The 40,732-nt window shown below is 62.5% G+C and carries 44 protein-coding genes and 1 tRNA gene; 23 read left to right on the forward strand and 22 right to left on the reverse strand.

Translation table 11 applies throughout. The annotated features are described in order from the left end of the window. Positions 1-86: 86 nt before the first annotated feature. Positions 87-257 carry a hypothetical protein gene (locus tag LB541_RS27625; protein WP_140564612.1) on the reverse strand — a complete coding sequence of 57 codons (171 nt, stop codon included), beginning with the start codon at positions 255-257 and terminating at the stop codon, positions 87-89. A gap of 158 nt (positions 258-415) precedes the next feature. On the opposite strand from LB541_RS27625, the gene LB541_RS27630 reads away from it, so the two are divergent. Next, positions 416-491: transfer RNA gene (locus LB541_RS27630), tRNA-Thr, on the forward strand. Between the two features lie 105 nt (positions 492-596). Here the strand turns inward: LB541_RS27630 and LB541_RS27635 are convergent. The 3 genes from LB541_RS27635 to LB541_RS27645 form a co-directional block, all read right to left on the reverse strand. Next, positions 597-1,166, reverse strand: a complete 570-nt coding sequence (locus LB541_RS27635) for a DUF2569 family protein (RefSeq protein ID WP_224620048.1) — start codon at positions 1,164-1,166, stop codon at positions 597-599. Between the two features lie 51 nt (positions 1,167-1,217). Continuing rightward, positions 1,218-1,565, reverse strand: coding sequence for a hypothetical protein (locus tag LB541_RS27640; protein ID WP_181167570.1), 348 nt, complete (start codon positions 1,563-1,565; stop codon positions 1,218-1,220). A gap of 223 nt (positions 1,566-1,788) precedes the next feature. Continuing rightward, entirely contained in the window at positions 1,789-2,403 is a 615-nt protein-coding gene (locus LB541_RS27645; protein ID WP_140564614.1) for a TetR/AcrR family transcriptional regulator, read from the reverse strand. 91 nt (positions 2,404-2,494) lie between these two features. Between LB541_RS27645 and LB541_RS27650 the strand changes: the two genes are divergently transcribed. The 5 genes from LB541_RS27650 to LB541_RS27670 are packed head-to-tail and all read left to right on the forward strand — an operon-like array spanning position 2,495 to position 7,044. Continuing rightward, complete coding sequence (locus LB541_RS27650; protein WP_140558699.1) at positions 2,495-3,586, forward strand: spermidine/putrescine ABC transporter substrate-binding protein; 1,092 nt, start codon at positions 2,495-2,497, stop codon at positions 3,584-3,586. A 9-nt stretch (positions 3,587-3,595) separates the two neighbouring features. Further along, complete coding sequence (locus LB541_RS27655) at positions 3,596-4,435, forward strand: ABC transporter permease (RefSeq protein ID WP_140517631.1); 840 nt, start codon at positions 3,596-3,598, stop codon at positions 4,433-4,435. Between the two features lies 1 nt (position 4,436). After that, positions 4,437-5,219, forward strand: a complete 783-nt coding sequence (locus LB541_RS27660) for an ABC transporter permease (RefSeq protein WP_140517632.1) — start codon at positions 4,437-4,439, stop codon at positions 5,217-5,219. Beyond that, on the forward strand, positions 5,216-6,280 hold the full coding sequence (locus LB541_RS27665; protein ID WP_140522146.1) for an ABC transporter ATP-binding protein: 1,065 nt from the start codon (positions 5,216-5,218) through the stop codon (positions 6,278-6,280). The genes LB541_RS27660 and LB541_RS27665 overlap by 4 nt, the downstream gene beginning before the upstream one ends. Before the next feature lie 2 nt (positions 6,281-6,282). Next, positions 6,283-7,044: an MBL fold metallo-hydrolase gene (locus LB541_RS27670; RefSeq protein WP_140564615.1), complete on the forward strand. Its 762-nt coding sequence runs from the start codon at positions 6,283-6,285 to the stop codon at positions 7,042-7,044. An 18-nt stretch (positions 7,045-7,062) separates the two neighbouring features. Here LB541_RS27670 and LB541_RS27675 read toward each other — a convergent pair whose 3' ends face one another. Beyond that, positions 7,063-7,227: a hypothetical protein gene (locus LB541_RS27675; protein WP_181167386.1), complete on the reverse strand. Its 165-nt coding sequence runs from the start codon at positions 7,225-7,227 to the stop codon at positions 7,063-7,065. Positions 7,228-7,545: 318 nt separating this feature from the next. On the opposite strand from LB541_RS27675, the gene LB541_RS27680 reads away from it, so the two are divergent. After that, positions 7,546-8,319 carry an NAD kinase gene (locus LB541_RS27680; RefSeq protein WP_140493621.1) on the forward strand — a complete coding sequence of 258 codons (774 nt, stop codon included), beginning with the start codon at positions 7,546-7,548 and terminating at the stop codon, positions 8,317-8,319. Positions 8,320-8,522: 203 nt separating this feature from the next. Continuing rightward, positions 8,523-10,106 carry a DEAD/DEAH box helicase gene (locus LB541_RS27685; protein ID WP_181169650.1) on the forward strand — a complete coding sequence of 528 codons (1,584 nt, stop codon included), beginning with the start codon at positions 8,523-8,525 and terminating at the stop codon, positions 10,104-10,106. A 71-nt stretch (positions 10,107-10,177) separates the two neighbouring features. On the opposite strand, the gene LB541_RS27690 is transcribed toward LB541_RS27685, so the two are convergent. Further along, complete coding sequence (locus tag LB541_RS27690; protein ID WP_140631740.1) at positions 10,178-10,783, reverse strand: hypothetical protein; 606 nt, start codon at positions 10,781-10,783, stop codon at positions 10,178-10,180. A gap of 342 nt (positions 10,784-11,125) precedes the next feature. Here LB541_RS27690 and LB541_RS27695 point away from each other — a divergent pair, with 342 nt between their 5' ends. Beyond that, positions 11,126-11,362, forward strand: coding sequence for a hypothetical protein (locus tag LB541_RS27695; protein ID WP_224620051.1), 237 nt, complete (start codon positions 11,126-11,128; stop codon positions 11,360-11,362). Beyond that, positions 11,359-11,709: an HXXEE domain-containing protein gene (locus tag LB541_RS27700; RefSeq protein WP_224620053.1), complete on the forward strand. Its 351-nt coding sequence runs from the start codon at positions 11,359-11,361 to the stop codon at positions 11,707-11,709. Before LB541_RS27695 ends, LB541_RS27700 begins: the two co-directional genes overlap by 4 nt. Before the next feature lie 102 nt (positions 11,710-11,811). On the opposite strand, the gene LB541_RS27705 is transcribed toward LB541_RS27700, so the two are convergent. From LB541_RS27705 to LB541_RS27735, 7 genes are all read right to left on the reverse strand, one after another. After that, complete coding sequence (locus tag LB541_RS27705; RefSeq protein WP_140493627.1) at positions 11,812-12,462, reverse strand: OmpA family protein; 651 nt, start codon at positions 12,460-12,462, stop codon at positions 11,812-11,814. 151 nt (positions 12,463-12,613) lie between these two features. After that, positions 12,614-12,982, reverse strand: coding sequence for a GFA family protein (locus LB541_RS27710; protein ID WP_140564618.1), 369 nt, complete (start codon positions 12,980-12,982; stop codon positions 12,614-12,616). A 125-nt stretch (positions 12,983-13,107) separates the two neighbouring features. Beyond that, entirely contained in the window at positions 13,108-13,479 is a 372-nt protein-coding gene (locus LB541_RS27715; protein ID WP_140493631.1) for a hypothetical protein, read from the reverse strand. A 308-nt stretch (positions 13,480-13,787) separates the two neighbouring features. Further along, the gene (locus tag LB541_RS27720; protein WP_224620054.1) at positions 13,788-14,207 is read right to left on the reverse strand and encodes a GFA family protein; all 420 of its coding nucleotides are present in this window, start codon (positions 14,205-14,207) and stop codon (positions 13,788-13,790) included. Between the two features lie 37 nt (positions 14,208-14,244). Then, positions 14,245-15,376 (reverse strand): peptide chain release factor 2 gene (prfB, locus tag LB541_RS27725; protein WP_140493636.1). Its coding sequence is split into 2 segments (ribosomal slippage): positions 14,245-15,309 and positions 15,311-15,376, totalling 1,131 coding nucleotides; the frame shifts between segments, so codons are not numbered across the junction. 124 nt (positions 15,377-15,500) lie between these two features. Then, entirely contained in the window at positions 15,501-17,957 is a 2,457-nt protein-coding gene (locus tag LB541_RS27730; protein WP_140493638.1) for a penicillin-binding protein 1A, read from the reverse strand. Between the two features lie 213 nt (positions 17,958-18,170). Next, entirely contained in the window at positions 18,171-19,421 is a 1,251-nt protein-coding gene (locus tag LB541_RS27735; RefSeq protein ID WP_140493640.1) for an N-acetylmuramoyl-L-alanine amidase, read from the reverse strand. A 650-nt stretch (positions 19,422-20,071) separates the two neighbouring features. Between LB541_RS27735 and LB541_RS27740 the strand changes: the two genes are divergently transcribed. Then, positions 20,072-23,020 (forward strand): ribonuclease E/G, encoded by a 2,949-nt coding sequence (locus LB541_RS27740; protein ID WP_224620055.1) that lies wholly within the window; start codon positions 20,072-20,074, stop codon positions 23,018-23,020. Between the two features lie 91 nt (positions 23,021-23,111). On the opposite strand, the gene LB541_RS27745 is transcribed toward LB541_RS27740, so the two are convergent. Together LB541_RS27745 and LB541_RS27750 are read right to left on the reverse strand one after the other, a co-directional pair. Then, positions 23,112-24,041: a glutaminase gene (locus tag LB541_RS27745; protein ID WP_140558693.1), complete on the reverse strand. Its 930-nt coding sequence runs from the start codon at positions 24,039-24,041 to the stop codon at positions 23,112-23,114. Between the two features lie 4 nt (positions 24,042-24,045). Next, positions 24,046-25,194, reverse strand: a complete 1,149-nt coding sequence (locus LB541_RS27750) for a pyridoxal phosphate-dependent aminotransferase (RefSeq protein WP_140558692.1) — start codon at positions 25,192-25,194, stop codon at positions 24,046-24,048. Positions 25,195-25,340: 146 nt separating this feature from the next. Here LB541_RS27750 and LB541_RS27755 point away from each other — a divergent pair, with 146 nt between their 5' ends. From LB541_RS27755 to aat, 6 genes are all read left to right on the forward strand, one after another. After that, on the forward strand, positions 25,341-26,732 hold the full coding sequence (locus LB541_RS27755; protein ID WP_224620056.1) for a M48 family metalloprotease: 1,392 nt from the start codon (positions 25,341-25,343) through the stop codon (positions 26,730-26,732). A 62-nt stretch (positions 26,733-26,794) separates the two neighbouring features. Then, positions 26,795-27,598 carry a DsbA family protein gene (locus LB541_RS27760; protein WP_140493657.1) on the forward strand — a complete coding sequence of 268 codons (804 nt, stop codon included), beginning with the start codon at positions 26,795-26,797 and terminating at the stop codon, positions 27,596-27,598. A gap of 145 nt (positions 27,599-27,743) precedes the next feature. After that, positions 27,744-28,178, forward strand: coding sequence for a type II 3-dehydroquinate dehydratase (gene aroQ / locus LB541_RS27765; RefSeq protein ID WP_140493659.1), 435 nt, complete (start codon positions 27,744-27,746; stop codon positions 28,176-28,178). Positions 28,179-28,204: 26 nt separating this feature from the next. After that, positions 28,205-28,666, forward strand: coding sequence for an acetyl-CoA carboxylase biotin carboxyl carrier protein (gene accB / locus LB541_RS27770; RefSeq protein WP_140493661.1), 462 nt, complete (start codon positions 28,205-28,207; stop codon positions 28,664-28,666). Positions 28,667-28,676: 10 nt separating this feature from the next. After that, entirely contained in the window at positions 28,677-30,020 is a 1,344-nt protein-coding gene (accC, locus tag LB541_RS27775) for an acetyl-CoA carboxylase biotin carboxylase subunit (protein WP_140493663.1), read from the forward strand. Between the two features lie 27 nt (positions 30,021-30,047). Then, entirely contained in the window at positions 30,048-30,665 is a 618-nt protein-coding gene (gene aat / locus LB541_RS27780; RefSeq protein ID WP_140517639.1) for a leucyl/phenylalanyl-tRNA--protein transferase, read from the forward strand. Between the two features lie 12 nt (positions 30,666-30,677). Here the strand turns inward: aat and LB541_RS27785 are convergent, their stop codons facing one another. The 3 genes from LB541_RS27785 to LB541_RS27795 all read right to left on the reverse strand — a co-directional run bounded on the left by LB541_RS27785 (position 30,678) and on the right by LB541_RS27795 (position 32,205). Beyond that, positions 30,678-31,061 carry a hypothetical protein gene (locus LB541_RS27785; protein WP_140493667.1) on the reverse strand — a complete coding sequence of 128 codons (384 nt, stop codon included), beginning with the start codon at positions 31,059-31,061 and terminating at the stop codon, positions 30,678-30,680. A gap of 73 nt (positions 31,062-31,134) precedes the next feature. Continuing rightward, a complete protein-coding gene (locus tag LB541_RS27790) occupies positions 31,135-31,692 on the reverse strand; it encodes a DUF2155 domain-containing protein (RefSeq protein ID WP_224620057.1) in 558 nt (185 codons plus the stop codon). 114 nt (positions 31,693-31,806) lie between these two features. Next, on the reverse strand, positions 31,807-32,205 hold the full coding sequence (locus tag LB541_RS27795; RefSeq protein WP_140522122.1) for an NADH:ubiquinone oxidoreductase subunit NDUFA12: 399 nt from the start codon (positions 32,203-32,205) through the stop codon (positions 31,807-31,809). A gap of 232 nt (positions 32,206-32,437) precedes the next feature. Here LB541_RS27795 and panB point away from each other — a divergent pair, with 232 nt between their 5' ends. Both panB and panC read left to right on the forward strand, forming a co-directional pair. After that, positions 32,438-33,280: a 3-methyl-2-oxobutanoate hydroxymethyltransferase gene (gene panB / locus LB541_RS27800; RefSeq protein ID WP_140522120.1), complete on the forward strand. Its 843-nt coding sequence runs from the start codon at positions 32,438-32,440 to the stop codon at positions 33,278-33,280. After that, positions 33,277-34,128: a pantoate--beta-alanine ligase gene (panC, locus tag LB541_RS27805; protein WP_224620059.1), complete on the forward strand. Its 852-nt coding sequence runs from the start codon at positions 33,277-33,279 to the stop codon at positions 34,126-34,128. The genes panB and panC overlap by 4 nt, the downstream gene beginning before the upstream one ends. A gap of 56 nt (positions 34,129-34,184) precedes the next feature. Here panC and LB541_RS27810 read toward each other — a convergent pair whose 3' ends face one another. Beyond that, on the reverse strand, positions 34,185-34,676 hold the full coding sequence (locus tag LB541_RS27810) for a GNAT family N-acetyltransferase (protein WP_224620061.1): 492 nt from the start codon (positions 34,674-34,676) through the stop codon (positions 34,185-34,187). Between the two features lie 3 nt (positions 34,677-34,679). Beyond that, positions 34,680-36,179 carry an Asp-tRNA(Asn)/Glu-tRNA(Gln) amidotransferase subunit GatB gene (gene gatB / locus LB541_RS27815; protein WP_140493678.1) on the reverse strand — a complete coding sequence of 500 codons (1,500 nt, stop codon included), beginning with the start codon at positions 36,177-36,179 and terminating at the stop codon, positions 34,680-34,682. Positions 36,180-36,469: 290 nt separating this feature from the next. Between gatB and LB541_RS27820 the strand changes: the two genes are divergently transcribed. Then, on the forward strand, positions 36,470-36,727 hold the full coding sequence (locus LB541_RS27820; RefSeq protein WP_140517645.1) for a YjhX family toxin: 258 nt from the start codon (positions 36,470-36,472) through the stop codon (positions 36,725-36,727). A gap of 45 nt (positions 36,728-36,772) precedes the next feature. Here LB541_RS27820 and LB541_RS27825 read toward each other — a convergent pair whose 3' ends face one another. Together LB541_RS27825 and LB541_RS27830 are read right to left on the reverse strand one after the other, a co-directional pair. Beyond that, entirely contained in the window at positions 36,773-37,204 is a 432-nt protein-coding gene (locus LB541_RS27825; RefSeq protein WP_140493682.1) for a CBS domain-containing protein, read from the reverse strand. A gap of 87 nt (positions 37,205-37,291) precedes the next feature. Further along, on the reverse strand, positions 37,292-38,050 hold the full coding sequence (locus tag LB541_RS27830) for a rhomboid family intramembrane serine protease (RefSeq protein ID WP_140561017.1): 759 nt from the start codon (positions 38,048-38,050) through the stop codon (positions 37,292-37,294). A gap of 401 nt (positions 38,051-38,451) precedes the next feature. On the opposite strand from LB541_RS27830, the gene LB541_RS27835 reads away from it, so the two are divergent. The 3 genes from LB541_RS27835 to LB541_RS27845 all read left to right on the forward strand — a co-directional run bounded on the left by LB541_RS27835 (position 38,452) and on the right by LB541_RS27845 (position 40,623). Continuing rightward, the gene (locus tag LB541_RS27835) at positions 38,452-39,084 is read left to right on the forward strand and encodes a PAS domain-containing protein (RefSeq protein WP_140493687.1); all 633 of its coding nucleotides are present in this window, start codon (positions 38,452-38,454) and stop codon (positions 39,082-39,084) included. Positions 39,085-39,203: 119 nt separating this feature from the next. After that, positions 39,204-39,821, forward strand: coding sequence for a PilZ domain-containing protein (locus LB541_RS27840; protein ID WP_224620063.1), 618 nt, complete (start codon positions 39,204-39,206; stop codon positions 39,819-39,821). A 193-nt stretch (positions 39,822-40,014) separates the two neighbouring features. Continuing rightward, positions 40,015-40,623, forward strand: a complete 609-nt coding sequence (locus tag LB541_RS27845) for a transglutaminase-like cysteine peptidase (protein WP_140517647.1) — start codon at positions 40,015-40,017, stop codon at positions 40,621-40,623. Positions 40,624-40,732 lie beyond the last annotated feature (109 nt).

Here is a 40,732-nt window from a genome sequence, read left to right on the forward strand (position 1 = left end):
GACTACTGACTACTGACTACTGACTACTGACTACTGACTACTGACTACTGACTACTGACTACTGACTACTGACTACTGACTACTATTCACCACCCCATGCCCGTGACATGGCGCAGCCAGAAGGCGAGCGCGATGAAGCCGATGATGGTGGTGACGCCGGTCCAGTCGATATTGGCGTTCTTGAGGTTCCTGATGACCTTCACCAGCAGCATCCAGGCTATGACGACGATCGGCAGGATGATGACGAATCTGATCATGCGACAGCCTCGCCCAAGCGATTGCACCTGCCAGAGATATAGGAAGCGAATTGGCCGTTTTCAGGATGCCGTGTCTGTTGCCCGGCAGCGTTCATGAGCGCCTCAAAACCGACATTTGTCTTTACTGGCGCCGCAAATATGGCTAACCGGTGCCGCATGCCCTTGTAGCTCAGCTGGTAGAGCAGCGGTTTTGTAAACCGAAGGTCGCGGGTTCGATTCCTGCCGGGGGCACCACCCTTCGCTCTTCGAGCTTCGGGTGGCAGGCCACCCAGAGCCCGTTATAAGAACACCAGATCTCGCGAAACGAAGAAGTGTCCTCCGAAACCCAGCGGACTCTCGCTAGGCGGCCGTCGCGACCTGGCCGGCTGCCACTTCGCCGCAGAACATGTTCTTCACCCTGACGGATTTGTAGACGTAGGCGACCCAGGCTCCGGTGAGGATGAACGACAGAACGGGTGTCATCAGCGCATCTCCAGCAAAGATTTGGCTCACCGGGACGCCTAGAGTTGATGAGATCAAGATCGTGTCCAGGACGAGCACAACCGGTATCGCAATCCACTGAAACAGAAACAATTGTGGAAAGCGTCGGCTTCGCCGCAGCATCGAAATGAGCACAACCAGTTGAAGCGCCAGAAATGCCAGATTGAGGGCAACCTCGCTATACACCGCAAGCAGCCCATTTGGCAGGGGCAAGAGTTGCCGGTAACCCTCGACCGAATTGGCCAAGTCGGCGAGCGTGCGCAGCGGCGACAAAACCTGACCGATCGCAAGCAGCATAAGCCAGCCACCGAATCCTACAAGAGCCGCCGGGCCCTGTGACGGCTTCACGGCTGAGCGAACCGCAAAGAAAACAGGCACGCCGATGATCAGCAGTACGATCGCCCAATGCCAGATTGAAAACGTCTCCATTAACCTCTCCCCTTCGCACTCCTATAAGTTGTATCAGATTTCAAATTCAACTCAAGAGGCGACTTCGCGTGCAATGAGGTCGGTGCCGAAGCGGCGACTTTCTCCTGCTGTCCTGAGTCTCGAGCCCCAACCCGGAACCAAACCCGGCCGGAGACGGTTAACGATCGAAGGGACCGCAAACTCTGTAGCGGAACAATGATCGAACTCTTGGACATAGAACTGGCCAGAGCCAGGCAGCGAATTGGCCGAGCGGAACTCGCCCTCAAACGAGCGGAAGAAATGCTGGACGGAGACTGTGGCGTCGGCATCAATCTCGCGCTCTGCAGCAGGATAAGGTCCGCGCAGCGGCGCGTGACCGAAGCGCGAGAGCGCCTGACAAAGATCGATCCGACCGATCACTGATTTTACCTGCGCCACTGCGGCCGCGCGTCTGCTTTCCCTTCAGTCGATGCTTCGAAGGGATCGCTAGGTCCACCGGCTACGCTGTCAATCCCCCCCAACGTCAAGCCGCTAGGCCATACCGTGCGCGGGGCCCGGCGGTGTAGACGGGCGCCGCCGTTGGCACTCATCGTCAGTCACACTGGCAGCGGAAGCTGGTTTCATGCCGCGGTCGCTTCCATCCTCACACCCCGATCGCCGCCACCAGGATCCGGTTCTGCCGTCGGATCGCCGCGCGCAGTTCCGCTATCCTTGCCTCGTCGCGCTTCACGAACTCGATGAACATCATGTTCATGTTGTTGAAGACCAGCTCACCCACCGCCTGCCCGTCGATGTCGCGCCGCACCAGGCCGATCTCCTGCAGCCTTGCGATCAGGGCACGGATCTGTTGCGTCAGAGCGCGGTCGAGCGCCGTGTAGGCTTGGCCGAACGGGCTGTCGGGCAGTTGCGTCGAGATCGCCATCGCCTGGCGCCACATCTCCTTGCTGAGATAGTGCAAGGAGTGCTCGATATAGATGCCGATCAGCGTGTCCAGCGCATCGCCGACATTGGCCGGTGGGCTGTCGACCACGCCTCGCCCGGCATTCAGCACCTCGTTGACCTCCATGGAGACGATGGCGCCGAGGATGTCGCCCTTATTCTGGTAGTAATTGTAAATCGTCCCGATCGACACTTCGGCCTGGGCCGCGATCACCTCGATCTTGGCGCCTTCATAGCCGGCCTCGCGGAAAAGCTCGGCCGCCGCCTCGATGATGCGGCGGTGCCGGTCGGCCTTTTGCCTTGCCCTCAATCCATTCATACCGGCTGTCTGCCACAAAAACAGAATTGACTCAATTTTAGAATTGGTTCAACTTTTTGCAAGAAGCCACAAAGGCAAGGGAGAACACTCGATGTCCGCACGATCCGCAGCCAACAATCCGCTTTCAATCCTGAAGAGACATCTGGGCGCCGCTTGCGGCGCCACGGCGCTGGTGCTCTCAGCAGCCGGCGCCAGCCAGGCCGCCGATCTCAACGCCCTGATCTGGTGCGATCATGCCGACCCGGCGCTGCTGCAGCCCTTCGAAGAGGCCAACAACGTCAAGGTCAACGTCAAGGAATTCGAGGGCACCGGCGCGGGGCTCGCCATCGTCGAACAGTCGCAACCCGGCGACTGGGACGTGATGGTGATCGACAGCATCGACGTGCCGCGCGGCGTGGAAAAAGGCCTGTTCGAGCCGCTGCCGGAGGACAAGCTGCCGTTGGGCGACCTCTTTCCGCAGGTGAAGATGGACAACTCTACCGTGGTCGGCGGCAAGCGCTACGGCATCACCGAAAAGTTCGGCTACAACACGATCGGCTTCAACAAGACCAAGGTCGACCCGGCCGACATGCAATCCTTGGCGTCGCTGACAAGCGACAAGTACAAGGGCAAGGTCGCCATCTACGATTATTACCTGCCGGTCATCGGCATGGCGGCACTCGCCATCGGCAAGAAAACGGCTGAACTCACCGAGGCCGATCTTCCCGCCCTCAAGGCCGAACTGCTCAAGATGAAGGCCAACGCCAAGCTGGTCGGCGAGGTGACCGCCAGCCAGACAGCGCTCGCCACCGGTGAAGTCGATATTCTGGTCGGCGGCGGCGAATGGGTGACGGCGGGCCTGGCCAAGGAGAACCCGGCGCTGGACTTCTCGATCCCCAAGGAGGGAGCGGTGCTGTGGTCGCAGTCGCTGGCCATGTTCAAGGACTCCAAGAACAAGGACGTGGCGCTGAAATTCATCCAATACATCATGAGCCCGGAAGGCCAGGCGCGGCTTGCCACCTCGTCCTGCTATTGGGGCATGCCGGCGAACAGCAAGGCGGCACTCACCGACGACCAGAAGAAGATCCTGCGCTTCGACGAGCAGCCCGAATTCCTTGCCCGCGCCCAGGCCTATCCGGCGCCGAATGCCGATCTCGACAAGAAGATGCAGGACATGTGGACCGAGATGCTGCAGGCGCAGTAGACGGCCGTCGTGAGCAGCACCGCGAACAAGGCCCTGCCCTGGGCGCTGGTTACGCCGGCGCTCGGCTGGACCTTGCTGTTCTTCGTGTTGCCTTTCATCGCCATGGGGCTTTCCAGCCTGACGTCGCATGAGGGCGGCGGCTTCACATCAGCCAATTACAGCCAGTTCTTCACCAATCCTGCCTATTGGCAAGCGATGGTGAATTCGCTGGAGGTGACGGCGATCGTCACCGTGGTCTCGGTGCTGCTCGCCTATCCTTTCGCCTGGATCCTGGCCGAACAGGTGCCGGAACGCTGGCAGCGGCTGGCGCTGATGCTGGCCGTGCTGCCGTTCTGGACGTCCTATGTCGTGCGCTCCTATTCCTGGCTTCTGGTGCTGGCGCAGAACGGCGTCATCAACCGGACGCTGACCGGCATCGGCTTGACCAGCGAACCGCTGCAGCTCGCCAATACGCGCTTCGCCACCGTGACCGGCTTCGTGCATTTCTTCGTCATGCTTTTGACGCTGACGATCTTCGCCAATTTGAAGCAGCTCAGTCCGAGCTACCGCAAGGCCGCCGCTGATCTCGGCGCCGGGCCGGTGCGCACCTTCCTGCATGTCATCCTGCCGCTGACCTTGCCCGGCATCATGGTCGGCGCCTTCCTGACCTTCGTGCTGTGCATCGGCGACTACATCACGCCGCAGATCCTCGGCGGCAACAACGAGCTGGTCATGCCGCAGCTGGTGATGATGCAGATCGGCCGGCGCGGCGATTTTCCGCTGGCCTCCGCCCTGTCGATTATCCTGATGGCGGTCGTGACCATCGCCTATCTCGCCTGCGCCCGCTGGCTGAAGATCGAGCGGGCCTGAGATGCGCCTGATCGTCCGAACCGCTTCCTGTCTCTACGCGATCGCCATCTATGCCTTCATTTTCCTGCCGGTGATCGTGCTCGTGCTGTTCTCGCTGCAGGCAACCTCCTTCCCCATCCCGCCCTTCACCGGCCCGTCGCTGCGCTGGTACCAGGCCGTCCTGTCCGATACGCGGCTGACCTCGGCGCTGGTGAACTCGCTGCTGGTGGCCGTCCTTTCGTCGCTCGCGGCCGTCACGCTCGGCTTCCTCAGCGCCTGGGCGTTCGCGCGCTTCGTGCTGCCGGGTTCGGCCCTGCTGCGAGGGTTGATCACGCTACCGCTTACCGTCAGCTATCTCATCATCGGCATGGGGCTGCTGGTGCTGTTCAACTGGGCCGGCGTGCCGAAATCGCTGATGGCCGCCGGCATCGGCCATGTCGTGATCAACCTGCCGCTCTGCTTCGCCATCGTCTACAGCCAGATGGGCGACCACCAGATCAACATCGAGCGCGCCGCGCGCGATCTCGGCGCGCCGGAATGGAAAGTGCTGCTCTTGATTACTGTGCCTGTCATGGCGCCGGCCATCTTCGCCGGCTTCTTCCTGTCGATGACCTTTTCCTGGGACGAATTCGTGATCTCCTTCCTGCTGACACGCTTCGAAACCACGCTGCCGGTCGAAATCTGGAATCTGCTGCGCTCTGGCCTCAACCCCAAGACCAACGCAGTCGGCTCGCTGGTGTTCGCCGTTTCCATCGTGCTGGTGGTGCTGTTCGAATTGACATTGCTGCGGAGGAAGCCGGCATGAGCGCGCCCCTGGTCGACATCCGCGGGGTCTCGCACCGTTTCGGCCAGCTGGCGGTGCTGAAAGACGTATCGCTGCGGATAGAGCCCGGTAGCTACACCATCCTGCTCGGACCGTCGGGCTCCGGCAAGACGACGCTTTTGTCGATTTTGGGCGGCTTCGTCACACCGAGCGAAGGCAAGGTGTTCATCCGAGGCGAGGACTGCACCGCCGTTCCGCCGGCAAAGCGCCCGACAACGACGGTGTTCCAGGATTATGCGCTGTTTCCGCATATGAGCGTCGGCGGCAATGTCGGTTTTGGCCTGCGCATGCAAGGCGTCGATGGCGCGACACGCGCCGCGCGGGCGCGTGAGACGCTGGCGCTGGTCGGGCTGGATGCCGCCTTCGACAAGAAGCCGCACCAGCTCTCCGGCGGCCAGCGGCAGCGCGTAGCGCTGGCGCGCGCACTGGTGATCGAGCCCGCCGTGCTGCTGCTCGACGAGCCGCTCGGCGCGCTCGACCTCAAACTGCGCCGGCAGATGCAGGACGAATTGAAAGCGATCCAAAAGCGCGTCGGCACCGCCTTCATCCATGTCACCCACGACCAGGAAGAAGCGATGGCGCTGGCCGACCACTGCGTGGTGATGAGTGACGGCCGCATCGAGGACGAAGGGCCGCCCGAACGCGTCTATGCGCGCCCAAAGACACGCTTTTCGGCGACTTTCATGGGCGAGAGCACCATTCTTCGCGGAACGGTGGCGGAGATGATGGACAGGACAAGCACTGTCGCGACACAGGTCGGGCCGGTCTCGGCGTCCGGAGCGTTGCCGGTGGGATCGGCGGTTGCCTTGGCCATCCGGCCGGAGCACCTTGCCCTGGGCGCGACCTCAGGCGCCACAAAGCTGGGCAAGGCGCAGGTCAGCGATGTCGTTTTCCAGGGCAGCTTCAAGCGCGTGCTCGCGGTCTCCGCTGAAGACGCCACGCTGCAATTCATCGCCAAACTGCCCGCGACGTCCGTCGTGCAGCCGGGCGACACGGTCTCGGTTTCCTGCGATACAGACAAGATCATCCTGCTGACGGATTGAACATGGGCATGCTTGCGGTCGTCGACGCACCTGACTGGTACGAAACCATCGGCATGGGCGACGGTGTCACGCTGATCCACGAGCCATGGATCAAACCGTTCTTCCGCTGCAATATGTGGCATGTGCGCGGCCGCGACCGCGACCTGCTGTTCGATACCGGGCTTGGCCATTTCAGCCTCAGGCGCCATGTGCCGCTGGTCAGCGAGCGCAAGCTCACCTGCGTCGCCAGCCACACGCATTTCGATCATATAGGCTGCCACCATGAATTTCCCGAACGTTGCGTGCATGCGGCCGAGGCTGAAATCCTCGCCGATCCGCGCAACAAATGGACGGTGGCTGACCGCTACGCCAATGAAGAGATGTTCGATCGCCAGCCGGAAGGTTGGGACACGGCGCGCTATCGCATCATGCCCGCCCCGGCGGACCGCCTGCTCGAACATGGCGACATCGTCGACCTCGGCGATCGCGCCTTCGAGGTGATCCACACGCCCGGCCATTCGCCAGGCGGCATCGCGCTGTACGAGAAGAAGACCGGCATCCTGCTTTCCGGCGACATCATCTATGACGGCCCGCTGATCGACGACGTCTACCATTCCGATATCGGTGATTATTTGGGGACGATGTTTGCCATGCGCGGCCTCGACGTCTCGGTCGTGCATGGCGGCCATTTCCCGAGTTTCGGCAAGGTGCGCTATCGCCAGCTGATCGACGAGTATCTGGCACAGAAACGCCAGGCCGGCTGCCATCTGCAACCACGCTCCTAGCAGTCAGCTTGTTTTGACCTACAGCGCCCTTTGCGGACAAGGCATTCCGGCAGCATCGCCGCAGCGCGAGGCCGTGGGCAAGGGCCTGAGGCTTGTTTCTTCCGAGCGGCGCACCAGTTCGGCGAAGACAAGCGCGAAGCTTCCCAGCACGACGGAGATGATGATCAGGCGTGTTACCAGCAATATGTTGGTCCCGGCTGGCGCGTGTCCCCGGAATCGGGCTCGACTCTCGAAGGATTCACGCACGATCAAAAGTGCCACAGCGTCTTTCGTATCCTGAAAGGCATAAAATCGCTGTGGGCGCCCCCACGCCACCATGCCGGCTAACATGATCGATGCGGCTTTACGAGAGTTTAAGCCCGGCCTTAACCATCACATTGGCTCGTTCCCTGATATGATTCGCGACTGCCGGTTCGAACCGCACGTCTGCGGGCTCTCTTTGCACACAGGCCCGCCCATGCTACCCCGGCCCAGCCGCCAACCGGTCACCGTCGGGGAGCCATGAGCAAAGCCGCCAACAGCATCGCCTTCGTCTCGTCCGGCACGCCTGACGCCAAAGCGGCGCTGGAAAGCCTGTCGGCGCGCTATGGCCAGCATTCGGTCGCGGAAGCCGATGTCGTCGTGGCCCTGGGCGGCGACGGTTTCCTGCTGCAAACTTTGCGCGATACAATGGGAACCGGCAAAAAGGTCTACGGCATGAACCGTGGCACCATCGGCTTCCTGATGAACGAATATCGTTCCGGAGGTCTCGCCGAGCGCATCGCGGCCGCGGTCGCCGAAACGATCCGTCCGCTGGAGATGCAGGCCGTTACCTCGGATGGCGAAACCGTCTCGGCGCTGGCCATCAACGAAGTGGCGTTATGGCGCCAGTCCTATCAGACGGCCAAGATCCGCATCACCATAGATGACCAGGTACGGCTCGAGGAACTGAATTGCGACGGCGTGATGATTGCCACGCCGGCTGGCTCCACCGCCTACAATCTTTCGGCGCATGGGCCCATCCTGCCGCTCGACGCGCCGCTGCTGGCGCTTACCCCCGTCAGCCCGTTTCGCCCCCGCCGCTGGCGCGGCGCTTTGCTTTCCAACAAAGCAACCGTGCGCTTCGACATACTAGAGGCGGAAAAGCGGCCGGTGAACGCCGCCGCCGACCATACGGAGGTCAAGGCCGTAGCTTCCGTGACGGTGCGGGAATCAGCGACGGCGACCGCAACTTTGCTGTTCGATCCCAATCACTCCTGGAACGAACGCATACTGGCGGAACAGTTCCGTTATTGAGCCGATATTGAGCCGGCGCGCGGATAAGCGGCCGGATCAGACATAGTAATTAAGGTTACGACTTCACAATCGAGCCATTGCCGGCCGTTTGTGTTGACAAATCGCGGGCTTGCGCCTAGTTGCAGTGATGATCTTGCGGGCGCGCGGCGCCTGCCGCGACGGATGCCGTTGCGCTTCCCCGAACAGCCAAAGACAGCCAGAACTTGTCCTCAGACACCCAGACCGCTCAAGAAGCGTTGACTTTCGCGGACCTCGGCCTATCGCCGAAGGTCCTTTCCGCAGTCACCGACGCCGGCTACCTCAAGCCGACGCCGATCCAGGCCGGCGCCATTCCGCACGCGCTTCTGGGCAAGGATGTGCTTGGCATAGCACAGACCGGTACCGGCAAGACGGCCTCCTTCGTGCTGCCGATGCTGACACGACTGGAAAAGGGCCGCGCCCGCGCCCGCATGCCCCGCACGCTGATCCTGGAGCCGACCCGCGAGCTTGCGGCGCAGGTCGAGGAAAACTTCATAAAATACGGCAAGAACCACAAGCTCAACATCGCACTGCTGATCGGCGGCGTGTCGTTCGACGAACAGGACAAGAAACTGGAGCGTGGCGCCGACGTGCTCATCGCGACGCCCGGCCGCATGCTCGACCACCGCGAGCGCGGCAAGCTCTTGCTCAACGGCGTCGAGATCCTCGTCATCGACGAAGCCGATCGCATGCTCGACATGGGCTTCATTCCCGATATCGAGCGTATCTGTGAGATGATCCCCTTCACCCGGCAGACGCTGTTCTTCTCGGCGACGATGCCGCCCGAGATCACCAAGCTCACCGAAAAATTCCTGCACGCGCCGGTGCGTGTCGAGGTCTCCAAGGCCGCCTCCGCCGCGACCAACATCATCCAGCGGTTGGTGAAGTCCGGTTCCAAACCCTGGGACAAGCGCGAGACGCTGCGCAACCTGATCAAGGCCGAGGATGCAGAACTGAAGAACGCCATCATCTTCTGCAACCGCAAGATCGAGGTGTCGGAGCTGTTCCGCTCGCTGCTGAAATATGACTTCGACGCCGGCGCGCTGCATGGCGACATGGACCAGCGCGCGCGCATGCAGATGCTGGCCAATTTCCGCGACGGCAAGCTGCGGTATCTGGTCGCCTCCGACGTGGCCGCGCGCGGCCTCGACATTCCCGATGTCAGCCACGTCTTCAACTATGACGTCCCGATCCATGCCGAGGATTACGTCCACCGAATCGGCCGTACCGGCCGCGCCGGGCGCTCCGGAAAATCCTTCACCATCGCGACCAAGTCCGACACCAAGTACATCGACGCCATCGAACGGCTGATCGGCACCAAGATCGAGTGGCATGACGGTGACCTGTCGACGGTGGTGGCCAGCGAAGGCGAGGACGAAGCACCGCGCCGTGGCCGCGGTGCGCCGCGGCGCGCCGGCCGCAAGGACGACGACCGCAAGGACAGGGGCGAGCGCAAGAGAGGCGGACGCCAGGCCAAGCACGGCGAAGACGCGGCACCGGAAACCGTGCGCGAGGAACAGCCGGTCGCAGCCGAGGAAACGGTCGCCGGCACTGGTGAGCGGCGCACGCGCAAGGACGCTATCCGCTCGGAAAATTCCGAGCGCAAGAGCTCCGCGGCGCGCAGCGAGCGACGTGCACCGGAGCGCGGCGACACCAGGCCCCAGCGCGATGACCGTCGCCCTGCCCGCAACCGAGAAGACGAAAACGACGCCACCGTTGGCTTCGGCGACGACATGCCGGCCTTCATGCGCATCGTCGCCAAGGGCTGACCGACGAGTGGTTCCAAGACAAGACGGCCATCCGGCTTGCCCTCCCGGCAAGCTCCTGGCTGGGCTGGCCGTTACATCGGCCCAGGCATCATCTTGGTCGGTTTCTCCAACATCGGAAACTCGGCCTTGTTGCATTTCACGTTCGGGTTCGTCGGACTGAACATGCCGTTGGGATTATCACCCAGCCAAGCGTGAAGATCGTAGTGGACGAACTCCCTCGGGATGAGCGGATAGTGTCCCTCCATCGGACCCATGAAGGTTTGGCCAAACAGCTTCGGTGGCTCTTTGACGTCCGGCGTCAGCGGCACAAGCCATTCCGCCCCGACCAGGCGCAGACCGTTTTTCGTCGGCTCGTAGATCAGCACATTGGGGCGCATCGGGTCGAGTTTTTGGCTGACACTTGGGACGTTGACGAAATGGATGCCCATGGCGCCTTTCGGGTAGTACATCGCTCCGGATATCTTTTCTCCGCTATAGTAGACGCAGCCGACCGTCGACAGATAAAGGTCGCGGACGGCCGCGGTGTAGTCCTCATATTTGGCGAGCGACTTTTTCAAGGCCTCGATGTCAGCTTTGTTGGCATCCTCGGCTCGAGCCGCCGCGACGCCCAACCATGCGCTTACAAGACCTGTTAAAGCGAAGACGCCGCAGCGCCCAAGGCTGGCTGTTCTTGTCATGCATTCCTCCCAGATTTTTTTGATCTGGCCGTGCAAGACCGAGGCTGAAAAAGAAAATGCTTATTGCGCGGCCAAGTGTACCGCCTCATCCCCTCCGGAACAGCGACGATGCTATTCCTTTCCATGGCTGCGGGAAAGCGCTTATTTAGGACTGGCTAATTCTCTGGCACGCCAATCTCAATCTGAGCGCGGCCGGTCGCGGCCGGTGAAGCTGTTGCCGTCATCGCCAAGCGACGCCACCGTTGGCTTCGGCTACGACACACCGGCCTTCATACGCATGGTCGCCAAGGTCTGATATCGTGGTGTGTTGCAAGGACGCACGGCCTCGCCGAAGATGGCGTGATGAAGCGTCTGGTGGAAGATTGGGTCTATGGTGGCGTGCTCGCCGGCCTCACCCTGTGCGTGGTGGCGATCGGGCTGGCCGCTCGATTGGAGACAGCCGAGTTCGCCGTCTTCCTGCTGATTCCGATTTACATGCTCCACCAATACGAGGAGCATGCCGAGGACCGGTTCCGGCTTTTCGTCAACAAGATGCTCGGCGGTGGGCGCCGCTGCTTACCCGCTTCGATGTCTTTGTGATCAACGTACCGGGTGTATGGGGCATCTATTCCCTGGTTTTCACCCTCGCTGTCACGGTCAATGCCGGGATAGGGCTGATCGCCGCCTACACCACCCTGATCAACGCTTTGGTTCACGTCGCGCAGGCCATCAGGATGCGCAGCTACAACCCCGGGCTCATCACCGCAATTGTCTTGTTCGTACCCGCATCCATCTGGTCGATCCTGACGCTTTCCGGTTCGGGAACGGGCTTCCATATCCTTGGACTTACGGTCGGGCTGCTCATTCATGGACTGATCGTTGCCCATGTTGTCCGGCGGCAGCGCCTGACCCAACGAGCGACGGTCGATAAGCCGACCTCACCGTAACATCATGGAAGAACCCGGGGGCCGCAGGCCTGGCCGTCGGTCGCATTTTGCAAACAAAAACGGCCCCTTGCGAGGCCGTTTTTGCATTCTGATCGATGCTGCTCAGGTGAGCGGCGAAAGCTGGATCTCGACGCGACGGTTTTGAGCGCGACCCTCGGCGGTGGCGTTGGACGCGACCGGACGGGTCTTGCCGAATCCGGTGACCGCGAAGCGGCGTGAATCGACGCCCTGGCCAGCCAGGTAGTTGGCGACCGCCAGCGCGCGGCGCTGCGACAGATCGAAATTATGCTGGTCGCCGCCGGTCGAATCGGTATGGCCGAACACGTCGACCGTGGTCTGCTTGAACTTCTTCAGCACCAGCGCGACCGAATTCAGCACCTGGTAAAAGCCGGGCTTCACCGCATCCTGATCGACGTTGAAGGTGATATCGGACGGCATATTAAGGATGATCTGGTCGCCGGAGCGGGTGACGCTGACGCCTGTGCCCTCCAACTGCCGGCGCAGTTCGGCTTCGTTCTGGTCCATGGTGGCGCCGATGGCGCCGCCAGCCAGCGCCCCGATGCCGGCGCCGATCAGCGCGTTGCGGCGGTCATTGCCGCCGGCAAGCAGGCCAAGGCTGGCGCCGGCCAGGGCGCCGAGGCCGGCACCGGCCGCCGTGTTGGAAATCTTCTGGTCGCCGGTATACGGATCGGTGGTGGTGCAGGCGCTCACTAGCACAGCCGTCGCCACGACGACGAGCACGGTCTTCTTCATAGGATTGTCCCTCTCCAAGTCACGCCTTGCGGTGGCGCCAAATCACCCTTCGCGCGACTTGTACCATGAAATGCGGCGAAAAGCGGAACGGGAAAAACACCGGCAACGGCTTTTCCCCGGGGCACGATTTCCCGATTGGGCGTCCAGGAATCTACCAGAGATTCCGGCCGTCGATGGCCACCACTTCGACCTTGTCCAGATCGAAATCGTCGAACAACCGCGAGTTGACGCTGATCTTGGGATTGTCGAAATCCGGCTCTCCGCTCGACCAGTCCGGTGTTTCGGTGAAGGTCCCGCAGCCGCAGGTGTCGCAAAAACCGTGCTTAACGGTCTTCGATCCCCACTGATAGAAGGAAACATTCTTCTGCGGCGTGAGGAGCTTGAACTGCGCAGGAGTGTAGTAGGCCCAAAGCGAGCCGCGTTTCGAGCAGAACGAACAAGTGCACTGCGTCAGCGTCTGCGGTGCTTGCGAAACCTCGAATATCGTCGCCTTGCAGTGGCAGCTTCCCTTGATGATCATAGACGTCACCTCTCCCTTGTCCGCCGCCCGCAGGCAACGCAACACAAAGGAGCGGTCCTGGCAACCGTCCGTCAGCAGGCCCCGCCCATCGCGGTCCGGGCCGGTCGCCGCTGCGCCTCCCGGGCTTAGTAGGAGCGCGGCGGCACGAACAGGCAGATCGTCTTACCGGCGTCTAGACCCGCCTGATGCGCGCACCAGTGGAATTCGCCGTCCGGGCTGTCCTTCACACGCTTGTCGGTCATCGGGACAACTTCCCCCGTGCCGGCGATCACATAACCCTCGGGTTTTTCCAAAACCTCGCCCGTATGGGCCGTGCGGCAATCGTAGTTAGCGCAGCATGCGAATGGATAGCTCCAACCCAGCGGCTTCGCCGCTGTAGGCTTGGCGTCGTGGGCGAAGGCAGGCGCCATCGGCAACGCAATCGCTGCGATTGCAAGCAGGCAGAGCATGAGTCGGCCCACCGCGGCCCGAGCCGATTTTGATGGGGCAGCAGACATGGAAGCGCTCCTTTCGACGAGCATCAAGCGTTTCGCTTGCCCGTTCCTGAAACGTGTCTTCCCAGCGGCCGGATCGTCAGCAGGCATTTCTGCCGCGCCCGGCCATAGATGCTTTTGTCTCCCCTCGACCATGGATGGTGGGCCGATTTGTGAGTCGGCGCAAGAAACCACTGCATGCCGATGTCGCAGGCTGAATGCCGCGCATCGGCAACAGAAAACAGGCGCCGTCTCTCGATTGGATAGGCAGGCACAACCATGCCCAGCAGACGGGATCGCAGATAACGAGATTCGGCGAGAGAAGTTCCGGCCTATTCGCCAGCAGGTCCTGCGATCACGTGCTCGTCATACTGCGGCAGGCCGTCGCTGATCGTGTACCACGGCGCCTTGGAACCGACGAAGATATGCTCGGTCGGGCGGATGCTCGGGTCGTCGACGAGCGTTCCCATCGCGACATGGACGAAGGCTCCCTCGCGCACGACCGAATAGAGCAGCGAACCGCACCGCTTGCAGTGCGCGTCATGGCCGTTGTCGTCGCCGAAGACCAGCAGCATATCGTGGCCGTTGGTCAGGACAAACTTGGCGCGTTCGATGCCCGCGAAGGGCTTGAAAGCCGAACCTGTCGTGCGCCGGCAGTTCGAGCAATGGCAATTCGCCGCGTACAGGAACTCGTCGGCGACCGCATAGTGCACCGCACCGCAGAAGCACTTTCCAACAAGCTTGCGAGCCATAATCCAATCCAAATGTGTGCCGCTGTAGGCGCGGACCCTAATCCAGGTCCGCCACCGCTTCTCCAGCACCACCCTCGATGCGTTGCGACAGCGAGGCTTCCATGAAGTCATCGAGGTCGCCATCGAGCACGCTCGACGGGCTGGTGCTTTCGACACCTGTGCGCAGATCCTTCACCAGCTGATAGGGCTGCAGCACGTAGGAGCGTATTTGGTGACCCCAGCCAATGTCGCTCTTCGATGCTTCGGTGGCGTTGGCGACGGCTTCGCGCTTCTTCAGCTCTTCCTCGTAAAGCCGCGAGCGCAGCATCTCCCAGGCCTTTGCCCGATTTTTGTGCTGCGAGCGTTCGGCCTGGCAGGCGACCGCTATGCCGGTGGCGAGATGGGTAATGCGCACCGCCGAATCGGTGGTGTTGACGTGCTGGCCGCCTGAACCGGACGAACGATAGGTGTCGATGCGCACGTCGGATTCGGAAACGTCGATCTCGATCGTATCGTCGATGACGGGATAGACCCAGACGCTGGCGAAGGATGTGTGCCGGCGCGCGTTGCTGTCATAGGGTGAAATGCGCACCAGGCGATGGACGCCGGATTCCGTCTTCAGCCAACCATAGGCATTGTGGCCCTTGATCAGCAGCGTCGCGGACTTGATGCCGGCCTCTTCGCCGTCATGCACTTCCAGCACCTCGACCTTGAAGCGGCGGCGCTCGGCCCAGCGCGTGTACATGCGCAGCAACATCGAGGCCCAGTCCTGGCTTTCGGTGCCGCCGGCGCCTGCGTGGATTTCGAGATAGGTGTCGTTGGCGTCGGCTTCGCCCGACAGCAGCGTCTCGACCTGGCGGGCCTTCGCCTCGCCTTGCATCGAGCGGATCGCTGCCTCAGCCTCGGCAACGACGCTCTCGTCGCCCTCTTCCTCGCCGAGTTCGATCAGGCCGATATTGTCTTCCAGCGCCTGGGTCAGGCCCCTGACCGCCGCGATGCCTTCCTCGAGGCCCTGGCGCTCGCGCATCAGCTTCTGCGCTTCCAGCGGTTCGTTCCAGAGGCTGGCGTCCTCGGCGCGGACGTTGAGATATTCAAGCCGCTTTATGGCCTGATCCCAGTCAAAGATGCCTCCTCAGCAGGGTAATTGCCTGCCTGATCTCGTCGACAATATTCTGCGTTTCCGCGCGCATGGCCTGATGTTTTATCCTGTTGCTGAAAGTGACGCCTGGTCGGCGCGATACATAGGGACGGCGCCGCCGCCTGTAAAGCAAATTGGACCGGCCCTGGGCCGGCCCAATCCTGCATGCATACCCGTCAGTAGAGGCCGCCGCCGCCCGACTGGATGGCCTGGTTGGCCTGAGGCGACAGCGCGCCGCCGGAGGCATTGGAGCCGTCGGCGCCCATGCCGATCACCCAATAGCTGTCGGCTGGGCCGGTGCCCGGCTTGAAGGCCTCGATGATGGTGCCGGGATCGCCCGAATTGGCCCGCATGCCGGTCTTGCGGTTGATGGCGACCAGATTCATGCCTTCGGGAACCTTGAAGTCGACATTAGGCGTGCCATCCAGCGCCACGCGCATGAAATCCTTGAAGATAGGAGCGGCGAGGCCGCCGCCGGTGGCGCCATGGCCAAGGCCGCGCGGCGTGTCGTAGCCCATGTAGAGACCGACGACGAGGTTCGGCGTGTAGCCGATGAACCAGGCGTCCTTTTCGTCGTTGGTGGTGCCGGTCTTGCCGGCGATGTGGCGTCCGAGCTCGGCGATGGTGGCGCCGGTGCCGCGCTGGACGACGCCTTCCATCATCGAGGTGATCTGGTAGGCGGTCATCGGATCGAGAACCTGTTCGGAATTATCGACAAGCTCAGGTTCGGGCTGGTTCTGCCATTCGGCCGCGTTGCAGCCTTCGCAGCCGCGTTCGTCCTGCTTGAAGACGGTCTTGCCGTAGCGGTCCTGGATACGGTCGATCAATGTCGGCTTGATCGACTTGCCGCCATTGGCCATGATGGAATAGGCCGAAACCATGCGCATCACCGTCGTCTCGCCGGAACCCAGCGCCATCGGCAAATACGGCGCCAGATGGTCATAGACGCCGAAACGCTCGGCATATTCGACGACCAGCTTCATGCCCATGTCGTTGGCGAGGCGCACAGTCATCAGGTTGCGCGACTTTTCGATGCCGGAGCGCAGGGTTGCCGGACCGGCGACCGTGCCGTCGTAGTTCTTCGGCGTCCAGGTCGTGTTGCCGCTCTGGATGGTAATCGGCCCGTCCATGATCACCGATGCCGGCGTATAGCCATTGTCGAGCGCCGCGGAATAGACGATCGGCTTGAACGAAGAGCCGGGCTGGCGCATGGCCTGGGTGGCGCGGTTGAACTCCGACTGCGCGTAGGAGAAGCCGCCGACCATGGCCAGCACGCGGCCGGTGTGTGGATCCATGGCGATCAGGCCGCCTTCCACTTCGGGGACCTGGCGCAGGCTGTAGGCGTCGTCGGAGCCTTCGTTCTTCTGGACGAAGACGACGTCGCCCGGCTTGAGCACATCGGCCGGCGACTTGGCCCTGACCGTCTTGCCGCCGACCACATGGCGCATGGCAAAGCCCATGTCTTCCTTGCTGACGGTGCCTTCGACGCGCTCCTTGACGATGTCGCCGGACGCCTGGCGTGCCGGCTGCAAGCCAATCGACAGGCCGGATGCCGAACTGTCGAGCACGACTGCGAGCTTCCATTCGGGAACGTCTTCCAGCCCCTTCACATTGCCCAGCGGCACACCCCAGTCGCCGGACACGTCGATCGTCTTTAGCGGCCCGCGGTAGCCGCGCAGCGTGTCGTATTTGATCAAGCCGTTCTGCATCGCCTTGCGGGCGATGAGCTGGATCTTCGGGTCGAGCGTGGTGCGGACGGACAGGCCGCCTTCATAGAGCGCGTTCTCGCCGTAGCGGGCGATGATCTGGCGGCGCACCTCTTCGGTAAAGTATTCGCCGGCGAACAGATAGGTGCCGTTGCGGCGCGGCGTGACGCCGAGAGGCTCCGCTTTGGCCTTGTCGCCTTCCTCGCGCGTGACGTAGCCGTTCTCGACCATCTGGTCGATGACCCAGTTGCGGCGCTCAAGCGCGCGGTCGGCATGCTTGAAGGGGTGATAGTTGTTCGGCCCCTTGGGCAGCGAGGCCAGATAGGCGGCCTCGGCCACGGTCAGCTCGTTCACCGACTTGTCGAAATAAGTGAGCGCGGCACCCGCCACGCCATAGGCGCCGAAACCGAAGAAGATTTCGTTGAGGTAGAGTTCGAGAATGCGGTCCTTGGAATAGGCCTGCTCGATGCGGAAGGCGAGGATCATTTCCTTGATCTTGCGCTCGTAGGTCTGGTCCGAGGTCAGCAGAAAATTCTTCGCCACCTGCTGGGTGATCGTCGAGGCGCCAACCTGACGCCTGCCCGAGCCGAAATTCTGCAGGTTGACGATGATAGCGCGGCCCAGGCCGGTCACGTCAATGCCGGGGTGGTTGTAGAAATTCTTGTCCTCGGCCGACAGGAAGGCCGCCTTGACGCGGTCGGGGATGGCCTGGATCGGCAAATACAGGCGCCGTTCGCGCGCGTACTCGGCCATCAGCGCGCCGTCCGAGGCATGGATTCGGGTGGTCACCGGCGGCTCGTACTTGGCCAGCACCTCATAGTCGGGCAGATCCTTGGACAAATGCCCGATATAGATGGCAACCCCCGCCGCGACCAGCAGGGCCAGCGTCGTGCCGATACCGAAGAAATAGCCAATGAGACGAATCATGCCCGCTCCAGTCCTTGGTTCGGGAATTTCCTAAACGAAGCCGCCTTCCGCGCAAGCATTCGAGCCGGTCCCAACCCGTAATCGAAAACCCATGTCGCTACCATGTGGGCAAAATACGGCAAGGCCGGATTTCGCGGCCGTGAGTCGGAAATAAAAGCGTCGGGTGTTGTCGCCGCGCAACGCTGCCTGTGGTTGCAGGCGTCGTCAGGCATTTCAGCCCCCGGTTCCCGTTCCGGCACGCGCGGAAGCGAACAGCGCGACGGCGTTGGTGATGCTTTGCGCCGCCTTGCCGCGCCAGTCGGCGTCGAGCAGTTGCGCCTCGTCCTTGGCATTCGAGAGATAGCCTAGTTCGACCAGCACGGAGGGGACGTCAGGCGCTTTCAGCACCTTGAACCCAGCGGAACGCTGCGGATTGTTGATGAGGCCGACGCTGGTCGACAACTGGCCGACCAGCGTGTGGGCGAAACTCATCGAAAAGGTGTGGGTCTCGCGGCGGATCAGGTCGATCAGGATATCGGTGACTTCCTTGTTGTCGTCCTTGATCACCATGCCGGCGAACTGGTCCGAGAGATTTTCACGGTCGGCAAGCGCCTGCGCTTCCGGATCCGAAGCCTTGTCGGAAACGGTATAGACGGTCGCGCCACGGATGCCCTTGAGGCTGATGGTGTCGGCATGAATGGAGATGAGCAGGTCGGCCTCATGCTGGCGAGCGATGCGCACGCGGTCGTCCAGCCGCAAATATTCGTCGGTGTCGCGCGTCATGAAGACATCGTATCTGCCGACGGCGGCGAGCTTGTCGCGCAGTTCCGTGGCGAAAGCCAGCGTGACGTTCTTTTCGACGGTGCCGTTCAGGCCCTCGGCACCGCCATCGACGCCGCCATGGCCCGGATCGATGACGACGGTGAAGCGATGGCCCGGATTGGAGACCGGCCCGGTGCCGACCCGCCCGCCCTTGTCGGTCGAAACCGTGGAACCGGTGGTCAGCGCCTGATTGGCAAGGGCAGTGTCGAACTCGCGTTCGGAGGCCGCCGACATGTCGATGGCGATGCGGTAGCCCGCGCCGTCCTCGTTCTTGAGAACATCGAGCTTGTCGACCGCGAACGGCCCCTTCCCGGTGAGAACCAGCCGCGACACGCCTGCCTCCAACTCACCCAGGCGCACGCCCTTGACCAGCCCGCGAGGCTTCAAATCCTTGGCATCGATGGCTAACTTCGTATTCGCCAGATCGATGACCAGACGATTGGGCCCGCGCAAAAGGAACCATTTGACGTCGGGCTCGCGGTCGAAATCCATGACGATGCGCATCTTGGTGGCATCGCCCGCCATCTTGTAACCGGTTGCCGTGAGCGGGGCATCGGCGGCGTTGGCGACCAACGAAATGGTCATCGACAGCAGGAGGCAGAAGATCGCGAGCAAACGGCCGCCGGCACGACTGCCCTTGTCTGTGAAGCCTGCCAGTCCCATCTCTTTGCAGTCGCTCCCGGTTTGGCGCCAAGGCGCCCGGTCATGTAGTCGAAGTGCCGGTTAGGCCGCGAACTCGATTAACGATTGGTATCCAGAGAAGGTTAACCAAGCCTTTTCACGCGAGGCCCGGACCCGTGCTTACGTGGCGGAACCGCTTTTGCCGGCGTCGGAAAACGGGGTTGCCTTCCAACCCGCCAAATCATAAAAGCGATAGTGGATCACTGCAATCCTGGAACCGCCCTCCTCCGCAGCTTCCCGCTACAGGTGAGACGAAAGGCGGCTCCTTTCGCTCCATGCGAGAAGGGTTCAGGTGATCGCGACGAATTTCGCAGGTGTGCGCCCGTGGCGGGGGAATCGCCTGCGTGAGGAAAACGGCCGGGTTTGTCCCGCGCCGGCTCTGTATGAGCAAACAAGCTGGTCCGGTTTCCGGGCTTTGGTTCAAAAGGTTCTGCTGGTGACGATGGCTTCAAGCGCAATCATGGAAAGGTCCGCATCAAACCGCGCCAATATGGCTGCGGGCGGCACCGCCATGGCGCGCAGGCACCGTCCGGCGGACATTCAGACATCCGGCACCCACATTCATCCAGACACACAGCAGCGGCCCTTGCGCCGCAAGCTGCGGCTGACGGCTGCCGGGGGGAAACGAAATAATGCCCAACAAAATGCTGATAGACGCCTCCCACCCGGAGGAAACACGCGTTGTCGTCGTACGCGGTAATCGTATCGAAGAATTCGACTTTGAATCACAGGACAAGAAGCAGCTCAAAGGAAACATCTATCTCGCCCGCGTAACGCGCGTCGAACCCTCCCTTCAGGCAGCCTTTGTCGAATATGGCGGCAACCGTCACGGTTTCCTCGCCTTCAGTGAAATACACCCCGACTACTACCAGATCCCCGTCGCCGACCGTCAGGCGCTGCTGCGCGCCGAAGCGCAGGAAGCCGAGGACGAGGACGATGAGGACGGCGAAGGCGACGACCGCCAGAGCCGCGATCGCGGCCGGCGCGGGCGCCGGCGCGGCGGCAAGGGCCGCGACCGCGCAGAACACAAGCGCGATGCGAGCGGGGCCGATGCCGACGAGGCAACCGAAACGGCCGGCGAGGCAGGCGACGCCGACAATGGCAATGACGCCGTCTCGGAGAACACTTCCCACGGTTCGGAAACCATCGAACATGCGGCCGATATCCCGGAACAGGCCGCGGATGCATCCAATCATGGCGAAGCCTCCCCCGAGCAGAGCGACGAATCGTCCGGACAGGACGAAGGCGAGACCCGCGAGGGCGGCCCGACGTCGATCGCCGCCTCCGTCGACGCCGACGTGATTTCCGAACCCGTCCCGCTGACGGAACAGGGCAGTGAATCCAGCGACGATGATCGCGGCATGCTGGAAGAGGTTCAGTCTTCGCATCCGGACGATCACGAGGTCGAATCGGTCGGCGCCGAGGATGCCCTGGAGGAAGCGCGCAACCGCCGTAAGCCGATGCGCCGCCAGTACAAGATCCAGGAAGTGATCAAGCGCCGCCAGATCCTGCTGGTGCAGGTTGTCAAGGAAGAGCGCGGCAACAAGGGCGCAGCGCTCACCACCTATCTGTCGCTTGCCGGCCGCTATTCCGTGCTGATGCCGAACACGGCGCGCGGCGGCGGAATTTCGCGCAAGATCACCAGTGCTGTGGACCGCAAGCGCCTCAAGGAAGTGGTCGCCGATCTCGAAGTGCCGCAAGGCATGGGCGTCATCCTGCGCACCGCAGGCGAGAGCCGCACCAAGGCCGAGATCAAGCGCGATTACGAATATCTGATGCGGCTTTGGGAGAACGTGCGCAATCTCACGCTCCAGTCCACGGCCCCTGCCCTCGTCTACGAGGAAGGCAGCCTGATCAAGCGTTCGGTGCGCGACCTCTATAACAAGGACATCGACGAGATCCTCGTCTCCGGCGAAGAGGGCTACCGCGAGGCCAAGGACTTCATGCGCATGCTGATGCCGAGCCACGCCAAGGTGGTTCAGCCGTTCCGCGATACGACGCCGATCTTCGTGCGCAACGGTATCGAGGCGCAGCTTGACCGCATGCTGCAGCCGCAAGTGACGCTGAAGAGCGGCGGCTACATCATCATCAACCAGACCGAGGCGCTGGTCGCCATCGATGTCAATTCGGGCCGCTCGACCAAGGAGCACTCGATCGAGGACACCGCACTCCACACCAATCTGGAAGCAGCGGAGGAAGTCGCCCGCCAGCTCAGGCTGCGCGACCTTGCCGGCCTGATCGTCATCGACTTCATCGATATGGAGGAGAACCGCAACAACCGCGCCGTCGAGAAGCGGTTGAAGGATCACCTCAAGAACGACCGCGCGCGTATCCAGGTCGGCCGCATCTCGCATTTCGGCCTGATGGAGATGTCGCGCCAGCGCATCCGCGCCAGCGTGCTGGAATCGACCATGAAGCCTTGCCCGCATTGCGGCGGCACCGGCCATGTGCGCTCCGATTCGTCTGTCGCGCTGATGGTGGTCAGGGCGATCGAGGAGTTCCTGCTCAAGGATTCGCGCAGCCACATCACAGTTCGCACGCCCGCGGCGACCGCGCTCTATGTGCTCAACCACAAGCGCGGCACGCTGGTGGAACTGGAAAGCCGCTTCGGCCTGACCATCACGCTTGAGGCCGACGACACGGTCGGTTCGCAGCATTATGCGATCTTCCGCGGCGCGCTGGCCGAAAAGCCTGAAGGCTTCGTCGAGGCACGCACCCTGCCGGCCTATGTCGAACCGGAAGAGCTCGAGGATGAGACCATCGTCGAGGAGGAAGACGAAGCACCGGCCCAGGCCGAACAGCCGCGTCAGCCGCAGCAAGGTCAGCACCAGCAGAGGCCCGGCGAAGAGGGCGAAGGCCGCGACCGCAAGCGCCGCAAGCGTCGCAGACGCCGCGGCGGCAAGGATCGCGATCGCGAGCATGGCCACACCGACGGTGCTTCCGTGTCCGCGCAGACCGAAGATTTGTCCACGTCGGAAAGTCCGGTGAGCCGTGACGAGGCGGAAGCCGGCGACGATGCCCCGGTCCCCGCGGTCGGAACTGCCGAAACGGCGGAAGCATCCGACGAAGGCCAGGGCAAGAAGCGTCGCCGCGGCAAGCGTGGCGGCAAGCGCAACCGGCGCGAGGACGGCGAAGGCGAGGCCGAGGCGAGCGCCGATGAAGCGACCGAACCTTCCGGGGTCGATGCTTCCGAAAGCGAGCCTGTGATCGAGCCGGTAGCCGTCGTGGCTGCGGAAGAGCCGGCGGCTTCAGTGAGCGACGAGGCGACGACCGCCGAGAAGCCCAAGAGGCCGCGGCGTGTAGCCAAGCCGAAGAAGGCAGCCGCCGAGGCCGTCGCCGAGGAGCCGACCGCCGAACTGGCCGTTCCGGTTCCCGCCGAGACGCCAGCCACGGCATCGGACGAGGCGGCGGCAGCGACCGCCGAGGAAAAGCCGAAGGCCCGTCCGTCGCGACGCAAGCCGGCGGCCATCGATGCGCCGGTCGTGCCGGTGGTTTCCTCGACCGTCGCCGAAGAGCCGGAAACCAAGACCGAAGAGAAGCCGAAGCGCGCCGGCTGGTGGCAGCGGAAAGGTTTCTTCTGAGATTTCAGCCCTTTGAACTGACTTCCTGAATAAAAAATCCCGCGCCGGTCGAAAGACGGCGCGGGATTTTCATATCCGGTTTGCCGGAACGTTACGGCGCGAAGATCGACCAGTTCATCATCCTGGCAAGCTTTTCCAGGGCGATCGAGCCCAGCTTGGAATTGCCGTTGGCGTTGAGGCCGGGCGACCAGACGGCGAGCGAGGCGACGCCGGGCACGATGCCCAATATGCCGCCGCCGACGCCGCTCTTGCCCGGAATGCCGACGCGGAAGGCAAAATCGCCGGAGCCGTCATAGTGGCCGCAGGTCAGCATCATGGCGCCGATGCGGCGTGCCCGCTCGACCGACACCACGGAATGTCCGGTCGCCGGATTTTTGCCGCCATTGGCGAGGAACCGGCCGGCCATCGCCAGCTGCCGGCAGCTCATGGCGATGGCGCAATGGTGGAAATAGACGCCGAGCGCCAGCTCCGGCGCATGATGAAGATTCCCGAAGGATTTCATGTAGTTGGCGAGCGCGAAGTTGCGATAGCCGGTGGCGCGCTCCGACGCTGCCACCTCACGGTCGATGATGATGGTCTCGTCGTCGGCGAGGAACTGGATGAAGCGCAGGATCTCGCCGATCGCCTCGCGCGGCTGGTGGCCGGCAAGCAGGATGTCGGAGATGACAATGGCGCCGGCATTGATGAAGGGATTGCGCGGAATGCCGTTCTCATGCTCGAGCTGCACGATCGAGTTGAACGGATTGCCCGAAGGCTCGCGCCCTACCCGCTTCCACAGCGCGTCGCCGACATTGCCCAGCGCCAGCGTCAAGGTGAACACTTTCGAGATGCTCTGGATCGAAAAGGGCTGGTCGGCGTCGCCCGCCATCAGCACACGGCCGTCATTGGTGACGGCTGCGATGCCGAATTTCTTGGGATCAACCTTGCCGAGCTGCGGGATATAGGTGGCGACCTCGCCGCGATCGGTGCGTTCGGCCATTTCGACCGCGACTTCGGCCAGGGCGTGCTCGAGTTCCGGCATGGATCTACCTCAGCCAGCGTTCGATGCGCGCCAATGCCTCGACCATGTCGTCATGGCTGCCGGCATAGGAGAAACGCATGGTGCGGTGCCCGGCCTGGGTGTCGAAATCACGGCCGGGCGTGGCCGCGACATGCGCCTCGGCCAGCATCTTGCGGGCGAAAGCCATGCTGTCATTGCTGTGCCGGGTGACGTCGCAAAAGGCATAGAAGGCGCCATCCATCGGTGCGGCCAGCGGAAAGCCGAGCTCCGGCAGACGCTTCATCAGGAGCTCGCGGTTCCAGGCATAGCGACCCTTGACCGCTTCCAGCTCCTCGGTAGCGGCAAAGGCCTCGATTGCAGCGACCTGCGACAATTCCGGCGGCGAGATGTAGAGGCTCTGCGCAATGCGCTCGATGGGCCGCACCAGCGCTTCCGGCAGCACCATCCAGCCGATGCGCCAGCCGGTCATGCAATAGTATTTCGAGAAGGAGTTGATCGCCGTGACACCGGTGCCAAAGGCGAGTGCCGTGGTGTCGGGCGCCGCATAGGCCAGCCGGTGGTAGATCTCGTCGGAGATGACGGCAATGCCGAGCGCCTCCGCAGTCCGGACCAGGTCCGCGAGATCATCGGCCGGAATGACCGCGCCGGTCGGGTTGGCGGGACTTGCGAACAGCACGCCCTTCAGCGGTTTTTCGCGATGCGCGGTCTCCAGGTGAGCGGCATGAAGATATGCCGCATCGCCGAGCTCTATCTCGATCACTTCGATGCCCAGCGCCGCCATGATGTTGCGATAGGCGGGGTAGCCGGGCGCTGCGATGGCGACGCGGTCACCGGGATCGAACATTGCCAGGAAGGCGAGATTGAAGGCGGCCGAGGATCCCGTGGTGACCGCGATCCGGTCGGGCGCGACATCAAGCCCGTAGTGATCCCCATAGTGTTCCGCGATCGCCTTGCGCAATCCAGCCAGGCCCAGCGCATCGGTATAGCCAATACGCCCGTCCTGCAAAGCCCTGGCCGCCGCGGCACGAACGCGGGCCGGAGCCGGATCGGACGGCTGGCCGACGGCCATGGAAATGACCGGCGCGCCCGTCGCTCTCAGCCGGTTCGCCTCGGCCAGCACATCCATGGCGTGGAAGGGTTCGACATTGCCACGGCGTGAGAGCGAAACGACCATTTTGACCTCGATCCGACGATTGAGCGCACCACGTCCTGGCGCATGCGCCGCACAAATGCCCGATTGGTGTGAGGATCACAAGTTGAGGAAGTTTTTCCGGTGCCGACTTTTCATCTTTCGCCCGCTCGTCTACCAGTGGACACGTCATGTTGAGCCGACCCAAATCGATGGTTGCCTGGGTAGCGCGCGTCCTTGCGACGCTTTCGCTTGGCGTCGCCGTCGCGGTGTCTGGTTCCATCAGCGCCTTGGCCCAGAACGTGCCGGTGGTGCGCGATGCCGAGATCGAGGCGCTGGTGCGCGACTACGCCGGCCCGATCTTCAAGGCCGCCGGTCTGGCGAATGACGGCATCGACATCGTCCTGGTCAACGACCAGAGCTTCAATGCCTTCGTCACCGGACGCAGGCTGTTCATCAACACGGGCGCCTTGATGGAAGCCGAAACGCCCAACGAGATCATCGGCGTCATCGCCCACGAGGCCGGCCATATCGCCGGCGGCCACCAGCAGAAACTGCGTGACCAGCTCGAGCGCGCCAAGACGATGGCCATCATCGCAACCTTGCTGGGCGCCGGCGCCATGGTCGCCGGGGCGACCACCAACAGCCGCGGACTTGCCGGCGCCGGCGTGGGCGTGGCGGCTGGCGGCGGCGAGATGGCGCAGCGCAGCATTCTCGCCTATCAGCGCACCGAGGAAATGACGGCCGACCGCTCGGCGATCACCTATCTCAACGCCACCGGCCAGTCCGGCATGGGCATGCTGAAGACGTTTCAGCGTTTCCAGACGGCCTTGTCGCTGTCGGGCGCGCAGGTCGATCCCTACCGGATCAGCCATCCAATGCCGCGCGATCGAATCTCCAACCTCGAAGTGCTGGTCAAGCAGAGCCCCTATCTCGACAAGGTCGATGCGCCGGCACTGCAATTGCGCCACGACATGATGCGGGTGAAGATCGCTGTCTACATGGAAGGCCAGGCCGCCGCGTCGCGGCTGATGCGAAAGATGCAGGGCAGCCTTGCCGCGCAGTATGGCGAGGCCCAATCGGCCTATCTTTTCGGCAACATCGCCACCGCACTCGCCAAGACCAACGCCTTGATCAAAGCCCAGCCCGGCAACGCCTATTTCCAGGAATTGCGCGGCGATATATTGATGAAGGCGAACAAGCCCAAGGAAGCTGCCGATGCCTACGCCAAGGCAGTCAGCCTCGACAAGGCGCGATCTGGATTGCTGCCGGTTTCGCTCGGCCAGGCGTTGATGGCGACGGGCACCCCAGACGCTCTGAAAAAGGCCGTGGTGCAGATCAACAACGGCTTGCGACGCGACAAGGAAAATTCCGTGGGATACCGCTATCTGGCGCAGGCCTATGGCGAATTGGGAGACATACCGGGCGCCGAGCTCGCCACGGCCGAGGGTCATTTCTATTCCGGTAACTACAAGGATGCGAAGATCTTCGCCATGCGAGCGCAGCAGCAACTCAAACGCGGCGAGCCGCGATGGATACGCGCCCAGGACATCATAAACTACAAGCCGTCGGGCAAGGTATAGTGAACCTTCCGGCCGTGCGCTGCGACGCAGCCAGATCGGAAAACAGGCAAAGGAACGGAACGATGAAAAAGGCACTGCTGCTGGGCACCACGGGAGTTGCGATAGCCCTTGCCATGCTGGCGTTCGGTTTCGTGGCCGGCAGCCCGCAAATCGCGGAAGCCGGTGCGGCGCAACCGCTTCAGACGGCAGCGGCCGATACCAAGATCGACCGCACCGAGGTCGAAGGCATCATCCGCGATTATCTCCTGAAGAATCCGGAAGTGCTGCTGGAAGTCCAGGATGCGCTCGAGGCCAAGCAGAAAGAAGAGCAGCGCATTGCCCATCTCGGCGTCATCAAGGGCGCCAAGGAGCAGATCTTCAACTCCTCCTTCGACGGCGTGGTCGGAAACCCGAAAGGCAAGGTCACGATCGTCGAGTTCTACGACTACAATTGCGGCTTCTGCAAACGCGCCATCGAAGACATGCAGGCGCTGACCAAGGCCGATCCGGACCTGCGTTTCGTGCTCAAGGAGTTCCCGATCCTCGGCCCGGATTCGCAGAAGGCCAGCGTCGTCTCGATGGCCTTCCACCTGATGATGCCGCAGAAGTACGGTGAGTTCCACAATGCGCTGCTCGGCGGCCAGGGACGCGCCACCGAGGCGGCGGCGATCAAGGTCGCGCTTTCGCTCGGCGCCGACGAAGCGACGCTGCGTGAAAAGATGAAGGACCCGTCCATCACCGAAGCCTTCTCCAAGACCTACGATCTCGCCAACAAGCTGGCGATCACCGGAACGCCGTCCTATGTCGTCGGCAACGAGGTCGTGTTCGGGGCGCTCGGACAGGAAGTCCTGGCGGAGAAGATCGAGGCGGCGAAAGCCGCGCTTTGATCGGCCGCGGGTTTTCTTCACGGGCGCATTTCTGCCTGTTGTGGACAGTGAAAGAACGCACTTGCGCTCTTTCCGCGGGCGTCTATGCCCATTATAGAGGGCCCAGCGCCGGTTTGACGCCGGTGCCGGAAAAGGTCGGCATTTTTTGAAAACGGTTTTCGTCCTGAACGGTCCCAATCTCAACGCGCTCGGCAAGCGCGAGCCTGGCATCTATGGCGGCAAGACGCTTGCCACCATCGCGGACGACTGCAGAGAGGCGGGCGCGGCGCTCGGGCTCGAAATCGATTTCCGCCAGTCGAACCACGAGGGCGACCTCGTCGACTGGATCCAGGAAGCCGGCGACAAGGCCGCCGGCATCGTCATCAATCCCGGCGCCTATAGCCACACCTCGATCGCGATTCACGACGCCATTCGTTCCGTGGCGCCGCTGCCGGTCGCCGAGGTCCATCTTTCCAATATCCATGCGCGGGAATCATTCCGCCACGTCTCCATGGTCGCGCCGGTCGCTGTCGGCATGATCTGTGGCTTTGGGCCGCTCGGCTACACGCTGGCGCTTCAGGCGCTGGCCGCACGCCTATGACCGGCCAACAAACAGAAGGCTCGAAAATGTCGATAAAGAAGACCGGTGTTGACCAGCAGCTGATCCGCGACCTGGCGGGCATACTGAACGACACCAATCTCACCGAGATCGAAGTCGAGCTGGGTGACCTGAAGGTGCGCGTATCGCGGCAGGCACCGGCCGTTCACGCGATAGCCGCGCCGCAGCCGGCCTTTGCGCCGGCGCCGGCGGCCCAACCTGCCACCGCAGCCGTTCCGGCCGCGGCCGACGTGTCGAAAAACGCCGTGGCCTCCCCCATGGTCGGCACCGCCTACCTGGCGCCCTCGCCGGATGCCAAGCCGTTCATCGAGATCGGCCAGAACGTCAAGGAAGGGCAGACGCTGCTGATCATCGAAGCGATGAAGACGATGAACCAGATCCCCTCGCCGCGCGCCGGCACGGTGACGGCGATCCTGTTCGAGGACGCACAGCCGGTCGAATACGGCATGCCGCTCGTCGTGATCGAGTAGAGCGGCCCTAATGTTCCAGAAGATTCTCATCGCCAATCGCGGCGAAATCGCGCTTCGGGTGCTGCGTGCCTGCAAGGAGCTTGGCATCCAGACGGTGGTGGTGCACTCGACCGCCGACGCCGACGCCATGCATGTTCGGCTCGCCGACGAGAGCGTATGCATCGGGCCACCGCCATCGCGCGACAGCTACCTCAATATCCACCAGATCGTCGCCGCCTGCGAGATCACCGGCGCCGACGCCGTGCATCCCGGCTACGGTTTCCTGTCGGAGAACGCCAAGTTTTCCGACATATTGGCCGCGCACAACATTACCTTTATCGGTCCGACCGGCGACCATATCCGTATCATGGGCGACAAGATCGAAGCCAAGCGCACCGCCAAGCGCCTCGGCATTCCGGTGGTTCCCGGCTCCGACGGTGCGGTGACCGAGGAAAAGGAGGCCAAGCGCATCGCCGCAGAGATCGGCTATCCCGTGATCATCAAGGCGTCGGCCGGCGGCGGCGGACGCGGCATGAAAGTGGCGCATACCGAGGCCGACCTCGAAGTCGCCTTGCAGACGGCCCGCTCGGAAGCGGGCGCGGCCTTCGGCGATGACGCCGTCTATATTGAAAAGTACCTGCAAAAGCCGCGCCATATCGAGGTTCAGGTGTTCGGCGACGGCTTTGGCCGGGGCGTGCATTTCGGCGAGCGCGACTGCTCCTTGCAGCGCCGCCACCAGAAAGTCTGGGAAGAGGCCAATTCACCCGCGCTCAACGCCGAGGAACGCTCGCGCATCGGCGATATCTGCGCCAACGCCATCGCCGACCTCGGCTATTCCGGCGCCGGCACGATCGAGTTCCTCTACGAGAATGGCGAGTTCTATTTCATCGAGATGAACACGCGCCTGCAGGTAGAGCATCCGGTGACGGAGGCTATCACTGGCATCGATCTGGTGCATGAGCAGATCCGTGTCGCCTCGGGCGGCGGTCTTTCGGTCAAGCAGGAAGACATCCGCTTCCAGGGCCATGCCATCGAGTGCCGCATCAATGCAGAGGATCCGCGCACCTTCACGCCCTCGCCCGGCACGATCACCCATTTCCACACGCCAGGCGGCCTTGGCATCCGTGTCGATTCCGGCGTCTATTCAGGGTACAAGATCCCGCCTTACTACGACAGCCTGATCGGCAAGCTGATCGTGCACGGGCGCAACCGCGTCGAATGCATGATGCGGCTGCGCCGGGCACTGGACGAATTCGTCGTCGACGGAATCAAGACGACGTTGCCGCTGTTTCGCGACCTCGTCGGCAACGCCGACATCGCCAATGGCGACTATGACATCCACTGGCTGGAAAAATATCTGGCCAAAGGCGAATAGCCCCGGACTTGCCGCTATAATGAAGCGATGACTCGCCCCTACGCGCCAGGCTATCGTATCCCGACCGACCTTCTGCTCAAGGCCTACGCCTCGGGCGTCTTCCCGATGGCCGAAAGCGCCGCCGATCCGGAAGTGTTCTGGGTGCGGCCGGAGACGCGCGGCATCATTCCGCTCGACCGCTTCCACACGCCGAAAAGTCTGAAGAAGGCGCTTCGGCGAAACCTCTTCGACATCCGTTTCGACTTCGATTTCGAGGCGACGATCGATGGCTGCGCCGAAAGGCGCGAGGAGCGCCGTTCCACCTGGATCAACGCGCCGATCCGGGAGGCCTATGTGCAGTTGCATCGCATCGGCCATTGCCATTCTGTCGAGGCCTGGCGCGAGGAGCGGCTGGTCGGCGGCCTCTACGGTGTCTCCCTGGGGAGGGTGTTCTTCGGCGAAAGCATGTTTTCCCGGGAAACGGATGCTTCGAAGATCTGCCTTGTGCATCTCGTCGAACGCCTGCAGGCGCGCGGTTTCGCACTGCTCGACACGCAGTTCACCACCGAACACCTCAAGCGCTTCGGCGCAATCGACGTGCCGCGCGGCAAATACGAGAAGATGCTGGCCGACGCGCTGAAGGGTGAAGCGGTGTTTTTCCCCTGATGATCCAGCCCGTCAGCGGACCTTCGTTTCCAGCGGAGCCTGCGAATGGAACATCATCTTCCAGCCGTTGACGCGATGGACATAGCCGGTGCTGACCAGCGCCGCGTAGGCTTCGCCATTGCCCTTCACGGCATGCGCCTCATAGGCCAGGATGACGATGTCGCTGCCTGGTTCGACCACGCCCTTGAGATCGATCTCGAGATCACGCCATCGCTTGGGATCGGCGGCGGTTTCGGCGAGATCGGCATTGCTCATGGTCTGGGCCATCTGCGGAAATGCCACGAGGCACTCGGTGTCGGCATTGGCCGCGAAAAATGCCGAATCGCCTGTCCAGAAGCCCTTTTCGAGCTCAAGCAGTTCCTTGATGCTGGCGGTGATCCGCTTTCTGGCAGACATCGGAAAATCCTCCCGGCGCGCATCGTGTGGCCGTCAGGGCCCAACGCGTTGCCCTCAGGGCGGTTCCGAAGGATCAGTTGGTGCTGGTCGTAGGCGGTTCCGTGGCTTCCGGTTCGGCCGCAGCCGGAGCGGCCGTGGCATTCGGCTGGGCCGTATCGGGCTTGGCCGCATCGGTCTTGGCCGAATCGGGCGCTGGCACATCCGACTTCTGCTTGCAGGCCTTCAGCCAGACGTCATAGACGGCATGCTCGACGGCATTGAGACCAGGGCTTTCGGCAAACATCCAGCCAGTGAAGATGCGGCGGATCTTGCGGTCGAGCGTGATCTCGTCGACTTCGACAAAAGAATCGGTCTTCGGCTCCTCGTTCTGCGGCCGAGAGTAGCAGACGCGCGGCGTCACCTGCAAAGCACCGAACTGCACCGTCTCGTCGATATAGACGTCGAAGGTGATGATGCGGCCGGTGATCTTGTCAATGCCGGCGAATTCGGCGACCGGGTTGGTGATTCGATCCGACCCCGGCGCTGGCGCGGGTGCGGCCGGCGTTGGCGAAGCGGCAAGTGCCGCTGTGCCAACGGTGAGCCCGGCGGCTACCATCAGTGCGCCCATCGATGTCAGGCTGGAAATGCTCATGCAGGGATACCGGTGGTTAGCGCCCGGGTGATTCTCTATCACAAAGGCTAGTCGCCGTTTTCTGATCAGCAAGCAGCTAAACACCAATTGTGGCGATAAAGGATCGACGCCCGCTTATGATCCGGGCGTCCAGGCGTCGTAGTCGCCGGTGACCTGCGGGCGGTGCTGGTTGGTCAGCACCGAGCCCTTCGGACGATAGGCTGAGGGCGAGCCGGTCAGGTTCGGTTGATGCGGTTTCTGCCAGTCGCGCGGCTTGTAATCGTCGCTCGGCGGCGCGACGTCGACGCGGTGATGAATCCAGCCGTGCCAGCCGGGCGGGATAGAAGAAGCCTCGGAATAATCGCGATAGATGACCCAGCGGCGCGTGCGTCCTTCGGAATCGACACCGCCTTCGTAGTAGACGTTGCCCACCTCGTCCTGCCCGACCTTCCTGCCGTGCCGCCAGGTGTGCAGGCGCGTGCCAAGCGTCTGGCCGTTCCACCAGGTGAAAAACTGCTTAAGGAAAGTCTTCATCTTCAAACCCTCGCGCCGATGGCGTCCGTTTCCTGCTTATGGCGTCAGCCCTTCGTGAAGGCAAGGGGCTTGCCGCCAAGAGGGCGCAAATGGCGCGCCGGTAAGGCGACACAAGCCGGTGATGCATTGCCGGCGCCGTATGGTGCTTGCCAACCACCCTCAGCCTTTCTAAAGCTCTGCGCGCGCGCCCCGTGCGGGTATCCGGCCGACCCTTGGCCGAAGGAGGTGACGATTGGCCAGGGAATCGCCGACCGCCGACATTCGCATCGGCGCCGATGCCATTCGCCGCCGCAAGCGTGGCGTGCCAATCGTCTGTCTCACCGCCTATACCTACCCCATCGCCCGCCTGCTCGACGAGCATGTCGATCTGCTCCTCGTCGGCGACAGCGTCGCAATGGTCCTGCATGGCCACAAAACGACGCTGGGCGCCTCGCTGGAGATGATGATCGCGCATGGGCAAGCGGTGATGCGCGGCTCGGCCAGGGCTTGCGTCGTCGTCGACATGCCAGCCGGCAGCTATGAGGATTCGGCTGCCCAAGCGGTTGCCTCGGCGCGGCGTATCGTTGGCGAAACCGGCTGCCAGGCTGTGAAACTCGAGGGCGGCGTCGGTATGGCCCGGCAGATCGCCGCGGTCGTCGATGCCGGCATCGCGGTCATGGGCCATATCGGCCTGCTGCCGCAATCCGTCGAGAAGGATGGCGGCTACAGGATCAAGGGCCGGACCGACGAGAATGCGGCAGCGCTGTTTGCCGATGCGCGCGCCGTCGAAGAAGCCGGCGCCTTTTCGATGGTCATCGAGGGCACGGTCGAAGCGGTCGCGGCCGAAATCACCCGCCGCATCGCCATTCCGACTATCGGCATCGGCGCGAGTGGCGTTTGCGACGGCCAGATCCTGGTCATAGACGACATGGTCGGGCTCACCGTCGACCGCGTGCCGAAATTCGTCAAGGAGTACGCCGATTTGCGCAGCGTGGTCTCGCAGGCGGCCGCACGTTACGCCAGCGAGGTACGAGACCGGACATTCCCCGGTTCCGAAAATGTGTTTTCGGCCACCTTGGGCAAGGACAACCGATGAGCCGGCCCCTCGTCGTCGACACGGTCGCCGGCCTTCGCGCGCGGATCCGCGACTGGCGGCGCGACGGCCTTCGCGTCGCCATGGTGCCGACAATGGGCGCCTTGCACGAAGGGCACCTGTCGCTGGTCAGGATCGCGCTTGAAAGAGCCGAGCGCTGCATCGTCTCGATCTTTGTCAACCCGACGCAGTTCGCGCCGAGCGAGGATCTCGACAAATATCCACGTCAGCTCGCCCGCGATCTCGACCAGCTGGCTTTGGCCGGAGCCGATCTTGCCTACACGCCTGGGGTTGGTGAGATGTATCCTGCCGGCTTTGCCACCAAAATCTCGGTCGGCGGTCCCTCCGCCGGGCTCGAATCGGATTTTCGACCGACTTTTTTCGAAGGCGTCGCCACCGTCGTGGCGAAGCTGTTCCTGCAGGCGTCGCCCGACGTCGCGGTCTTTGGCGAAAAGGATTATCAGCAATTGTGCGTCGTCAGGCAGCTCTGCCGCGACCTCGACCTGCCCGTTGAAATCATCGGCGCGCCGACGATCCGCGACGCGCATGGCCTCGCCATGTCATCGCGTAACGCCTATCTCGGCGAGGCCGAACTCCAGATCGCCCGCCGGCTCAACGTGATCCTGCGCAAGGCAGCCGCGGCGCTGGCGGCCGGCGCCGACCAGAACGGCGCGACAGGCGAAGCCAGCCGCGCCCTACTCGCGGCCGGCTTCCACAAGATCGATTATGTCGAAGCTCGCGAGAGCCGGACGCTGACGCCGTGGCGCCGCGGGCACGAGGGCCGCCTGCTCGCCGCCGCCTGGCTGGGCAAGACCAGGCTGATCGACAATGTGGACGTCTCCACCAGTTAGACTGCGGCTCGATCGCTGAATTCGACCGCCGGATTGCGCACCCGAAAGGTCCGCCGCTATGCGGCAAGCGGCCTTTCATAGACGAGCGCCGGGATAGCGGATTGGGCCGAACCGCAATTGTCGGTGCGGCCGGTCTGGACGAAGCCGTTCGCCTGGTAGAAGGCAATTGCGCGCGTGTTCTTCTCTTCCACTTCCAGCCGGATGGCGCGGGCCTCAGGGAAGCTTTCGATGATCTCGTCGAGAAGCATGCCGCCGATGCCCCGGCCCTGCAGGCCGGGCTGCACGTAAAGCTGCTTCAGCATGACCACGCCGCCATCGAGCGCTTCGGCAAATGCCATGCCGCCAATGCGCTGGCCATCGTCGGCGACGAGGAACTCGCTGTTTGGCTTCGCCAGCCGCGCCTTGAGCGAGGCGATCGAATGCCACGCATCGGTGATCTCTGTCACCCGTTCGGCGCCATAGATGGCGTCGTAAGTCGCATGCCAAGTCTCGACCAGCAGCGCCCGGATGGCGGCGAGGTCGCGATCCCCGGCGGTGCGCACGAACATAGCCTACTCGATGCCCAGCTTGGCCTTGACCAGGTCATTGACGGCCTGTGGGTTGGCCTTGCCGCCGGTCGCCTTCATCACCTGGCCGACGAACCAGCCGGCCATGGTCGGCTTGGCGCGCGCCTGCTCGACCTTGTCCGGGTTGGCCGCGATCACCTCGTCCACCGCTTTTTCGATAGCGCCGGTGTCGGTAACCTGTTTCATGCCGCGGCTCTCGACCAGTTGGCGCGGGTCGCCGCCCTCGTTCCAGACGATCTCGAACAGGTCCTTGGCAATCTTGCCGGAGATGGTGCCATCCTTGATCAGGTCGATGATAGCGCCGAGCTGGTCTGGCGAAACCGGAGCGTTTTCAATGTCTTTGCCAGCTTTGTTCAATTGTCCGAGCAGGTCGTTGATGACCCAGTTGGCGGCGAGCTTGCCGTCGCGGCCGGCGGCCACCTTCTCGAAATAGTCGGCGATCGGCTTTTCCGACACCAGGATCGAGGCATCGTAAGTCGAGAGGCCGAGCGAGGAGATCAATCGCGCCTTCTTGTCGTCGGGCAGTTCCGGCAGTTCCTTGGCCAGCGCTTCGACATAGGCCTGGTCGAATTCCAGCGGCAACAGGTCGGGATCTGGAAAATAGCGGTAGTCGTGCGCCTCTTCCTTGGTGCGCATCGAACGGGTTTCGCCCTTGACGGCGTCGAACAGCCGCGTTTCCTGGTCAATCGTGCCGCCATCCTCGATGATAGCGATCTGCCGGCGCGCCTCGAAATCGATCGCCTGGCCTATGAAGCGGATCGAATTGACGTTCTTGATCTCGCAGCGCGTGCCGAATTCGCCGCCCGGCCGGCGCACCGAAACGTTGACGTCCGCGCGCATGGAGCCTTCGTCCATGTTGCCGTCGCAGGTGCCGAGATAGCGCACGATGGTGCGCAGCTTGGTGACATAGGCCTTGGCTTCGTCGGCCGAACGCATGTCCGGTTTCGACACGATTTCCATCAGCGCCACGCCGGAGCGGTTGAGATCGACATAGGACATGGTCGGATGCTGGTCGTGCATCGACTTGCCGGCGTCCTGCTCCAGATGCAGGCGCTCGATGCCGACCTCGATGTCCTCGAACTCGCCCTGGCGGTCCGGCCCGACGGAGACGATCACCGTGCCCTCGCCGACGATCGGCTGCTTGAACTGCGAGATCTGGTAGCCCTGCGGCAGGTCCGGGTAGAAATAGTTCTTCCGGTCGAAGACGGACTTGTGGTTGATCTGCGCCTTCAAGCCGAGGCCGGTACGGATCGCCTGCTTGACGCATTCCTCATTGATGACGGGGAGCATGCCGGGCATTGCCGCATCGACCAGGCTGACATTGGCGTTGGGGGCAGCGCCGAACGACGTCGAAGCGCCGGAAAAGAGTTTTGCTTCCGATGTCACCTGCGCGTGGACCTCGAGCCCGATGATGATTTCCCAGTCGCCGGTGGCGCCGGGGATCAGGCGTTTCGCGTCGGGCGTGCGGGTATCGATGATGCTCATGGTGGCCTGCGAATTACGGGGATCGAACTCACGTTCGGACGTGAGTTTCACGTTAAAAATTAAAGTCATTCGCTAGTGCAAACCGCATCGCGAGACAAGCGTAAAGCCGCCCGCTGGCCTTTTCCGCCGCTTTCGCCTATAGGCCATCCATCCCAATGGAGAGTGGATGTCCACTTACGCTCAGTCCCGGTAAGGCCCTGACCTTGTAGCGAGGCAGGGCAGAAAACCTGAAACCCCGCGCCGCGAAGCTTCGCGGCGGCGGCTTTTGTTGTTTTCCCGGAAACTCTCCCATGGATATTTCGCGTATTGAACAACGCGTTCTGCACCTGCTCGCGCAGGGCGGACGCATTGAGATCGAAAAAAGTGAGAAGAAACGGATCGCCTCCGTCAAATGCCTGACCCGCGACGGCTGGCACTACCCCGACGTCGATCTCGACCTGTTTCGGGAGCTGAAGCGCAAGAAGGCGGTTTCGTCGTCGGGCGGCGGCCCCTACCGCATCACGCGGCGCGGGCTCCAACTCGTCCGCTCCGAACTCGACAACAGGTAACTATCGCCCCGCCGACCGTTTGCGCGGCCGGCGGTTGCTTGCCGCTCAGGCGGTAGCGATATAGGCGCGGATTTCCTCAGCCTCGCGCTCGACATCCTCGATACGACGCTTGACCACGTCACCGATCGACACGATGCCGTCGAGCATGCCGTCCTTTTCCACCGGAAGATGGCGGAAGCGGCCCCGGGTCATGATCTCCATCACCTCGTTGACGGTGTGGTTCTCGTTGCAGATCTTCACTTTCGGCGTCATCGCGGAACGAACGGCTATGTCGAGCGCGGCAGCGCCTTCCCTGGCGACGACGCGCACGATGTCGCGCTCGGACAGGATGCCGACGATCTTGCGGTCTCCATTGGTGATGACCAACGCCCCGATCCTGTGTTCGGCAAGGATACGGATGGCTTCGCTCAGTTTTTCGTTCGGCCCGAGCGTCAACACGTCGTGGCCTTTTTGCTCGAGAATGGCCTTAACCGTCATGGCGTCCTCCTCTACTCTGCCAACCGGTTCCTGCCGTGACCGGCTTTCACGTAAGAGTGAACATCGTGCGCCGCGATCGGTTGCATTTCAAGTGCGGTGGTCGGTCGTCTCCCAGTCGAGCGGCTGCCAGCGCCTGTCGAACCAGCGCAAGCTGAAGAAGCCGGCGACAAAGCCGCCAATGTGAGCCTCCCAGGCGATCTGGCTGTCGACCCCGGGGGCGAAGCCGACAAGGCCGGTGACAAGGTTGATCACCATCCAAACGGCAAGGAAGATCATCACGCCACGCGAGCGCAGCACCATTGCGATCGGCAGCACGGGGCCGGCGAAAGCGGCTTTGCCCGCCGAACGATCCGTACGGAAGCCAAAGCGTGCCGCCGCTCCCATCATGCCCGATATCGCACCGGAAGCGCCGACCAGCGGCGCTTCGCCATATGGATGCATGGCCCAGAAAAGCGCCACTGAAGCCAGTCCCGTCGCGGCGAAGAACAACGCGAACCAGAAGGCTCCGAGCCGATTGGCCAGCGGCGAGCCAAAGGCAGCGAGCCAGACCATGTTGATGGCGATATGGGCAAATCCACCATGCATGAAGGCATAGGTGAAGGGCCGCGTGAACAGGAACCAGTCGAAGCCGTATTGGCCAGTGTAGAGGACAGGGATGAAGGCTCCGTCGTAAAGCAGTGTCATTTGCTGAGCATCACTCAGCACGTATTGCTGCAACAGGTAGATGGCCACGCAAATGGCGATCACCGCCAGCACGATCGGCGGCAGGTTGAAGATCGGCTCGCGACGCGGCTCGGGCTCGCGATCCGCCTGTTCTATTTCCGGTGGGCTTACAGGTTCACTCATGTGCACTAGCACTCGGTCCAGGATTCGTTGTTGCGAGCATCTAGACCACTGCCCGCCGGACCACAAAGGGCGAATCGCCGAGCGCGAATCAAAAGTGCCGAATCAAAAGAAAGCCGTCCAAGGTTTCCCTTGAACGGCTGTCGAGTCCCCTGTTCCCCCGAACTCTTGACTGAAGTGCTGCCGATCGTCGCGAAACGACCGCTTCTGGAGTGGTTTTTGTGTGCCACGCGGCTCGACCGGGCGCAACGTAAACCACTTGTTAACCTTAACGGCCCCGACCCGTGAACAAGTGTTAACGACGCTGGCACGCTTCCTGCTCCGCAACGCATGTAGGTCATCGGAGGGCGCCCTTCTGTTCACCGATGGGACATCAGACGACAGAATGCGCGGAGCTGCTTAGCATGAACCAGAACGGATCGATCACGCTGTTCCAGTATTGGAACCGCTTGCGTGATGGACGCCCTGCCCCGAAGCGCTCGGAAGTGGAGCCGGCCGATATCAAGTCGCTGCTGGCCGACACCTTCATCCTGGAAAGGGACACGCGCGGGCAAGCGGTGTTCCGGCTGGCCGGCACAAGGCTCTGCGCCTCCTATGGCCGCGAACTCAAGGGGTTCTCCTTTCCCTCGCTGTGGCGCGAGAAGGACCAGCGGCTGGTCTCGAAGCTGATCCATGGCGTGTTCGACCAGAAATCCGTCGTGCTGATCATGTTCGAGGGCTTCAGCCGCAACGGCCGTTCCAACAAGTTCGAACTGCTTGCCTTGCCGCTGGATGGCGGCGTCGAAAACCCGCGTTGCCTTGGCGTGATCAGCGCTGTGGAGAAGCCGTTCTGGCTGGGCGCCGACCCGCTCACGGACGCGTTGATCGATTCGATCCGTGTCATCGATCCCGAAAAAGAGTTGCTGGCGAGCCGGCCGGCGATCGACGTTCCCTCGCTTGTTCCCGCCGAACTGGAGGCGCCCGAAACCATCTCCGCGCTCGGCCGAGCGCGCCGCATCCGCCACCTCGTCGTCTTCGATGGCGGGCGCGAGGAATAGTTGACGATCCTACAGCCCCGCCTGCCCGTTTTTCCCCTTTGTTAACCCGCTTTGCTGTAGTTCTGGGATGAAGTCCCTGACATCGGCGCGCGGGGATGCCAAATGGGGTGTAGGCAGTCATGAGGTTAGCGGCGGTCGACTACGCGCCGTCCCAAGCTGAGAGACGTAACTTTCAGCGCGTCCGGGTCAAGATATACGGGCGCTTCATGCTGGAAGACCGCACCGAACATCCTTGCCAGGTCGTCGATATGTCGCCGGGTAACGTCGCGTTTCGCACGGACCGCATCGGCATGCCCGGTGAAAAGGTCATCGCCTATGTCGACCATATCGGCCGCATAGAAGGCGTCGTCACCCGCACCTTGCAGGACGGTTTCGCAATGACGGTGATTGCGTCGGACCGCAAGAAGGACAAGCTCGCCGCGCAATTGACGTGGCTCGCCAACAAGCACGAGCTCGATCTGCCGGAAGACCGCCGCCACGAGCGCGTCGCCCCCCGCAACCCGACCAGCATCCTGCAGCTCACCGACGGGCGTCAGTACCAGTGCCGCATCATCGACCTGTCGCTCTCCGGCGCCGCGATCGAGATCGATGTCAAGCCGGCGATCGGCGTCCAGGTCATGCTCGGCACCATGCGCGGACAGATCGTGCGGCATTTCGAGGATGGCGTCGCCATCGAATTCGCCGTTATCCAGCGGCCTGAGACGCTCGATTCGGAATTCAACACGCCGCGCGCCTGACAAGGCCCAACAGCGTCCAGATCAAAACCGGCCGCGCGGCCGGTTTTTTGTATTTTACGACAACGATTGACCACTCAAAAGTTTCAAATTTGATACCTATTCTAGGGACGTTTTACTCAATATCTACTGCGCGCTTTTGCGTCGAATAAATCCACCTGTGGCAATGTCTCCCTCGAACGGGGAGACAAAAACAATGAAGAAAACGAGAGGCAAGCTGTTGCTGATGGCAATGGCGATGCAGCTTTCCGCTTGGGGATCAGCATATGCCGCGGGACCGGCCTATATGCACACCGGCGGCCGCACCACACAGCCTGTCGGACACTATGAATTCTGCCAGCGCATACCGGGCGAATGCAGCGAGCGGACACCCAAGGGGGCGCCGGTCGAACTGACCCGCAAGCTGTGGGCGACGATCCTCAGCATCAACAATTCGGTCAATACCCGCGTCAAGCCGCGCACCGACATGGAAAACAACGGCGTCGAGGAATATTGGGCCTATCCCGACAATGGCTATGGCGATTGCGAGGACTACGCGCTGGAAAAGCGCCGCGAGCTGATGGACGCCGGCGTTCCGGCCGGCAACCTGTTGATGACGGTCGCGCGCCAGCCGAACGGTGACGGCCACGCGGTGCTGACCGTGCGCACCAGCCTCGGCGAATTCATCCTCGACAATCTGGAAACCAAGGTCCTGTCCTGGACGGACACCGACTACACCTACCTCAAGCGACAGTCGGATACCAATTCCGGCGTCTGGGTGACGATCAACGACGGCCGCGCCGACGCGGTCGCCAGCGTCCGCTGAAGGCGTCGATCCGGCACGCGTGAACCAGAGACCAGGCGCTACGCATCAACGCGATGCGCCTAAGGAGAAACCCGGTCGAGTCCCCACCCCCCCCCGCCCCACGCCCCGG

It is taken from the genome of Mesorhizobium sp. BR1-1-15 (assembly GCF_020165475.1).
Classification (GTDB): Bacteria; Pseudomonadota; Alphaproteobacteria; order Rhizobiales; family Rhizobiaceae; genus Mesorhizobium.

What these genes read in the sequence shown, in the direction of transcription:
- LB541_RS27840 (WP_224620063.1), top strand. Translation starts at nt 39,204, where the DNA reads ATGAGGTTAGCGGCGGTCGACTACGCGCCGTCCCAAGCTGAGAGACGT.
- LB541_RS27665 (WP_140522146.1), top strand. Translation starts at nt 5,216, where the DNA reads ATGAGCGCGCCCCTGGTCGACATCCGCGGGGTCTCGCACCGTTTCGGC.
- aat (WP_140517639.1), top strand. Translation starts at nt 30,048, where the DNA reads ATGACTCGCCCCTACGCGCCAGGCTATCGTATCCCGACCGACCTTCTG.
- LB541_RS27755 (WP_224620056.1), top strand. Translation starts at nt 25,341, where the DNA reads ATGTTGAGCCGACCCAAATCGATGGTTGCCTGGGTAGCGCGCGTCCTT.
- LB541_RS27745 (WP_140558693.1), bottom strand. Translation starts at nt 24,041, where the DNA reads ATGCCGGAACTCGAGCACGCCCTGGCCGAAGTCGCGGTCGAAATGGCC.
- panC (WP_224620059.1), top strand. Translation starts at nt 33,277, where the DNA reads ATGAGCCGGCCCCTCGTCGTCGACACGGTCGCCGGCCTTCGCGCGCGG.
- LB541_RS27670 (WP_140564615.1), top strand. Translation starts at nt 6,283, where the DNA reads ATGGGCATGCTTGCGGTCGTCGACGCACCTGACTGGTACGAAACCATC.
- LB541_RS27625 (WP_140564612.1), bottom strand. Translation starts at nt 257, where the DNA reads ATGATCAGATTCGTCATCATCCTGCCGATCGTCGTCATAGCCTGGATG.
- LB541_RS27710 (WP_140564618.1), bottom strand. Translation starts at nt 12,982, where the DNA reads ATGATCATCAAGGGAAGCTGCCACTGCAAGGCGACGATATTCGAGGTT.
- accC (WP_140493663.1), top strand. Translation starts at nt 28,677, where the DNA reads ATGTTCCAGAAGATTCTCATCGCCAATCGCGGCGAAATCGCGCTTCGG.
- LB541_RS27825 (WP_140493682.1), bottom strand. Translation starts at nt 37,204, where the DNA reads ATGACGGTTAAGGCCATTCTCGAGCAAAAAGGCCACGACGTGTTGACG.
- LB541_RS27750 (WP_140558692.1), bottom strand. Translation starts at nt 25,194, where the DNA reads ATGGTCGTTTCGCTCTCACGCCGTGGCAATGTCGAACCCTTCCACGCC.
- LB541_RS27650 (WP_140558699.1), top strand. Translation starts at nt 2,495, where the DNA reads ATGTCCGCACGATCCGCAGCCAACAATCCGCTTTCAATCCTGAAGAGA.
- accB (WP_140493661.1), top strand. Translation starts at nt 28,205, where the DNA reads ATGTCGATAAAGAAGACCGGTGTTGACCAGCAGCTGATCCGCGACCTG.
- LB541_RS27705 (WP_140493627.1), bottom strand. Translation starts at nt 12,462, where the DNA reads ATGAAGAAGACCGTGCTCGTCGTCGTGGCGACGGCTGTGCTAGTGAGC.
- LB541_RS27660 (WP_140517632.1), top strand. Translation starts at nt 4,437, where the DNA reads ATGCGCCTGATCGTCCGAACCGCTTCCTGTCTCTACGCGATCGCCATC.
- LB541_RS27810 (WP_224620061.1), bottom strand. Translation starts at nt 34,676, where the DNA reads ATGTTCGTGCGCACCGCCGGGGATCGCGACCTCGCCGCCATCCGGGCG.
- LB541_RS27795 (WP_140522122.1), bottom strand. Translation starts at nt 32,205, where the DNA reads ATGAAGACTTTCCTTAAGCAGTTTTTCACCTGGTGGAACGGCCAGACG.
- LB541_RS27680 (WP_140493621.1), top strand. Translation starts at nt 7,546, where the DNA reads ATGAGCAAAGCCGCCAACAGCATCGCCTTCGTCTCGTCCGGCACGCCT.
- LB541_RS27760 (WP_140493657.1), top strand. Translation starts at nt 26,795, where the DNA reads ATGAAAAAGGCACTGCTGCTGGGCACCACGGGAGTTGCGATAGCCCTT.
- LB541_RS27695 (WP_224620051.1), top strand. Translation starts at nt 11,126, where the DNA reads ATGAAGCGTCTGGTGGAAGATTGGGTCTATGGTGGCGTGCTCGCCGGC.
- LB541_RS27790 (WP_224620057.1), bottom strand. Translation starts at nt 31,692, where the DNA reads ATGAGCATTTCCAGCCTGACATCGATGGGCGCACTGATGGTAGCCGCC.
- LB541_RS27845 (WP_140517647.1), top strand. Translation starts at nt 40,015, where the DNA reads ATGAAGAAAACGAGAGGCAAGCTGTTGCTGATGGCAATGGCGATGCAG.
- LB541_RS27645 (WP_140564614.1), bottom strand. Translation starts at nt 2,403, where the DNA reads ATGAATGGATTGAGGGCAAGGCAAAAGGCCGACCGGCACCGCCGCATC.
- LB541_RS27720 (WP_224620054.1), bottom strand. Translation starts at nt 14,207, where the DNA reads ATGGCTCGCAAGCTTGTTGGAAAGTGCTTCTGCGGTGCGGTGCACTAT.
- LB541_RS27715 (WP_140493631.1), bottom strand. Translation starts at nt 13,479, where the DNA reads ATGTCTGCTGCCCCATCAAAATCGGCTCGGGCCGCGGTGGGCCGACTC.
- LB541_RS27690 (WP_140631740.1), bottom strand. Translation starts at nt 10,783, where the DNA reads ATGACAAGAACAGCCAGCCTTGGGCGCTGCGGCGTCTTCGCTTTAACA.
- LB541_RS27820 (WP_140517645.1), top strand. Translation starts at nt 36,470, where the DNA reads ATGGATATTTCGCGTATTGAACAACGCGTTCTGCACCTGCTCGCGCAG.
- LB541_RS27830 (WP_140561017.1), bottom strand. Translation starts at nt 38,050, where the DNA reads ATGAGTGAACCTGTAAGCCCACCGGAAATAGAACAGGCGGATCGCGAG.
- LB541_RS27730 (WP_140493638.1), bottom strand. Translation starts at nt 17,957, where the DNA reads ATGATTCGTCTCATTGGCTATTTCTTCGGTATCGGCACGACGCTGGCC.
- LB541_RS27635 (WP_224620048.1), bottom strand. Translation starts at nt 1,166, where the DNA reads ATGGAGACGTTTTCAATCTGGCATTGGGCGATCGTACTGCTGATCATC.
- LB541_RS27735 (WP_140493640.1), bottom strand. Translation starts at nt 19,421, where the DNA reads ATGGGACTGGCAGGCTTCACAGACAAGGGCAGTCGTGCCGGCGGCCGT.
- gatB (WP_140493678.1), bottom strand. Translation starts at nt 36,179, where the DNA reads ATGAGCATCATCGATACCCGCACGCCCGACGCGAAACGCCTGATCCCC.
- LB541_RS27740 (WP_224620055.1), top strand. Translation starts at nt 20,072, where the DNA reads ATGCCCAACAAAATGCTGATAGACGCCTCCCACCCGGAGGAAACACGC.
- LB541_RS27835 (WP_140493687.1), top strand. Translation starts at nt 38,452, where the DNA reads ATGAACCAGAACGGATCGATCACGCTGTTCCAGTATTGGAACCGCTTG.
- LB541_RS27785 (WP_140493667.1), bottom strand. Translation starts at nt 31,061, where the DNA reads ATGTCTGCCAGAAAGCGGATCACCGCCAGCATCAAGGAACTGCTTGAG.